Source organism: Pseudomonas sp. DWP3-1-2 (assembly GCF_049896285.1).
Lineage (GTDB): Bacteria > Pseudomonadota > Gammaproteobacteria > Pseudomonadales > Pseudomonadaceae > Aquipseudomonas.
On the sequence record NZ_JAFCTZ010000006.1, the window covers coordinates 57,672 to 115,342 of the forward strand.

48 protein-coding genes and 1 pseudogene (1 of these 49 only partly in view) are annotated in these 57,671 nt (G+C 60.0%); 20 read left to right on the plus strand and 29 right to left on the minus strand.

Annotated features, from left to right (window positions below):
* Together ftsX and rpoH are read left to right on the plus strand one after the other, a co-directional pair.
* Positions 1–284 carry the 3' end of a permease-like cell division protein FtsX gene (gene ftsX / locus ACP7B0_RS15175; protein ID WP_426142226.1) on the plus strand. 748 nt of this gene lie to the left of the window's left edge, so only the last 284 of its 1,032 coding nucleotides appear in the window; its start codon lies beyond the left edge, outside the window; the stop codon is at positions 282–284.
* Between the two features lie 109 nt (positions 285–393).
* Positions 394–1,248: an RNA polymerase sigma factor RpoH gene (gene rpoH / locus ACP7B0_RS15180; RefSeq protein WP_426142227.1), complete on the plus strand. Its 855-nt coding sequence runs from the start codon at positions 394–396 to the stop codon at positions 1,246–1,248.
* Positions 1,249–1,325: 77 nt separating this feature from the next.
* Here the strand turns inward: rpoH and mtgA are convergent, their stop codons facing one another.
* Complete coding sequence (gene mtgA / locus ACP7B0_RS15185) at positions 1,326–2,036, minus strand: monofunctional biosynthetic peptidoglycan transglycosylase (RefSeq protein WP_426142228.1); 711 nt, start codon at positions 2,034–2,036, stop codon at positions 1,326–1,328.
* An 80-nt stretch (positions 2,037–2,116) separates the two neighbouring features.
* Between mtgA and ACP7B0_RS15190 the strand changes: the two genes are divergently transcribed.
* The gene (locus ACP7B0_RS15190; RefSeq protein WP_426142229.1) at positions 2,117–2,494 is read left to right on the plus strand and encodes a DUF423 domain-containing protein; all 378 of its coding nucleotides are present in this window, start codon (positions 2,117–2,119) and stop codon (positions 2,492–2,494) included.
* Between the two features lie 166 nt (positions 2,495–2,660).
* Positions 2,661–3,098: a DUF4399 domain-containing protein gene (locus ACP7B0_RS15195; RefSeq protein ID WP_426142230.1), complete on the plus strand. Its 438-nt coding sequence runs from the start codon at positions 2,661–2,663 to the stop codon at positions 3,096–3,098.
* A 303-nt stretch (positions 3,099–3,401) separates the two neighbouring features.
* Here the strand turns inward: ACP7B0_RS15195 and serA are convergent, their stop codons facing one another.
* The gene (gene serA, locus ACP7B0_RS15200) at positions 3,402–4,631 is read right to left on the minus strand and encodes a phosphoglycerate dehydrogenase (RefSeq protein WP_426142231.1); all 1,230 of its coding nucleotides are present in this window, start codon (positions 4,629–4,631) and stop codon (positions 3,402–3,404) included.
* 170 nt (positions 4,632–4,801) lie between these two features.
* Between serA and ACP7B0_RS15205 the strand changes: the two genes are divergently transcribed.
* From ACP7B0_RS15205 to ACP7B0_RS15220, 4 genes are all read left to right on the plus strand, one after another.
* The gene (locus ACP7B0_RS15205) at positions 4,802–6,196 is read left to right on the plus strand and encodes an FAD-binding oxidoreductase (RefSeq protein ID WP_426142383.1); all 1,395 of its coding nucleotides are present in this window, start codon (positions 4,802–4,804) and stop codon (positions 6,194–6,196) included.
* 56 nt (positions 6,197–6,252) lie between these two features.
* A complete protein-coding gene (locus ACP7B0_RS15210) occupies positions 6,253–6,918 on the plus strand; it encodes a fumarylacetoacetate hydrolase family protein (RefSeq protein ID WP_426142232.1) in 666 nt (221 codons plus the stop codon).
* Positions 6,919–7,093: 175 nt separating this feature from the next.
* Positions 7,094–8,017 carry an SdiA-regulated domain-containing protein gene (locus ACP7B0_RS15215; protein WP_426142233.1) on the plus strand — a complete coding sequence of 308 codons (924 nt, stop codon included), beginning with the start codon at positions 7,094–7,096 and terminating at the stop codon, positions 8,015–8,017.
* 126 nt (positions 8,018–8,143) lie between these two features.
* Entirely contained in the window at positions 8,144–9,055 is a 912-nt protein-coding gene (locus ACP7B0_RS15220) for an SdiA-regulated domain-containing protein (RefSeq protein WP_426142234.1), read from the plus strand.
* Positions 9,056–9,075: 20 nt separating this feature from the next.
* On the opposite strand, the gene ACP7B0_RS15225 is transcribed toward ACP7B0_RS15220, so the two are convergent.
* Positions 9,076–11,022 carry an autotransporter domain-containing protein gene (locus tag ACP7B0_RS15225; protein ID WP_426142235.1) on the minus strand — a complete coding sequence of 649 codons (1,947 nt, stop codon included), beginning with the start codon at positions 11,020–11,022 and terminating at the stop codon, positions 9,076–9,078.
* 344 nt (positions 11,023–11,366) lie between these two features.
* Complete coding sequence (gene rpiA, locus ACP7B0_RS15230) at positions 11,367–12,038, minus strand: ribose-5-phosphate isomerase RpiA (protein ID WP_426142236.1); 672 nt, start codon at positions 12,036–12,038, stop codon at positions 11,367–11,369.
* Positions 12,039–12,206: 168 nt separating this feature from the next.
* Between rpiA and ilvA the strand changes: the two genes are divergently transcribed.
* Both ilvA and ACP7B0_RS15240 read left to right on the plus strand, forming a co-directional pair.
* Positions 12,207–13,721, plus strand: a complete 1,515-nt coding sequence (ilvA, locus tag ACP7B0_RS15235) for a threonine ammonia-lyase, biosynthetic (protein ID WP_426142237.1) — start codon at positions 12,207–12,209, stop codon at positions 13,719–13,721.
* Positions 13,722–13,768: 47 nt separating this feature from the next.
* Positions 13,769–14,197 (plus strand): DUF2269 domain-containing protein, encoded by a 429-nt coding sequence (locus ACP7B0_RS15240; protein ID WP_426142238.1) that lies wholly within the window; start codon positions 13,769–13,771, stop codon positions 14,195–14,197.
* A gap of 22 nt (positions 14,198–14,219) precedes the next feature.
* On the opposite strand, the gene ACP7B0_RS15245 is transcribed toward ACP7B0_RS15240, so the two are convergent.
* Positions 14,220–14,876, minus strand: coding sequence for an HAD family hydrolase (locus tag ACP7B0_RS15245; RefSeq protein ID WP_426142239.1), 657 nt, complete (start codon positions 14,874–14,876; stop codon positions 14,220–14,222).
* 142 nt (positions 14,877–15,018) lie between these two features.
* Between ACP7B0_RS15245 and ACP7B0_RS15250 the strand changes: the two genes are divergently transcribed.
* Together ACP7B0_RS15250 and ptsP are read left to right on the plus strand one after the other, a co-directional pair.
* A complete protein-coding gene (locus ACP7B0_RS15250; protein WP_426142384.1) occupies positions 15,019–15,498 on the plus strand; it encodes an RNA pyrophosphohydrolase in 480 nt (159 codons plus the stop codon).
* Positions 15,499–15,519: 21 nt separating this feature from the next.
* A complete protein-coding gene (gene ptsP / locus ACP7B0_RS15255; protein ID WP_426142240.1) occupies positions 15,520–17,799 on the plus strand; it encodes a phosphoenolpyruvate--protein phosphotransferase in 2,280 nt (759 codons plus the stop codon).
* Between the two features lie 118 nt (positions 17,800–17,917).
* On the opposite strand, the gene ACP7B0_RS15260 is transcribed toward ptsP, so the two are convergent.
* Positions 17,918–18,664, minus strand: a complete 747-nt coding sequence (locus ACP7B0_RS15260) for an NRDE family protein (RefSeq protein WP_426142241.1) — start codon at positions 18,662–18,664, stop codon at positions 17,918–17,920.
* Between the two features lie 197 nt (positions 18,665–18,861).
* Between ACP7B0_RS15260 and lgt the strand changes: the two genes are divergently transcribed.
* Together lgt and ACP7B0_RS15270 are read left to right on the plus strand one after the other, a co-directional pair.
* On the plus strand, positions 18,862–19,671 hold the full coding sequence (gene lgt, locus ACP7B0_RS15265; protein ID WP_426142242.1) for a prolipoprotein diacylglyceryl transferase: 810 nt from the start codon (positions 18,862–18,864) through the stop codon (positions 19,669–19,671).
* 52 nt (positions 19,672–19,723) lie between these two features.
* Positions 19,724–20,695: a thymidylate synthase gene (locus ACP7B0_RS15270; RefSeq protein ID WP_426142243.1), complete on the plus strand. Its 972-nt coding sequence runs from the start codon at positions 19,724–19,726 to the stop codon at positions 20,693–20,695.
* A gap of 103 nt (positions 20,696–20,798) precedes the next feature.
* Here ACP7B0_RS15270 and cadR read toward each other — a convergent pair whose 3' ends face one another.
* Positions 20,799–21,245, minus strand: a complete 447-nt coding sequence (gene cadR, locus ACP7B0_RS15275) for a Cd(II)/Pb(II)-responsive transcriptional regulator (RefSeq protein WP_426142244.1) — start codon at positions 21,243–21,245, stop codon at positions 20,799–20,801.
* Positions 21,246–21,329: 84 nt separating this feature from the next.
* Between cadR and ACP7B0_RS15280 the strand changes: the two genes are divergently transcribed.
* Positions 21,330–23,597: a heavy metal translocating P-type ATPase gene (locus tag ACP7B0_RS15280; RefSeq protein WP_426142245.1), complete on the plus strand. Its 2,268-nt coding sequence runs from the start codon at positions 21,330–21,332 to the stop codon at positions 23,595–23,597.
* A 22-nt stretch (positions 23,598–23,619) separates the two neighbouring features.
* Here ACP7B0_RS15280 and hutG read toward each other — a convergent pair whose 3' ends face one another.
* The 13 genes from hutG to hutC form a co-directional block, all read right to left on the minus strand.
* Positions 23,620–24,423 (minus strand): N-formylglutamate deformylase, encoded by an 804-nt coding sequence (hutG, locus tag ACP7B0_RS15285; protein WP_426142246.1) that lies wholly within the window; start codon positions 24,421–24,423, stop codon positions 23,620–23,622.
* A 10-nt stretch (positions 24,424–24,433) separates the two neighbouring features.
* Positions 24,434–25,642 carry an imidazolonepropionase gene (gene hutI, locus ACP7B0_RS15290; RefSeq protein WP_426142247.1) on the minus strand — a complete coding sequence of 403 codons (1,209 nt, stop codon included), beginning with the start codon at positions 25,640–25,642 and terminating at the stop codon, positions 24,434–24,436.
* A gap of 14 nt (positions 25,643–25,656) precedes the next feature.
* The gene (locus ACP7B0_RS15295; protein WP_426142248.1) at positions 25,657–27,048 is read right to left on the minus strand and encodes an amino acid permease; all 1,392 of its coding nucleotides are present in this window, start codon (positions 27,046–27,048) and stop codon (positions 25,657–25,659) included.
* 121 nt (positions 27,049–27,169) lie between these two features.
* Positions 27,170–28,846: a histidine ammonia-lyase gene (gene hutH / locus ACP7B0_RS15300; RefSeq protein WP_426142249.1), complete on the minus strand. Its 1,677-nt coding sequence runs from the start codon at positions 28,844–28,846 to the stop codon at positions 27,170–27,172.
* Positions 28,847–28,857: 11 nt separating this feature from the next.
* Positions 28,858–29,685 carry a quaternary amine ABC transporter ATP-binding protein gene (locus ACP7B0_RS15305; protein WP_426142250.1) on the minus strand — a complete coding sequence of 276 codons (828 nt, stop codon included), beginning with the start codon at positions 29,683–29,685 and terminating at the stop codon, positions 28,858–28,860.
* The gene (locus tag ACP7B0_RS15310) at positions 29,685–30,536 is read right to left on the minus strand and encodes an ABC transporter permease (RefSeq protein ID WP_426142251.1); all 852 of its coding nucleotides are present in this window, start codon (positions 30,534–30,536) and stop codon (positions 29,685–29,687) included. The genes ACP7B0_RS15305 and ACP7B0_RS15310 overlap by 1 nt, the downstream gene beginning before the upstream one ends.
* Before the next feature lie 175 nt (positions 30,537–30,711).
* On the minus strand, positions 30,712–31,680 hold the full coding sequence (locus ACP7B0_RS15315) for an ABC transporter substrate-binding protein (protein ID WP_426142252.1): 969 nt from the start codon (positions 31,678–31,680) through the stop codon (positions 30,712–30,714).
* Between the two features lie 271 nt (positions 31,681–31,951).
* Complete coding sequence (hutU, locus tag ACP7B0_RS15320) at positions 31,952–33,637, minus strand: urocanate hydratase (protein ID WP_426142253.1); 1,686 nt, start codon at positions 33,635–33,637, stop codon at positions 31,952–31,954.
* 317 nt (positions 33,638–33,954) lie between these two features.
* Entirely contained in the window at positions 33,955–34,677 is a 723-nt protein-coding gene (locus tag ACP7B0_RS15325; protein ID WP_426142254.1) for an anti-sigma factor, read from the minus strand.
* Positions 34,674–35,237, minus strand: coding sequence for a sigma-70 family RNA polymerase sigma factor (locus tag ACP7B0_RS15330; protein WP_426142255.1), 564 nt, complete (start codon positions 35,235–35,237; stop codon positions 34,674–34,676). Before ACP7B0_RS15330 ends, ACP7B0_RS15325 begins: the two co-directional genes overlap by 4 nt.
* A 104-nt stretch (positions 35,238–35,341) precedes the next feature.
* A complete protein-coding gene (locus tag ACP7B0_RS15335; RefSeq protein WP_426142256.1) occupies positions 35,342–35,875 on the minus strand; it encodes a DUF3455 domain-containing protein in 534 nt (177 codons plus the stop codon).
* A 179-nt stretch (positions 35,876–36,054) separates the two neighbouring features.
* A complete protein-coding gene (locus ACP7B0_RS15340; protein ID WP_426142257.1) occupies positions 36,055–36,648 on the minus strand; it encodes a HutD/Ves family protein in 594 nt (197 codons plus the stop codon).
* Positions 36,645–37,355 carry a histidine utilization repressor gene (gene hutC, locus ACP7B0_RS15345; protein ID WP_426142385.1) on the minus strand — a complete coding sequence of 237 codons (711 nt, stop codon included), beginning with the start codon at positions 37,353–37,355 and terminating at the stop codon, positions 36,645–36,647. Before hutC ends, ACP7B0_RS15340 begins: the two co-directional genes overlap by 4 nt.
* Positions 37,356–37,569: 214 nt before the next feature.
* On the opposite strand from hutC, the gene ACP7B0_RS15350 reads away from it, so the two are divergent.
* Positions 37,570–38,931 carry a formimidoylglutamate deiminase gene (locus ACP7B0_RS15350; protein WP_426142258.1) on the plus strand — a complete coding sequence of 454 codons (1,362 nt, stop codon included), beginning with the start codon at positions 37,570–37,572 and terminating at the stop codon, positions 38,929–38,931.
* Between the two features lie 207 nt (positions 38,932–39,138).
* Here ACP7B0_RS15350 and ACP7B0_RS15355 read toward each other — a convergent pair whose 3' ends face one another.
* The 7 genes from ACP7B0_RS15355 to ACP7B0_RS15385 all read right to left on the minus strand — a co-directional run bounded on the left by ACP7B0_RS15355 (position 39,139) and on the right by ACP7B0_RS15385 (position 48,945).
* Positions 39,139–39,717: a lipocalin family protein gene (locus ACP7B0_RS15355; RefSeq protein ID WP_426142259.1), complete on the minus strand. Its 579-nt coding sequence runs from the start codon at positions 39,715–39,717 to the stop codon at positions 39,139–39,141.
* Between the two features lie 3 nt (positions 39,718–39,720).
* A complete protein-coding gene (bamE, locus tag ACP7B0_RS15360) occupies positions 39,721–39,975 on the minus strand; it encodes an outer membrane protein assembly factor BamE domain-containing protein (protein WP_426142260.1) in 255 nt (84 codons plus the stop codon).
* A 256-nt stretch (positions 39,976–40,231) separates the two neighbouring features.
* A complete protein-coding gene (locus tag ACP7B0_RS15365) occupies positions 40,232–40,834 on the minus strand; it encodes a DUF924 family protein (protein WP_426142261.1) in 603 nt (200 codons plus the stop codon).
* A 3-nt stretch (positions 40,835–40,837) separates the two neighbouring features.
* Positions 40,838–41,848, minus strand: coding sequence for a class 1 fructose-bisphosphatase (locus tag ACP7B0_RS15370; protein WP_426142262.1), 1,011 nt, complete (start codon positions 41,846–41,848; stop codon positions 40,838–40,840).
* Positions 41,849–42,090: 242 nt separating this feature from the next.
* Complete coding sequence (locus ACP7B0_RS15375; protein ID WP_426142263.1) at positions 42,091–43,476, minus strand: DUF3999 domain-containing protein; 1,386 nt, start codon at positions 43,474–43,476, stop codon at positions 42,091–42,093.
* Positions 43,473–46,331, minus strand: coding sequence for a DUF2339 domain-containing protein (locus ACP7B0_RS15380; RefSeq protein WP_426142264.1), 2,859 nt, complete (start codon positions 46,329–46,331; stop codon positions 43,473–43,475). Before ACP7B0_RS15380 ends, ACP7B0_RS15375 begins: the two co-directional genes overlap by 4 nt.
* Before the next feature lie 163 nt (positions 46,332–46,494).
* Entirely contained in the window at positions 46,495–48,945 is a 2,451-nt protein-coding gene (locus ACP7B0_RS15385) for a glycogen/starch/alpha-glucan phosphorylase (RefSeq protein ID WP_426142265.1), read from the minus strand.
* Positions 48,946–49,228: 283 nt separating this feature from the next.
* Between ACP7B0_RS15385 and pip the strand changes: the two genes are divergently transcribed.
* The 4 genes from pip to mdoH all read left to right on the plus strand — a co-directional run bounded on the left by pip (position 49,229) and on the right by mdoH (position 55,486).
* Positions 49,229–50,200 (plus strand): prolyl aminopeptidase, encoded by a 972-nt coding sequence (pip, locus tag ACP7B0_RS15390; protein WP_426142266.1) that lies wholly within the window; start codon positions 49,229–49,231, stop codon positions 50,198–50,200.
* 122 nt (positions 50,201–50,322) lie between these two features.
* Positions 50,323–50,760: a D-aminoacyl-tRNA deacylase gene (dtd, locus tag ACP7B0_RS15395; protein WP_426142267.1), complete on the plus strand. Its 438-nt coding sequence runs from the start codon at positions 50,323–50,325 to the stop codon at positions 50,758–50,760.
* 258 nt (positions 50,761–51,018) lie between these two features.
* Positions 51,019–52,917, plus strand: coding sequence for a glucan biosynthesis protein G (locus ACP7B0_RS15400; RefSeq protein ID WP_426142268.1), 1,899 nt, complete (start codon positions 51,019–51,021; stop codon positions 52,915–52,917).
* Positions 52,910–55,486 carry a glucans biosynthesis glucosyltransferase MdoH gene (gene mdoH, locus ACP7B0_RS15405; protein WP_426142269.1) on the plus strand — a complete coding sequence of 859 codons (2,577 nt, stop codon included), beginning with the start codon at positions 52,910–52,912 and terminating at the stop codon, positions 55,484–55,486. The genes ACP7B0_RS15400 and mdoH overlap by 8 nt, the downstream gene beginning before the upstream one ends.
* Positions 55,487–55,646: 160 nt before the next feature.
* Here the strand turns inward: mdoH and ACP7B0_RS15410 are convergent, their stop codons facing one another.
* A complete protein-coding gene (locus tag ACP7B0_RS15410; RefSeq protein WP_426142386.1) occupies positions 55,647–56,513 on the minus strand; it encodes a methyl-accepting chemotaxis protein in 867 nt (288 codons plus the stop codon).
* Positions 56,505–57,590 (minus strand): annotated as a pseudogene (locus ACP7B0_RS15415) (methyl-accepting chemotaxis protein); the annotation flags it as partial. The pseudogene ACP7B0_RS15415 and the gene ACP7B0_RS15410, both read right to left, overlap by 9 nt.
* Positions 57,591–57,671: the final 81 nt, after the last annotated feature.

Here is a 57,671-nt window from a genome sequence, read left to right on the forward strand (position 1 = left end):
AACTGGTTGGCGGTACCGATAGTTATGTACGGCGTCCTTTCCTTTATATGGGCGCATTGTATGGTCTCGGGGCAGGATTTCTGTCTTGGGGGGTTCTGGCTTTTGGTCTAGACTGGCTCAACGACGCCGTTGTCGGGCTGGCCGGGCTGTATGGAAGCGACTTTGCCCTGGCTGGCGTACCACTCGCAGATGGCCTTTCGCTCTTGCTTGGAGCGGTCCTGTTGGGGTATATCGGTGCGTGGATTGCAGTAGCACGCCATTTAAGTGAGCTGGCACCTCGGTAAATTTTTCTTCATCTATTGACTTCTTCAGCTTAGGGAACTTGTCTAGCGGTTCCCGGTCAATTTCGCAGTGCTGAACTGCACGAGTCATGTGTCGGAGGTATCGTTTCGTATGACCACTTCTTTGCAACCTGTTTATGCATTGGCCCCGGGCGCAAACCTGGAAGCCTATGTGCACACCGTGAACAGCATCCCTTTGCTGACGCCGGAGCAGGAGCGTGAACTGGCTGAGAGTTTGTATTACGAGCAGGATCTGGGGGCGGCTCGGCAGATGGTCCTCGCCCACCTGCGTTTTGTCGTGCACATCGCACGCAGTTATTCCGGTTATGGTCTGGCACAGGCTGATCTGATCCAGGAAGGTAACGTTGGCCTGATGAAGGCCGTGAAGCGCTTCAACCCGGAAATGGGTGTACGTCTGGTTTCCTTCGCGGTTCACTGGATCAAGGCGGAAATTCACGAGTTCATCCTGCGCAACTGGCGCATCGTGAAGGTCGCGACCACCAAGGCCCAGCGCAAGCTGTTCTTCAATCTGCGCAGCCAGAAAAAACGTCTGGCGTGGCTGAACAATGAAGAAGTCCATCGCGTCGCCGAAAGCCTGGGCGTTGAGCCTCGGGAAGTGCGCGAGATGGAGAGTCGCCTGACCGGCCACGACATGGCTTTCGATCCGGCCGCTGAAGCCGACGATGACAGCGCGTTCCAGTCGCCTTCCAACTATCTGGAAGACCACCGGTACGATCCGGCTCGCCAGCTGGAAGATTCTGACTGGACTGACAATTCCACGGCCAATCTGCATCAGGCACTGGAAGTGTTGGACGACCGCAGCCGCGACATTCTCTATCAGCGCTGGCTGGCTGAAGAGAAAGCCACGCTGCATGACCTGGCGCAGAAGTACAACGTCTCCGCCGAGCGTATTCGTCAGCTGGAAAAAAGCGCGATGAACAAGCTCAAGGTGTCGATTGCTGCGTAAGCGGTAACCGAACAAAAAAACGCCCCGATGGGGCGTTTTTTATTGGGCGGCGTTTTTCGTTGGAGCGGGGCTTTGGCTTAAAACGTTCGGCTATGATTCAACCCGCTCAAATACTCATCGCCACCCAACTGGCGCATCTGCTGGCGTATCCAGCTGGCACGCCGCAGCACGTAGCTGCTGGGGCGGCTTGCACTCCATTTGCGGGGGTTGGGCAGTACGGCGGCCAGATAGCTCGCCTGCTGGACCGACAACGCACTGGCATTGATACCGAAGTGATGCTGCGCGGCGGCCTGAGCGCCGAATACGCCGTCGTCCCATTCGACACTGTTCAGGTACACCTCAAGAATCCGTTCCTTGGACCACAGCACCTCGATCAACAGGGTGAACCAGGCTTCGAGGCCCTTGCGTAGATAGCTGCGGCCGGACCACAGGAACAGGTTTTTCGACACTTGCTGGCTCAGCGTGCTGGCACCACGGATGGAACCGCCCAGTTCGTTGTGGTTGATGGCGGCCTGAATGGCGGCGACGTCGAACCCCCAATGTTCCGCGAATTTCTGGTCTTCGCCGGCGATCACCGCAATCTTCAGGTTGTCGGAGATTTTTTCCCAAGGCTCCCAATCACGTTGCAGGTCGATAGGCTGACCGTCGAACCAGGATTCCACCTTGCGCTCAACCATCAACGCCGTGCCGGGAGGCGGCACGAAACGGAAGATCAACACCAGAACGACGCTGCCTGCTGCAAACCAGAGCAGACCTTTGATGAACCGTTGCACAATTAAACGCAGCATAGAGATGGCTTGGCCGAACCTGTTGAGCGGGCCATTATACAGACCGTGCGCCTTTGGACGATTTTTGACTGGAGTTCCTGATGCTTCGTACCTTTTTAATGTTTGCCGCCTTTTTTGGTTTTACCGGCGTGGGCCTGGGTGCATTTGCCGCCCATGGCCTGAAAAACCGCCTGAGCGCCGAATACCTGGCGATCTTCCATACCGGCGTGCTGTATCAACTGGTGCATGCCCTGGCATTGCTGGGCGTGGCGGTGCTCGCGGCGCAGATCCCCGGCCGCCTGGTGACCCTTGCCGGTTATTCGTTCGCCATCGGCATTCTGTTGTTCTCCGGCAGCCTGTACCTGCTGACACTCACCGGCATCGGCAAGCTGGGGATCATTACGCCGTTTGGCGGGTTGGCGTTTCTGATTGGCTGGGCGATTCTCGGACTGGCGGCATGGCGCCTGGGCGGGGTTTGATGCGGGTCTGCAACATGAAATCTTTGACATAAAGCCACTTTGATTCCGACACCCCTCCGGTGCCGCGCTATGGTTAGGAAACCCTGCCTGAGTCTTGCGCGGCTTGAGTCGAAGCCTCGAATGTGCGGTCCGATGGCTGAGGCTTATAAAAAAAACCGGAGAAAACATGAAAACCCTGTTCGTAAAAACTGCCATCGCGGGCCTCTTGCTGAGCGCCGCTTGCATCGCCAACGCCGCTGACGTCCCGCGCACAGCTTCGCCGGCTGGCGCCGAGGTTTACATAATTTCACCCAAGGACGGCGCCACCGTTCCGGGCACCTTCAAGGTTCAGTTTGGCCTCAAGGGCATGGGCGTTGCGCCAGCGGGTGTGGACGTTCCCGATACCGGGCATCACCATTTGTTGATCGACGTGAAGGACCAGCCCGACCTGAACGCGCCGCTGCCGGTAAGCGATAACATCCGCCACTTCGGCAAAGGCCAGACCGAAACCGAAGTCACCCTGCCGCCAGGTCGGCATACGCTGCAATTGATCGTCGGCGACAAAAACCACGTCCCGCTCAATCCTTCGGTTGAGTCCAGGCCGATTACGGTCAATGTGAAGTAAGCGAGGCTTACTGCACTCCACAGAGAAATACGACCCATTGTTGGAAGCTTGCCCGCGAAGGGGTTCATGCTCCGCAACCTCGGTTGAATGTACCGGCCTTCGCGGGCAAGCCGCGCTCCAACGGGCTTTGCGTTCAAGATTGTCACATCTCTGCCGCGACAGCGTTCCCACGTTGGAGCGAGGCTTGCCCGCGAAGAACGATAACGCGGTGGGCCTGGTCCACCGAGGCGCCTGTTTCGCGGGCAAGCCTCGGGCATTAAAAAAGGAGACCCGAAGGTCTCCTTTTTTGTTAACGCCGAACGCTTAGAACAACACGCGGCTACGGATGGTGCCTTTGATGTGCTGCAGTTTTTCCTGCGCCAGATCGGAGTATTCGGCATCGACGTCGATGACCACGTAACCGACTTTCTCGTTGGTCTGCAGGAACTGACCGGAGATGTTGATGCCGTTTTCGGCGAACACCTTGTTGATCTCGCTCATCACACCCGGAATGTTCTCGTGGATGTGCAGCAGGCGGTGCTTGCCAGGGTGGGCCGGCAGCGCCACTTCCGGGAAGTTGACCGACGACACCGACGTACCGTTGTCGCTGTACTTGACCAGCTTCTCTGCCACTTCCAGACCGATGTTGGCCTGGGCTTCGGCGGTGGAACCACCGATGTGCGGGGTCAGGATCACGTTATCCAGGCCACGCAGCGGGCTTTCGAAGATGTCGTCGTTGGAGCGAGGCTCAACCGGGAACACGTCGATGGCCGCGCCGATCAGGTGCTTGTCCTTGATGGCATCCGCCAGGGCGTCCAGTTCAACGACAGTGCCACGCGCCGCGTTGATCAGGATGCTGCCCTTTTTCATGGCGCGGATTTCTTTCTCGCCGATCATCCACTGGGTTTCAGAGGTTTCCGGGACGTGCAGGGTCACGATATCGGACATGCCCAGCAGATCGTTCAGGCTGGCGACCTGGGTCGCGTTGCCCAGCGGCAGCTTGGTCAGCGTGTCGTAAAAGAAAACCTGCATGCCGAGGCCTTCGGCCAGCACGGAAAGCTGGGTGCCGATGGAACCGTAGCCGATGATGCCGAGCTTTTTGCCGCGAATTTCGAAGGAGTTGGCCGCACTTTTGATCCAGCCACCACGATGGCAGGACGCATTTTTCTCCGGGATACCGCGCAACAGCAGGATCGCTTCGGCCAATACCAGTTCGGCAACCGAACGGGTGTTGGAGTACGGCGCGTTGAACACGGCAATGCCGCGCTCGCGGGCTGCGTTCAGGTCGACCTGGTTGGTACCGATGCAGAAGCAGCCGACCGCGACCAGTTTCTTGGCGTTGTCGAACAGCTCTTCAGTCAGTTGGGTGCGGGAACGGATGCCGATGAAGTGAGCGTCGGCGATCTTTTCTTTCAGTTCGGCTTCAGGCAGAGACTTGGTGTGGTACTCGATGTTGGTGTAACCGGCTGCCTTGAGGACGTCCACAGCGGATTGATGGACGCCTTCGAGAAGAAGGAACTTGATCTTGCTCTTGTCGAGGGAAGTCTTGCTCATCTGCTTAAACCTGTGTCCCGGAGAAAAATGGCAGGAAGTGAAACCGCCGCATTATCGGCCCGAAAGCTCGATTAGCGGGGGGCGTATGCTAGCATATGCACCCCGCGAAACCCCATTCCTGGACGTGAAGCGTTCTCAGGATGACCATGAATTGTTCGAGAGTTCCGTCGATGACCCATCCTGCGCTGATAGATGAGCTGAAGACCCTGGTTGAGCCTGGCAAAGTGCTGACCGATGCCGACTCCCTTGAGGCCTATGGCAAGGATTGGACCAAGCATTTCGCCCCCGCGCCGACGGCCATCGTTTTTCCCAAAACCATCGAGCAGGTTCAGGCCATCGTCCTTTGGGCCAACACACACCACGTTGCACTGGTGCCTTCGGGCGGCCGGACCGGGCTTTCCGCTGCGGCGGTGGCCGCCAATGGCGAGGTGGTGGTGTCGTTCGATTACATGAATCAGGTCCTGGAATTGAACCTGACTGACCGCACGGCCCGTTGCCAGCCGGGTGTGGTCACCAAGCAGTTGCAAAACCTCGCTGAGGACAACGGCCTGTATTACCCGGTGGACTTCGCATCGTCCGGCTCCAGCCAGATTGGCGGCAATATCGGCACCAATGCCGGCGGGATCAAGGTCATTCGCTACGGCATGACCCGCAACTGGGTCGCGGGCCTGAAAGTTGTCACGGGCAAAGGCGATATCCTTGAACTCAACAAGGACCTGATCAAAAACGCCACCGGCTACGACATGCGTCAGCTGTTCATCGGCGCTGAAGGCACCCTGGGTTTTGTCGTCGAAGCCACCATGCGCCTGGATCGAGCGCCGAAGAACCTCACGGCGATGGTGCTGGGCACCACCGATTTCGACGCCATCATGCCGGTGCTGCATGCTTTCCAGAGCAAGCTGGATCTGACCGCTTTCGAGTTTTTCTCCGACAAGGCCCTGGCCAAAGTCATGGCCCGCGGCGATGTGCCGTCGCCGTTCGAGACCGATTGCCCCTTCTATGCACTGCTGGAATTCGAAGCCACCACCGAAGAAGTCGCCAACGATGCGCTCGCCACCTTCGAACACTGTGTCGAGCAGGGCTGGGTGCTGGACGGCGTGATGAGTCAGAGCGATCAGCAACTGCAAAACCTGTGGAAGCTGCGCGAATACATCTCGGAAACCATCTCCCACTTCACGCCCTACAAGAACGACATTTCGGTGACCGTGTCAAAAGTCCCCGCGTTCCTGGCCGAAGTGGACGCCATCGTCGGCGAACATTACCCGGATTTCGAAATCGTCTGGTTCGGTCACATTGGCGACGGCAACCTGCACCTCAATATCCTCAAGCCGGAAAACCTGAGCAAGGACGAGTTCTTCGCCAAGTGCGCGACGGTCAACAAGTGGGTGTTCGAGATCGTGCAGAAGTACGACGGCTCGATCTCCGCCGAGCATGGCGTGGGCATGACCAAACGCGATTACCTGACCTACAGCCGGTCGCCGGTCGAGATCGAGTACATGAAGGCCGTCAAAGCCGTATTCGACCCCAACGGCATCATGAACCCGGGAAAAATCTTCGCTGTTTAAATGGCCACCGCTATCTATAGTGGCAACACCTACAACGATCAGCGCCAGGAGCAGTCATGAGCTATCAGCACAAGTACACCGACGGAACCAGCATCCACTTTCCCATGGGCAAAGTGGTCTGCATCGGCCGTAACTACGCCGAGCACGCCAAGGAACTGGATAATCCGGTGCCGACTGAGCCGCTGTTGTTCATCAAGCCCGGCAGTTGCGTAGTCCCGCTGGAAGGCGGTATCACCCTTCCCACAGATCGCGGTTCGGTGCACTACGAAGCCGAGATCGTCGTACTGATCGGCAAACCACTGACCAAGAACCCGACCCGCGAAGAAGTCCTGGATGCCATTTCCGGCATTGCGCCGGGTCTGGACCTGACGTTGCGTGACTTGCAGTCGAAGTTGAAAGAAAAAGGTCTGCCCTGGGAGTTGGCCAAGTCGTTCGACGGCGCGGCGGTCATCGCACCTTTCGTTCCGGCTGAAACCTACAGCGACCTGACTGACATCGGCATTCGTCTGACCATCAATGGCGAAGTGCGTCAGGACGGTAACAGCAGCTCGATGCTTAATCCCATTGTGCCGATGATCCAGCACATGGCGGCCTGCTTCTCGCTGCAAGCGGGTGACCTGATCATGACCGGCACGCCAGCAGGCGTAGGCCCGTTCCAGGCCGGTGACGAACTGGTGCTGGAATTGACCGGTCACAGCCGATTCGAAAGCAGCGTTCGGTGAGTCCGGCCTGATCTGAAAAGCCGCCTGCGAAGCCCCCGCAGGCGGCTTTTTTTGCACGATCAGCTCCGATCAACGCAATTGGCGTTTTTTTCACAATTGATCTGGATAATTCGGCCTCGGCCCTTCTTTGGGGGCATTGCGCTATCAGATGGCTTATCTGCTCAGGAATGTCTTGATGACCACCCGTACTCTATCGCTGAACAAACCAAAAGGCCCATTGGCGCGCGTGCGTGGGTATGTGTGGGCGCTGTTGATTGTGGCGATCGGCTACGGCGTAGCGTTCCTGCTGCATTGGGATGATCGTGGGGTGTTGTGGGTCGAGGAGCTGATGGCAAGCCCGGCGGAGCGCGCTGCCAGTGTGTGGCTGCCGGCTTATCACGTCGACATCGATGCCAAACTGCTGCCCGGCATGGAAAAGGATGAAGCGTCTGACCTGGCTTACAACCCTCTGACCAAAACCCTGTTTTCCGTCATGGGCAAAAACCCTTTCCTCGTCGAGCTGTCGCTCAAGGGCGATGTGCTGCGCAAGATTGCGCTGGTGGGCTGGAGCAATCCTGAGGGCATCGCGGTGCTGGAGAACGGATTGATGGCCATCACCGATGAGCGCGAACATCTGTTGAGTATCGTGAAGATCACACCGCAGACCACGGCGTTGAATATCGCCGACTTCCCCAAGTACGACCTGGGCCCGTCCAAAAACCAGAATAAAGGCTTCGAAGGCGTCGCCTGGGACCCGCGTCGCCAGCAAATCCTGCTGGGGGAAGAGCGTCCCGCAGCTGTGTTCGCCTGGAAAAGCGATGGCAGTGAGGTGCTCAAGGGCGCCAAACAGAAAGTCGCAGGACTCGAACTGGACATGCGCAATCTGTCGGCGCTGACGGTCGAGCCTCGTACCGGCCACACCCTGGCGATGTCGTCCGATTCACACTTGCTGCTGGAGCTGGACGAAAAGGGCGATCAGGTCAGCTTCATGGCCTTGTTGGGTGGTTTCAACGGCCTGAACAAAACCATCCCCCGTGCAGAAGGTGTGGCGTTCGATGAAAGCGGCAACCTGTACATGGTCAGCGAGCCAAATCTGTTTTATTCGTTCAAAAAGCAGTGAGGATGACCTGAACATCCGTTGCAGCGAGCAGCCCACAATTAATTGGGGGAGCGGCTCGGCGCAGTTAAGCTTTAATTCAGTTATTCATGGTATTGATGCTGCCCGTCTGGTTCCTGAGTCGCTCGAATGCGCCGCTTCTTCACTGCAAAAATTCTCTATCCGGTCTTGATTCTGCTGGCGTTGCTCGTGTTTTTTGTGGGACGCGAGTATCGACTGATGGAGCGTGTCTGGTTCAACTGGCAGGTGCTGTGGCAATCCAGTGATGTTGAGGTCTTGGGGCTTGGCGACTATCGCGTGAGCATCGAGGCGCAGCCCATTGTCGGGCTTGATGATGATGTTTCTGCCCTCAGCTACGATCCTGACCGCAAAACCCTGTTTACCGTGACCAACAAAAACGCCGAGATGGTCGAGCTGAGCCTTGATGGCCGGATTTTACGACGCATCCCGTTGACCGGTTTTGGCGACGCCGAGGCGGTGGAGTACATCAGCCCCGGCACCTACGTGATCAGCGACGAATATCAGCAGCGGCTGATCAAGGTGCGCGTGGACGATGACACGCTTTTTCTTGATGCTACGGACGCTGAGCAACTGACCCTGGGCATCGATGCGGGGGGTAACAGCGGTTTCGAGGGGCTTGCCTACGACACCAAGGGCCAGCGGCTGTTTGTCGCCAAGGAGCGCAACCCGGTTCAGATTATCGAAGTGCGCGGTTTCCCTCACCTCAGCACGGATACGCCGAGGACCATCGAAGTGGCCTCCAATGCCCGGCGTGATGCGGGGTTGTTCGTGCGGGATCTCTCTAGCCTGCAATTCGATGAACGCAGTGGGCATTTGCTGGCGCTATCGGATGAGTCCCGGCAGATTCTTGAGCTCGACACCGAAGGTCGGCCGGTGGGCAATGTGTCCCTGAGCCGCGGCCAGATGGGCTTGCGCAAGAGTGTGCCGCAAGCCGAGGGCATTGCCATGGGCGATGACGGCACGTTGTATGTGGTCAGCGAGCCGAATCTGTTTTATGTGTTCAAGAAGCCGACCGAGTAATCGGTCGGCGTCCCTGCGTTTTAGAACATCCACTGCGCCCCGATGGAATAACCGGTCTGGCTGCCTTCGCTATGGGCCAGACGGCTGTTCACTTCAGCGTAGATGCCCAGTGCCGGCGTGAGCGCCAACTGCGCGCCTAACTGGGTGCGGGCGAAGCTGGTGTCCACCGAGCCCAGCTCTGCGCGGCGGACTGCACCGTCCGCCTTGCTCACCAGATCAATGTTTTCCAGGCGGCCGTCGCCGAGTTCCTTGACCCAGGCAATGTTGCCGTAAGGCATCAGATTCATGGCGTGGGGCAGGTCAACGTTGCCGCGTACGCGCCACCCGGCACTGGCTTCAAGCGAATCGAACTTCTGTTCTTCATAGCGTTGAGCGGTGCGCAGGTTTTCGTCTTCGTGGAATTTGTCGATGCGGTAGTGGCTATAGTCCAGGCCCGCGAACGGTCCGCTCTTGAGGGTGCCCAAGTCGAAATCGTAGCCGCCCAGCACGCGGGCGCCCCAGGTGATTGCATCGGTGTCGCCGGACAGGCGCTGGCTGAGCAGCACGGGGCCGCCATTGGCCTGGATGATCAGATTTCGACGGGTGTCAAAGCGGGTATGACCGACATTCACATCCCCCGCCAGCCATTGCGGGCCGCCGTCGTTCAGGAGCGCGTAAACGCCCAGTTGCCAGGTGTCGTTGTCGACCTTGCCGCCATGCTCCAGATCGTCTCGACCCTTCTGATAGCTCAGGCTGGCACCGACGTTGAGGGCCGAACTGATCTGGTAGTCGCCCAGTGCGTGGACGCCCATGCGTTGCGCTTCGGGGTTGGGCGCTTTGTCGAAGCCGCTGTCCGGTGAGTACTCGCCATCGACGCCGATCTCGCCGTCAAACGTCCCGACTTCACGGCTCAAGGCTTGCAGGTTCAACCAGCGCCGGTCATGCAGCCGAACCTGCGCCTGATGCATGCGTTGCAGGCTGTCCTGTTGGTCCCGGGCCATGGAACCCGCCGATGCAGTGGACGCCAGCAGGTCGGCGTTGGTCAGCTCCAGCAACAGGCGACTGAGAAGTCGGGAATAATCGCGCAGGCGTTGATCAATGCGTTCCTGGCCAAAGGCATTCTTGAGGACGGTTTCGTTGTCTTCCAGCGGGTCGTGCCACGTGGAACCGCCAGGAATCGCCGGATTGGTGGTCTGCTCGTAGCCATCCAGGTCGCCGATATCCCAGTTGGTGGCCTCCACATAGAGAATCGGCACATTCAAGGCTTCGAAGGCTTCGCCGTCGCTGCAGCACCCGGTGTTGACCGGATACTCCTCGTTGAGCCCCGGATTGCTGAACAGACTGATGCCCAACTCCTTGGCAATGGCGAAAGTGTGCTGACGCAGTGCGTCCAATGCAGGATTGGCGACGCTGTTCTGCCCGGCGTGGGCGTACATCATGTCGCCGGTAATCAGGCTGTCCAGGTTGATCATGGCGAGCATGTTGGCGCGCTGGCTGGCATTGAGCGACTGCACAAAAGCAGTGGACCCGCGCAAGCCTTCTTCTTCCGCCCCGAACCCGACCACTTGCAGGCCGTTTTCCAGTTTCAGCCCGTCGAGGTTGCGCGCCAGCTCGGTCAGTACGCTGGCGCCTGAGCCGTTGTCGTCCAGACCCTGAAGGGTTGGGCGGCCAAAGAACGTATCAAAGTGCGCTCCCACGACAACGTATTTGGAGGTGGTGCCGGGTGCGAAGGCGACGACGTTTTGTGAGCTTCTGCTGCCGTTATTCCAGGTGAAGTCCTGGCGCGTGATGGCGTAACTGCTGCCCATCTGGCTCTGCATCAAATCCGCAGCGCCTGCAAAGTTGGCGGTGCCTCGGTAGCGGCCGGGATAGTCGTGAATCAGGCTGTCCAGGGTTTGTGCGGCATGTTCCCCAAACTCGTACGCTTGAGTGAGAGGCGAGAGCATCAGGCTTGCGACGCTGACAGCGAGGGCGAGTGGCTTTATCACAACAACTTCCTTTAGTTGGATTTGGAAGTCGGGACGCATTGCACGATGCGGGCCTGTTGCGACCACGTGCCGGTGATTGACGCGTTGCGCTAAGCCAGCGTCGCATCACTGTACGTATCTGAATCGTGTTCTGTTGGTATCGGCTCTGTTACAAAGCAGCGTCAACGCGCTGCGCGCACATTAGGTGCGAAAACTGGGCATAAAAGTGACGGTATTGTCGGCCGGACGCATTGCCTCGGCTTTTGCCGGAGACAGGGCTTCCGTACGTTTGCAACTGGAGGGATGTTGGAAGTGTCGAGCCTGCCGCCTGCAAGCGTGGGCAAGGCGGCAGGGCGAAAAAAGCGTCAGCGAGTCAGGGTTTTCACGCCTTCCGGGGTGCCCAGCAGCAGCAGGTCGGCCGGACGTGCGGCGAACAAGCCGTTGGTGACTACGCCGACGATGGCATTGATCTGGCTTTCCAGTTCAACCGGATTGACGATGTTCATGTTGAACACATCAAGGATGATATTGCCATTGTCGGTCAGCACGCCTTCGCGATACACCGGATCGCCGCCCAGCTTCACCAGTTGGCGGGCCACGTGGCTGCGGGCCATGGGGATCACTTCCACGGGCAGCGGGAAAGCGCCCAATACCGGCACCAGCTTGCTGGCATCCGCGATACAGATGAAGGTCTTGGCCACGGCTGCAACGATTTTCTCGCGGGTCAACGCCGCGCCGCCGCCTTTGATCAGGTGCAGGTGCTCGTCACTTTCATCGGCTCCGTCGATGTAGAACTCCAGATCGCTGACGGTATTGAGTTCATAGACCGGAATACCGTGGCCTTTCAGGCGGGCCGCAGTGGCTTCTGAACTGGCGACTGCGCCATCGAAGGCACCTTTATGTTGAGCCAGTGCATCAATGAAACAGTTGGCGGTGGAGCCGGTGCCGACGCCGATGACGCTTTTGTCGTCCAGTTTCGGGAGGATGAAGTCCACGGCGGCCTGGGCCACTGCTTGTTTGAGTTGATCCTGAGTCATGCGGGGCTCCATGGGTGCCTTGGCTTTGAAAGCTACAGGGCTAGCGATTCGTGAGGGCCAGCATTATAGCGGCATGCTGCCCGTAAAACCCCGTCATTCGTGTGGTCGTCCCCAAGGGTGAAGGGTAGACTTCCAGACCTTGCCCTTTACGCCAGTGATGTTTCCCCGATGCTTGAACAGTACGTCAAGAAAATCCTCACCTCCCGCGTGTATGACGTGGCCGTGGAAACCCCGCTGCAAGGCGCTCGTCAGTTGTCCGAACGCTTGGGCAATCAGGTGCTGCTCAAGCGCGAAGATTTGCAGCCGGTGTTCTCGTTCAAGATTCGTGGCGCGTACAACAAGCTGGCGCAGTTGAGCCCTGAAGAGCTGGCCCGTGGCGTGGTCACGGCTTCGGCGGGCAATCATGCCCAGGGCCTGGCCCTGGCGGCGAAAACCCTGGGCGTTCAAGCCACTATCGTGATGCCCAAGACCACACCCGAGATCAAGATCGAAGGCGTGCGCTCCCGGGGTGGCAAAGTGGTGCTGCACGGGGATTCGTTCCCTGAAGCCCTGGCCTACTCGCTGAAACTGGTGGAGGAAATGGGCTTCGTCTACATCCACCCGTACGACGACCCGGACACCATCGCCGGGCAAGGCACGGTGGCCATGGAAATCCTGCGCCAGCAACCGGGCCAGCTGGACGCGATTTTTGTGCCGGTGGGCGGCGGCGGGCTGATTGCCGGTATCGCGGCCTACGTGAAATACCTGCGCCCGGACATCAAGGTGATCGGCGTCGAACCGGATGACTCCAACTGCCTGCAACAGGCCATGGCCTACGGCGAGCGCGTGGTGTTGCAACAGGTCGGGCTGTTTGCCGATGGCGTGGCCGTGGCGCAGATCGGCAAGCACACCTTTGACGTCTGCAAGGATTACGTGGACGAAGTGATCACGGTCAGCACCGACGAAATCTGCGCGGCCATCAAAGACATCTACGACGACACCCGCTCCATCACCGAGCCTGCGGGCGCGTTGGGCGTGGCCGGGATCAAGAAATACGTCGAGCACTACGGCGTCAGTGGCCAGACCCTGGTGGCCATTGATTCAGGGGCCAACGTCAACTTCGACCGCCTGCGCCACGTGGCCGAACGCGCCGAACTGGGCGAAGGCCGCGAAGCCATCATCGCCGTGACCATTCCCGAGCAGCCGGGCAGCTTCAAGGCCTTCTGCGAAGCCATCGGCAAGCGGCAGATCACCGAATTCAACTACCGTTACCACACCGACCGCGAGGCGCACATCTTCGTCGGCGTGCAAACCCACCCCGACACCGATCCCCGCGCCGCGCTGGTGTCCAGCCTGACCGAGCAGGGTTTCCCGGTGCTGGACCTCACCGACAACGAGCTGGCCAAGCTGCACATCCGGCACATGGTGGGCGGCCATGCCGAGCGGGTCAGCGATGAAGTGGTGTTCCGCTTCGAATTCCCGGAACGCCCGGGCGCGCTGTTCAACTTTCTCAACAAGCTGGGCGGCCAGTGGACGATCTCGATGTTCCACTACCGCAACCACGGCGCGGCAGATGGCCGGGTCGTGGCAGGCCTGGTGGTGCCCGAGGGCGAACGGCACCTGGTTCCGGCGGCGCTGGCCGAGATCGGCTATCCGTATTGGGACGAGAGCGAGAACCCGGCTTACAAGTTGTTTCTGGGTTGAATTGAGGGTCAATTCAGTTTCATCTACTTCACTGGAGCATGCCGAAAATGGAACATTTCACCACGATCAAAATCCTCCACGTCGTCGCGACGGTGCTTTTCCTGCTGAGCGCTGTCGGCCTCGCCGGCGTTGTCATCAAAAAACGGCGCAGTGGTGACACGACCGTTCAAAACCGCCTGCTGCAACGGCCGTGGCTGTTTATCTGGCTGCTGATGGGGTTGTGCCTGCTGATCATGCCGGTCAGCGGCTGGTGGCTGGTGCATTACGCCGGCTGGTCGTTGGGCCAGACATGGCTGTTGGCGAGCAGCGTGCTCTATACCCTTGGCACGTTGAGCTGGGCATGGCTGGTGGCTCGCCTTAATCGCTTGCGCACGGCCGCCGACACCGGTCCCTCGAAAATTCCGTTGGTCCTGGCGATCTTCAGCGCCGTGTGCTTTATCGCTATTGCCGGCCTGATGGGCGCTAAACCGGTTTAGCAAGACTTGTTGGAGCGAATGCTTACGCGCGCAACGTAATCACCGGCCAACCACGGTTCTGCGCCTCGACGCGGAGTTTTTCATCAGGGTCCACCGCCACAGGGTTGGCAACTTGCTCCAGCAGCGGCAGGTCGTTGAGTGAATCACTGTAAAAGTAGCTGTCGTCGAGATTGAGCAGATTCTCTTCCAGCCACCGGTTGAGCCGCGTCACCTTGCCTTCACGAAAGCAGGGTATATCGGTGGTACGACCGGTATAGCGCCCGTCGATGACCTCGCACTCAGTCGCCAGCAGGGTTTCAATGCCCAGGCGGGCGACGATTGGGGCGGTGACGAAACGATTGGTCGCGGTGATCACCACCAGCTTGTCGCCTGCTTCGCGATGCATGGCGATGAGTTCCAGCGCCTTGGGCAGGATGATCGGCTCGATGCAGTCGCGCATGAAATCACGGTGCCACTCGTCAAGCCGGGACATTTCCGTGCGGCCCAGAATTTCCAGGCTGAAGTTCAGGTATTCGGTCAGATTCAGGGTTCCGGCCAGGTAATCCTGATAAAACGCATCGTTACGCGCTTTGTAGGCAACGGCGTCGAGGATGCCGCGCTCGCACAGGTAATCGCCCCAGGCGTGATCGCTGTCGCCGCCCAAAAGTGTGTTGTCGAGGTCGAATAGAGCCAGACGCATGCAGTTACCCGCTGAAATTGCTGAAAAAAGAGGCCAAGAATACGAGGTTTTCACAAGTCTTCACATAACCTGCTAAGGCTCGTTGCTGCTTTGATCGCCTTTGTGGAACAATGCGGCGACATGCGTTTGCGAGGTTGTTGCCGTGATCGACCCCGATGGTTTCCGTCCAAATGTCGGGATTATTCTGACAAACGATGCTGGCCAGGTCCTATGGGCTCGGCGTATTAACCAAGATGCCTGGCAGTTTCCGCAAGGCGGGATCAATCCTCAGGAAACGCCGGAAGACGCGCTTTACCGTGAATTGAATGAAGAAGTCGGGCTTGAGCGCGAAGACGTACAAATTCTGGCCTGCACACGCGGCTGGTTGCGTTATCGTCTCCCGCAGCGGCTGGTCAGGACGCACAGCCAACCGCTGTGTATCGGCCAGAAGCAAAAATGGTTTCTCCTGCGCCTGATCTCCAACGAACAGCGGGTGCGGATGGATTTGACCGGCAAACCGGAGTTCGATGGCTGGCGCTGGGTCAGTTATTGGTATCCGCTGGGTCAGGTGGTGACATTCAAGCGCGAGGTTTACCGACGCGCACTCAAAGAGCTTGCCCCGCGCCTTTTATCGCGCGACTGACACGGAGTTCGACCCCGAGCCATGCTCAATACGCTGCGCAAGATCGTCCAGGAAGTAAACTCCGCCAAGGATCTCAAGGCGGCGTTGGGCATTATTGTGTTACGCGTCAAAGAGGCCATGGGCAGCCAGGTCTGTTCGGTCTATTTGCTTGACCCGGAAGCCAATCGTTTCGTGCTCATGGCGACCGAGGGGCTGAACAAGCGTTCCATCGGCAAAGTCAGCATGGCACCCAACGAGGGCCTGGTCGGTCTGGTCGGCACCCGTGAAGAGCCGCTGAACCTCGAAAACGCCGCCGATCACCCCCGTTATCGTTACTTTGCCGAGACCGGCGAAGAGCGTTTTGCATCCTTTCTGGGGGCGCCCATCATTCACCACCGCCGCGTCGTCGGCGTGTTGGTCATCCAGCAGAAAGAACGCCGTCAGTTCGACGAAGGTGAAGAAGCCTTCCTCGTCACCATGAGCGCGCAGCTCGCTGGCGTTATCGCCCACGCCGAAGCCACCGGTTCGATCCGTGGCCTGGGTCGTCAGGGCAAAGGGATTCAGGAAGCCAAATTCGTCGGCGTTGCCGGTTCGCCCGGTGCTGCCGTGGGCGTGGCTGTGGTCATGCTGCCGCCAGCGGACCTGGAAGTGGTGCCGGACAAGACCGTCACTGACATCGCCGCCGAGCTGGCCTTGTTCCAGAACGCCCTGGAAGGCGTACGCGGCGACATGCGTACCTTGTCCGCCAAGCTGGCGACCCAACTGAGGCCTGAAGAACGGGCCCTGTTCGATGTTTACCTGATGATGCTCGACGACGCCTCCTTGGGCAGCGAAGTGACCAACGTCATCAAGACCGGCCAATGGGCCCAGGGCGCGTTGCGCTCGGTGGTCAACGAACACGTCAAACGCTTTGAGTTGATGGACGATGCCTACCTGCGTGAGCGTGCGTCCGATGTGAAAGACCTGGGCCGTCGTTTGCTGGCGTACCTTCAGGAGGCCCGGCAACAGACACTGGTTTACCCCGACAACACCATTCTGGTCAGCGAAGAACTCACGCCCGCCATGTTGGGTGAAGTGCCCGAAGGCAAGCTGGTCGGTCTGATTTCTGTGCTCGGCTCCGGCAACTCCCACGTCGCCATCCTGGCCCGCGCCATGGGTATTCCGACGGTCATGGGTGTGGTGGACCTGCCGTATTCCAAGGTCGACGGCATCGAACTGATCGTCGATGGTTATCACGGGGAAGTGTTCACCAACCCCAGCGATATCATGCGCAAGCAGTTTGCCGAGGTGGTCGAGGAAGAGCGCCAGCTCTCCCAGGGCCTCGACGCGTTGCGCGAGCTGCCGTGTGTGACGCTGGACGGCCATCGCATGCCGTTATGGGTCAACACCGGTCTGCTGGCCGATGTGGCGCGCGCTCAGCAGCGCGGTGCCGAAGGCGTGGGGCTGTATCGCACCGAAGTGCCGTTCATGATCAATCAGCGCTTCCCCAGCGAAAAGGAACAGCTGGCGATCTACCGTGAACAACTGGCCGCCTTCCACCCGCTGCCGGTCACCATGCGCAGCCTGGACATTGGCGGTGACAAGGCGCTGTCCTACTTCCCGATCAAGGAAGACAACCCGTTCCTGGGCTGGCGCGGCATTCGCGTTACCCTCGATCACCCGGAAATCTTCCTGGTGCAGACCCGCGCGATGCTCAAGGCCAGTGAAGGCCTGAACAACCTGCGAATTCTGCTGCCGATGATTTCCAGCACCCACGAAGTGGAAGAAGCCTTGCACCTGATCCACCGGGCATGGGGCGAAGTGCGCGACGAAGGCACCGACGTGCCGATGCCGCCCGTTGGCGTGATGATCGAAGTGCCTGCGGCGGTTTACCAGACCCGCGACCTGGCGCGTCAGGTGGACTTCCTGTCGGTGGGTTCCAACGACTTGACCCAGTACCTGCTGGCGGTGGACCGCAACAATCCGCGAGTGGCCGACCTTTACGACTACCTGCATCCGGCGGTGCTGCAAGCCCTGCAGAACGTCGTACGCGACGCCCATGCCGAAGGCAAGCCGGTGAGCATCTGCGGCGAGATGGCGGGTGATCCTGCTGCGGCGGTGCTGCTGATGGCGATGGGCTTCGACAGCCTGTCGATGAACGCCACCAACCTGCCGAAAGTGAAGTGGATGCTGCGCCAGATCAACCTGAGCAAAGCCAAGGAACTGCTGGCTCAGTTAATGACCAACGACAACCCGCAAGTCATCAGCAGCTCGCTGCAACTGGCCCTGCGTAACCTGGGCCTGTCGCGGATGATCAATCCAGGGTCGGTCAAGGGGCATTGAGCTTGATCTCGCGCAATCGCTGTTGGAGCTAGGCTTGCCCGCGAAGAGCGATGACGCGCTAGTTCTATTGTTCCACCGCGGTGTCTGATTCGCGGGCAAGCCTCGCTCCAACGATGGATCACAGCTGGAATTCCACCTCCCCCAATCTCCCGCCATACGGTCCAAAACTGTGTTCGACGAAGCGTCGGCTGCCATCGGCATTGACGATCAGTGCGGTGCTGGCGCGTGTGCCGTAGGTCGGGCTGGCGATGAAAATACTGGAGAGCAGGGTTTCCGTGGCGAGGCTGACGCCGGTATCCGGCAATTCACTGACCGGCGCTGTTTGTGCATCGCTGAGCAAGGCCAGTAGCGCAGAGGGCTGTGGATCATCCAGTTGGGCGCTCAACGCCGCCTTGGCCTTGACCAGCTTGGGCCACGGTGTATCCAGGCCTGCGTTCGACAGGCCATAAACGCCTTCGCCCAACCGCTGCGGTTCCGGGTTTGCGCTACTGAGGTAATGCAACGATCGCCCATCACCGACCAGCAGGTTAAAACCGCCGTATTCGTCTGCCCGGCCAGCCACTTCGAACAAATAATCTTCAATCGTGGTCTTGCCGGTCAAAAACTGCGCAACCAGATCCCCTCGGGAGCGACGGCCCAACGGCTGATTCGGGTCGCGAATATTGGTCAGCGCCGCAAAACGCCCGTCGACGCTGACGCCCAGCCAGGTGCCTCCGGCTTCCAGGTCGCGGCCAGCATAGACATGCGGCGCGTGGGCCCACTGCGCCAACGGCAACGCGGGGCGCGCATAAAATTCGTCACGATTGGCGGCGACAATCAGCGGCTGGGCGTGGAAAGGGCGCCAGGCAAAGACGATCAGACACATGCGGTACTCCTTTTTAGCCTCACTCTACCGGTCCACTCGGCCGACAGCCATCGTGCAGGTAGAGCCAAAGAGCATGCTCCGGTAACATGCCGTTCTCATTTCGCCCGCTCTCCGTTCAGCGTGGGTATAAGTTTCCTGCTGTAGTGTGTTCTGGTTTAGCTGCTCGCAAGAGCGTTCGATTTTTTTAAGGAGTCGCAATGCTGCCTTACCCGCAGATTGACCCGGTAGCGGTGGCCATTGGCCCGTTGCAAATTCACTGGTACGGCTTGATGTACCTGGTCGGCATTGGCGGCGCGTGGCTGCTGGCATCCCGTCGCTTGAACAGCTTTGATCCGACCTGGACCAAGGAAAAGCTCTCGGACATGATTTTCTGGCTGGCCATGGGCGTGATCGTCGGTGGGCGGCTGGGCTACGTGTTGTTTTATGACCTGCCCGCGTACATCGCCAATCCGCTGTTGATCTTCGAGGTCTGGAAGGGCGGCATGGCGTTCCACGGTGGCTTTGTCGGCGTGATGCTGGCGGCCTGGTGGTTTGGCCGACGCAATGGCAAGTCGTTCTTCGAACTGATGGACTTCATCGCGCCGCTGGTGCCGATCGGCCTGGGGGCCGGGCGGATCGGCAACTTCATCAACGCCGAACTGTGGGGCAAACCGACGGATTTGCCGTGGGCCATGATCTTCCCGCCGTTCAGCGATCCTGCACAACTGCCGCGCCATCCTTCGCAGTTGTATCAGTTCGCGCTGGAAGGCGTCGCGTTATTCATCATCCTTTACCTGTTCTCCCGCAAACCGCGCCCGACCATGGCCATTTCCGGCATGTTCGCGTTGTTCTACGGCTTGTTCCGGTTCATCGTCGAATTCGTTCGCGTCCCGGATGCGCAGTTGGGTTATCTGGCCTGGGGCTGGGTCACCATGGGGCAGATCCTGAGCCTGCCGATGATCATTGCCGGTATCGTGCTGATCTGGCTGGCGTACCATCGCGCTGCTGGCAAAACCGCAGCGGTATAACACCGAAACGCCGGACGCCACTGTCCGGCGGATTCATCGATGCAGGTAATTTATGAAGCAATATCTGGAACTGGTCGCGCACGTCATCAAGAACGGGACGCTGCAAGCCAACCGCACGGGCGTGAAGACCATCAGCTTTCCCGGCGCGATGCTGCGCTATGACCTGCAGGAAGGCTTTCCGGCGATCACCACGCGGCGCATGGCCTTCAAGTCGGCGATTGGTGAAATGGTCGGTTTCCTGCGCGGCGTGAACAATGCCGCCGAATTTCGCGAGCTGGGCTGCAAGGTCTGGGACCAGAACGCCAACGAAAACGCCCAATGGCTGGATAACCCGTTCCGCAAGGGCGACGACGACCTGGGCGAGATCTACGGCGTGCAATGGCGCAAGTGGCCCGCCTACAAGCGTATCGACCTGAGCAACCCGGCCGCCATCGAGCTGGCGCTGAGCCAGGGTTATCAGCAGATTGCCCAGTCTGAAGAAGACGGTCAGGCCTACGTCGTGCTGTACAAGGCCATCGACCAGATTCGCCAATGCGTCGATACCATCATCAAGGACCCTGGCAGCCGCCGGATCCTGTTCCACGGCTGGAACTGCGCGCAACTGGACGAAATGGCCTTGCCGCCGTGCCATCTGCTGTATCAGTTTCACCCGAATCAGGAGACCAAAGAGATCTCCCTGACGCTGTACATCCGCTCCAATGATCTGGGCCTGGGCACACCGTTCAACCTGACTGAGGGCGCGGCCCTGCTGAGCCTGATCGGTCGCCTGACGGGTTACACGCCACGCTGGTTCACGTATTTCATCGGCGATGCCCATGTCTACGAAAACCACCTGGACATGCTCAACGAACAGCTCACCCGCGAGCCGTTCCCGATGCCGAAACTGGTAATTTCCGATCGCGTGCCGGAGTTTGCCAAGACCGGCGTGTACGAGCCGGAATGGCTGGAAAAGATCGAACCTTCGGACTTTTCACTGGAAGGTTATGAGCACCATCCGGCGATGACCGCGCCGATGGCGGTCTGAAACAACCCAGTTGGAGCGAGGCTTGCCCGCGAATACAGTGTGTCATTCAGCACTGTATTCCGCTCGCTCTACCAGGGTCTTGCGTCAAATTCTGTAACGCCCCTCAATGCCCATGACTCCTGCCCACATGGGAATGCTCTGACTCCATCGTAGCCACGCCGCCGCTGACCTCCAGCCTGTCCAGAATCCCGCAATGATCCGGTGCGCCTTCGCTGCAACGCTCGCGCAGGTCCAATAGCTGTGTTTGCAAGGCTTGCAGGCTGGCGATGCGGCTGTTGACGTGTTGGATGTGTTCGTCGATCAGCGCATTGACGCTCTCGCACTGGCCTTGCGGGCTGTCGCGCAGGTTGAGCAGGCTGCGAATTTCTTCGAGCGTCATGTCCAGACCACGACAGTTACGAATGAACGTCAGCCGCTCCACATGGGCCTGGGTGTAGAGCCGGTAGTTGCCTTCGCTGCGCGCCGGTGGCGGCAGCAGCCCCTCGCGCTCGTAATAGCGGATGGTTTCTACCTGAGCGTCGGTGAGTTTTGCCAGCTCGCCAATCTTCATGTTTGCCAATCCTCATTTTGGTGCTTGACCCTATAGTGGCTACAGGGTGTTCACTTGGCAACAAGCAAGTCAAAGGATTGGACCATGAGCCAAGCGACCCCTATCAAACCGACACATGATCATGCCGCACACGACCCTTCGGCGCACGATCATGGCCATGACACCCACGATCACGCCGCGCACACGCACACCTGCTGTTCTTCCGAGGCAGCGCCAGCGGTGGTCACCTTTGGTGAGGCGCCTGCATCAGGCAGTCGGCTGAGCCAGTTCCGTATCGAGCAGATGGATTGCCCTACCGAGCAGACGTTGATCCAGAACAAGCTGGGCAAGCTGGCGGGCGTGCAGAAGCTCGAATTCAATTTGATCAATCGCATGCTCGGCGTCTGGCACGAACTGCCGACAACAGACCCGATTCGCGAAGCCATTTCGTCGTTGGGCATGCAGGCCGAGCCGATTGAAGAGGGTGGGAATTCCGACACCGTAGCCGTGCCGCCTGCAAAAAAACCGTGGTGGCCGCTGGCGTTGTCGGGTGTCGCGGCACTCGCTTCAGAAGTGATTCATTTTGCCGAGCTGGCACCGAACTGGGTGGTGGCGCTGGTCGCCCTGGTGGCGATTCTCAGCGGCGGGTTGGGCACTTACAAAAAAGGCTGGATTGCCCTCAAGAACTTCAACCTGAATATCAACGCGCTGATGAGCATCGCCGTGACCGGTGCCGTGCTGATCGGCCAATGGCCGGAAGCGGCCATGGTGATGTTCCTGTTTACCGTGGCCGAATTGATCGAGGCCAAATCCCTGGATCGCGCCCGCAACGCCATCGGCGGGCTGTTGCAGCTCACACCTGAAGTGGCCACGGTGCGGCAGGCTGATGGGCAATGGCTGGAGTTGGAAGCCAAAAACATCGAAATAGGTGCCATCGTGCGGGTTAAGCCAGGCGAGCGCATTGCGCTGGACGGCGAGGTGGTTTCCGGCAACTCCACCATTGATCAGGCACCGATTACCGGTGAAAGCCTGCCAGTGGAGAAGGCTGAAGGCGACAAAGTATTTGCGGGCACCATCAATCAGTCGGGCTCGCTGGAATACAAGGTCACGGCGGCAGCCAACAACTCCACGCTGGCCCGGATTATCCATGCGGTGGAAGCAGCCCAGGGCGCACGGGCGCCGACCCAGTGTTTCGTCGACAGCTTTTCCCGTATCTACACTCCGGCCGTGTTCCTGCTGGCCTTGGCCGTGGCGATCATCCCGCCGCTGTTCATGGGCGCGGTATGGTTCGACTGGATCTATCGTGCACTGGTCTTGCTGGTGGTGGCGTGCCCATGTGCGCTGGTGATTTCCACGCCGGTGACCATCGTCAGCGGGCTGGCGGCGGCGGCGCGCAAAGGGATCCTGATCAAGGGCGGCGTTTATCTGGAGATGGGCCAGAAGCTGGATTATCTGGCCCTCGACAAAACCGGGACCATTACCCACGGCAAGCCGGTCCAGACCGACTATATCCTGCTCAGGGAATCTGCTGCCGACAGCGTTCCGGCCATCGTCGCCAGCTTGTCAGGGCGCTCCGACCATCCGGTTTCACAAGCCATTTCCCAGGCGGCCGAGAAGAGCCTGACGTTGCATGAGGTGTTGGCGCTGCAAGCCCTGGCCGGCCGTGGTGTGCGCGGCGAGATCAATGGCCAGGTGTACCACTTGGGCAACCACCGCTTGGTGGAAGAGCTGGGCCTGTGTTCGCCAGAGCTGGAAGCGCAGCTCGACAGGCTGGAACAACAAGGCAAAAGCGTGGTGTTGCTGCTGGATAGCAGCGGCCCTATGGCGTTGTTTGCCGTGGCGGACACCGTCAAGGACAGCAGCCGCGAGGCCATTGAACAGTTGCACAAGCTGGGCGTGAAAACCCTGATGCTGACCGGCGATAACCCGCACACCGCGCAGGCGATTGCGGCACAGGTGGGCATTGATCAGGCTCAGGGCAACTTGATGCCGGATGACAAGCTGCAGGCGATAGAGGCGCTGTACGCCCAGGGTCATCGGGTCGGCATGGTGGGCGACGGGATCAACGACGCGCCGGCTCTGGCACGGGCCGAAATCGGTTTCGCCATGGCCGCTGCGGGTACCGACACCGCGATTGAAACCGCTGATGTCGCCCTGATGGACGACGATCTGCGCAAGATCCCGGCATTCATTCAGTTGTCACGCCGCACTTCAGCGATCCTGAAGCAGAACATCATGCTCGCGCTGGTGATCAAGGCGATTTTTCTGGTCGTTACCTTTGCCGGCATGGCGACCATGTGGATGGCAGTGTTTGCCGATATGGGCGTGAGTTTGCTGGTGGTGTTCAACGGGTTGCGGTTGCTTAAAAAGTAAGCAGCGAGCCTCGTTCCGACAATTACCTACCGTATTTAGCGTTCCCCCACGCAATCATCGCTTCCAGCAACTGCTTCAACACCACCCGCGTGGGCCCCGCCAGATCAGGCCGGTAATGGAAGGGCACACACTCTTCCATATAGGTGCTTTGGGTCAGCTCCAGTTGCACGGCGTGAATGTTGTCGGCCGGACTCCCGTAGTGTCGAGTGATGTGGCCGCCCTTGAAGCGCCCGTTGAGCACATGGCTGTAGTCGGTCGCTTTGGCGCACGTGGCTTCCAACCGTTGCGCCAGTTCCGCGTCGCAACTCGCGCCATTGAAGGTGCCAAGGTTGAAGTCGGGCAGGCGGCCTTCGAACAGATGTGGGATATGTCCGCGAATCGAGTGGGCATCAAACAACAGCGCATAGCCGAATTCGTCCCGCAGCCTCGCCAGTTCCTGCTGCAAGGTTTGGTGGTACGGCGTCCAGATCTGTTCCAGATAAGTCGCACGCTCTTCGCGGCTCGGCTCCTGGCCTGGTTTGAACAGCGGCACGCCATCGAACAGGATCGACGGGAACAGCCCGGTGGTCGCGCCGGCGTACAGCGGTTTGTCGTCGGACGGGCGATTGAGGTCGATAACGAACCGCGAGTACTCAGCCGCCAGGGTGCTGGCACCCAGCTCGGCCGCGAAGTCGTAGAGCTGCGGGATGTGCCAGTCGGTGTCCGGCAGGCTCAGCGCCTCATCCACAAGGCCCTCTTTGACCGCTGTCGTCAGGTTCAGCCCGGCGTGGGGCATGCTGATCAACAGCGGAACGCGGCCGCGAGAAAATGTCAGAACGTTGTCCATCCGTCTCTCCTTAAATCAGGGATTCGACACCGTGGCGCACGATGCGTTTGTCCAGATCGCCGCCCAGCCAATACGCCAGGTCGGCCGGCCGCTCGATGTCCCAGGCCACGAAATCCGCCACCTTGCCGACTTCCAGCGAGCCGTGGGTATCGCTCATGCCGAGTGCCTTGGCGGCGTTGAGGGTCACGCCCGCGAGGGCTTCTTCCGGTGTCATGCGGAACAGCGTGCAGGCCATGTTCAGCATCAGGCGCAGTGACAGCGCGGGGGAGGTGCCGGGGTTCAGGTCGCTGGCGATGGCGATAGCAACACCGTGCTTGCGCAGGGCATCCATGGGCGGCAGCTGGGTTTCGCGCAGAAAGTAATACGCGCCGGGTAGCAGAACCGCGACGGTTCCGGCCGCGCCCATGGCCATGGCGTCGGCTTCGGTCATGAACTCCAGATGGTCTGCCGACAGCGCGTGATAGCGCGCCGCCAGACTGGAACCGGCCAGGGCCGACAGTTGCTCGGCGTGCAGTTTGACCGGCAAACCCAACTGGCCCGCGGTGATGAACACCTGCTCGACCTGGGCCGGGGAAAACCCCAGGTGTTCGCAGAACGCATCCACGGCGTCGACCAGACCTTCCTCGGCCAGCGCCGGCAGCATTTCGCTGCAAATGTGGCTGATGTAATCGTCGGCGCGGTCCGTGTATTCTGGCGGCAGCGCATGAGCGGCCAGGCAGGTACTGCGCACCGTGACCGGCAGCGTATTGCCCAGGCGCCGGATGACTCGCAGCAATTTACGCTCGTTGGCCAGATCCAGACCGTAGCCGGATTTCATTTCCACCGTGGTCACGCCGTCCTTGAGCAAATGCCGCAGACGCTTTTCCGCGCTGGCGTACAGGTCGTCTTCGCTGGCTGCTCGGGTGGCGCGCACGGTGCTGGCAATACCGCCTCCGGCCGCAGCGATTTCGGCGTAGCTCACGCCTTGCAGACGCTGCTCGAACTCACCGCTGCGATTGCCGCCGAACACGGTATGGGTGTGGCAGTCGATCAGCCCCGGCGTCACCCAGGCGCCGTTGAGGTCGACGACGCTGTCAATATCCGCCTCTCCCACGAGATCAGCCAGCGGCCCGATCCAGTCGATACACGCTCCAGAGGTCACGATGGCGGCATGCTCGATGATCGAGTATTTACCGTGGGCCATGCTCGCGACATGACAGTGCTTCCAGAGCGTTTTCATTCGGGTCTCCGAGGCTATTGAGTGGGGGGTATGTTCTTTTGAATGGCAACGCCGGGTTTTATCCACAGGTGATAGGCGCTCACCAGCAACACGACCCAGACCGCGCCGACGATCAGCGCTGCGCGGTTGTCCGGGAAATAACCCAGCACGCCAAAGATGAACAGCATGAAGACGATGGCGGCGGCGGGCGCGGCGGGCCAGAACGGCACCGGGAATTTCAGTTGTGCGACGTCTTCGCGGCTCATGGTGCGGCGCATGGCCACCTGCGTCAGCAGGATCATCAGCCAGACCCAGACCGTGGCGAAAGTGGCCAGTGAGGCGATCAGCAGGAAGACGTTTTCCGGGATCAGGTAATTGAGGATCACGCCGCCCAGCAAAGCGATGCCCATGACCACCACGGTCATCCATGGCACGCCTTGTTCGGACAGTCGGGAAAAGCTCTTGGGGGCCTGGCCGTGCTGCGAAAGGCCATACATGATCCGGCCCGCGCCGAAGATATCGCTGTTGATGGCCGAAACAGCGGCGGAAATCACCACGACGTTAAGCAGCGCGGCCGCCCACGGAATGCCCAGGCTCGAGAAAATCTGCACGAACGGGCTGTTTTCCCGGGTGATCTGCGACCACGGGAGCAGCGACATGAGGACGAACAGCGTCAGCACGTAAAACAGCAGGATGCGCAGCGGCACCGCGTTGATGGCGCTGGGGATCGTGTGTTGCGGATCCTTGGCTTCGCCCGCCGTGATGCCGATGATTTCGATGCCGCCGAACGCGAACATCACCACCGCAAAACAGGCGATAAGTCCACCGACGCCATTAGGCATGAAGCCGCCGTGGCTCCACAGGTTGCTGAGACTGGGTGGTGACTCTGAGCCGGACAGGTTGACGCCAAACAGCAACAGGCCGGCCCCGGCCAAGATCATCGCCACGATCGCGCTGACCTTGAGTAGCGACAGCCAGAATTCGGTTTCGCCGAAGACCTTCACGTTGCACAGGTTCAGTGCGCCAATGAGGAACACAATGCCCAGCACCCAGACCCAGCGCGGGACATCCGGGAACCAGAAACCCATGTAAATGCCGAATGCGGTGACGTCCGCCAGGCAGACGATGATCATCTCAAAGGCATAGGTCCAGCCCAGGACGAAGCCTGCCATCGGGCCTAAATAGGTGGTGGCGTATTCGCTGAACGAGCCGGCCACCGGGTTGTGTACCGCCATTTCACCCAAGGCACGCATGACCATGAACACCGCTGCGCCGCCGATGATGTAGGCAAGCAGAACGGCGGGTCCGGCCATGTGGATGGCTGATGCCGAGCCGTAGAACAGCCCGGTGCCGATGGCTGATCCCAGGGCCATGAAGCGAATGTGCCGGGCCGACAGCCCGCGTTTCAAACCTTGTTGTGACGTCATTTGCGATTCAATTCCGTTCTCTCCAGCGAACTGCCAGGTGCTCAGGGCGGCAAGGATAACCGCTGGACGGCGTTTGGCCGAATCACCGACGTGTCATGTGTCGCCTGGCTGACATCCGGTGTCACGGATGTCTATACGTCTTGAGGTCGACATCAATGCTTTTCGTTGGAGCGAGGCTTGCCCGCGAAGGGGCCGATACATCCGACACATTCGTCGCGTCTGTGCCGTCGTATTCGCGGGCGAGCCTCGCTCCAACGGTGTTAACGGCCGATACGTTGCGGCAACTGCGATACACCGTCTCCAACAACGCTTCACTGCGCAGCACCGCCGCACTGGCGCCGATGTCCGGGGCCAGCCAGCGGTCTTCGTCATAGGCGGGCACGTGTTCGCGCAGCAACCGCCACGCGGCGTCGGTGCCCACGCCGAAGCGTTGGCCCTTGAGGAATTCGAACGCCTGGGCTGCGAGCAGGTATTCGATGGCCAGAATCTGTGTGGCGTTGTCCAGCACCCGGTGCAGTTTGAGGGCGGCATTGGTGCCCATGCTCAGGTGGTCCTCTTGCAGGCCGGACGTCACGTAGTTGTCGGTGACCGCCGGTTGCGCCAGTTGCCGGTTTTCCGCGCACAGCGAGGCTGCGACGTACTGGACGATCATCATCCCGGAGTTGACTCCCGGCTGGCTGACCAGAAACGCTGGCAAACCGCTGACGGCCGGGTTGATCAGGCGATCCAGACGGCGCTCGGCGATGGAGCCCAGTTCGGCCACGGCAATGGCCAGCAAGTCCGCCGCCATCGCCACGGACTGGCCATGGGGGTTAGCCTGGGACACCACGCGATACGCGTCGGGTGTGCCCAACAACAACGGGTTGTCGGTGGCGGAGTTGAGTTCGATTTCGATCTGTCGGGTTGCATGGTCCAGTTGATCCCGCGTCGCACCGTGTACCTGCGGGATTGAACGGATGCTCAGCGCGTCCTGCGTGCGGATGCCCTGACTGTCGGCCAGCACTTCGCTGCCATCCAGCAACCCGCGCAGGTTGCTGCCCACCCTCTGCATGCCAGGATGCGGCTTGAGGGCAATGATCTCGGCATCGAACGCGTCGAGTTGCCCGCGCAGGGCCTCGAAACTCATGGCTCCGATGACATCGGCCCATTGCGTCAGGCGTTGCGCGTCGGCGATGGCCAGGCAGCTCAGCCCCGTCATGCAGGGCGTACCGTTGACCAGGCACAAACCGTCCTTCGCGCCCAGCACCACCGGGCTCAGCCCTTCAGCGTCCAAAGCCTGTAGCGCAGGCATGACGTGGCCTCGATAACTCACGTTGCCCACCCCCAGCAACGCGATGCCGATGTGCGCCATGTGCGTCAGGTAACCGACAGAGCCCTGAGAAGGCACTTGCGGAGTGATCTGCCGATTGAGCAGCGCCAGCAGGGCTTGCACCACTTGTCGATGCAGGCCGGACTTGCCCTGGCTGTAGTTCATGATCGCGGCGCACAGGATGGCGCGGGTCTGTTCGTCGGGCAGCGGGGCGCCGACGCCGCACGCATGGCTGAGCAGGGTATTGCGCGACAACTGGCTCAACTGCTCGCCGTGCAGCGAAACGTTGCACAGCGCCCCCAGCCCGGTGTTCACGCCATAGGCACGTTCGCCGCTGGCAACGATGCACTCGACAATGGCCTGGGCGTTATCGATCCGTGCCCAGGCGCTGGCCGAGAGCGCCAATTGCGCGCCATCGCGAGCCACGGCAACCACGTCCTGCCAACGCAGCGGGCCTTCGCCGATTACGATTTCTTCAACTGGCGACATCTCGACCGTCCTTACACAATGACCGCACGGCGCTGCACGAAACGATCAACGTATTCATCAGCGGGTGAGTGAAGAATTTCCTTGGGGGTGCCGACCTGAATCAACCGGCCATCCTTGAGGATCGCGATGCGGTTGCCAATGCGCACCGCTTCATCCAGGTCGTGGGTGATGAACACGATGGTTTTCTTCAGTGCGCTTTGCAGTTCCAGCAGTTGGTCCTGCATCTCGGCGCGAATCAACGGGTCAAGGGCGCTGAAGGCTTCGTCCATCAGGATGATGTCGGTGTCCGCCGCCAAGGCTCGGGCCAGGCCCACCCGCTGGCGCATACCGCCAGACAGCTGATGCGGGTATTTTTTCTCGTAGCCCTGGAGGCCCACGGTGCTGATCCAGTGGTGTGCGCGCTCGATGCAATACGCTTTGCTTTCGCCCCGTACTTTCAGGCCGTAGGCCACATTGTCCTGCACGGTTTTGTGGGGCAGCAGGCCGAAGCTCTGGAACACCATGCTGATTTTGTGACGACGGAATTGGCGCAGGGCTTCCATGTCGTAGGTCAGAATATTCTCGCCATCGACGAGGATTTCGCCGCTGGTGGGGTCAATCAACCGGTTGAAATGGCGCACCAGCGTGGACTTGCCGGAGCCGGAAAGGCCCATGATCACGAAAATCTCGCCACTGCCAATGGACAGCGACAGGTCGTTGACGCCCACCACGCAGCCGGTCTGGGCCAGCACCTGATCCTTGCTCTGGTTCTGGCGCACCAGTTTCAGAGCGTCCTGAGCGCGGTTGCCGAAGATTTTGTAGACGTTCCTGGCCACGATTTTATTGGGTTCGACGCTCATTATTTGTTCGCCTCATGCCGTGGACGGCCATACGCCTGAGTGATACGGTCGATCACCACCGCCAGAATCACGATGGCCAGACCGGCTTCCAGCCCGCGCCCGACGTTGAGTGTCTGAATCCCGACCAGCACGTCTTCGCCCAATCCTCGGGCACCGATCATTGACGCGATCACCACCATCGACAGGGCCATCATCGTGGTCTGGTTGATGCCGGCCATGATGCTCGGCAGCGCCAGGGGCAGTTGCACGCCAAACAGTTGCTGCCAACGATTGGCGCCAAAGGCATTGATCGCCTCCATCACTTCGCCGTCCACTTGTCGGATGCCCAGATCGGTCAGACGAATCAATGGCGGTGCGGCGTAGATCACTGTCGCGAAAATCGCCGGAACCTTGCCCAGGCCGAACAGCATCAGGACCGGGATCAGGTAAACGAAGCTGGGCATGGTCTGCATGATGTCCAGCAGCGGCATGAGGAACGAGCGCAGGCGATTGCTGCGCGCTGACAGAATGCCCAACGGGATGCCGATGATCACCGAGATCAAGGTCGCGACCAGCATCAACGCCAGGGTCTGCATCAGCTTGTCCCACAGGCCGACCGCGCCCACCAGGAACAGCAGGCCGACGATGACGGCGGTGGTGGTCCATTTGCGGGTCGCGTGCCAGGCGATGCCTCCGACAATGGCCAGCAGCAACCACCACGGCGCGATGCGCAGCAGGCTTTCCAGTCGAACAATGGCCCAGAGCAAGGTGTCGGAAATGTGCCGGAACACATCGCCATAGTTGGTCACCAGCTTGTCGACCCAGTCATTGACCCAATTGGCGATAGAGAAGGTAAAGCTTTCGGGGAACATAAGGGTGGTCTCGACTTTTCAAACAGCCATCTCGCCCGGTTTGAAATGGGCTCTCTGTAGGAGCGCAGCTTGCTCGCGATAGCGTCAGGTCAGTCAGCCGATTCTTCGACTGCTACACCGAATCGCGAGCAAGCTGCGCTCCTACAGGGGCCCGATTTCTCGCGGATTTTCTCGATTACAACGAAGCATCCACCTTCCTGGCGGCTTCTTCGCTGACCCAGGCGTGCCAGACTTCAGGATGTTCCTTGAGGAAGATCTTCGCCAGCTTCGGCGATTCGATGCGATCCTTGGTCATGCGGGCCAGGTTCTGGTTCAGCAGATCAATCGGGATATTGACCTTTTCCATCACGGCCACCAGCTCGGGTGCCTCGTCGTAGAAGACTTTGGACAGGCCGACCTTGATGTCGATGGTCTTGTTGACGCCTGCTTTTTCGTCAAGACGCACCATGTCCACCTGGCCCATCAACGGCGTTGGCGACCAGTAATAGGTCAGGATCGGCTCGCCACGTTTGTAGCTGGACAGAATAGCTGCGTCCAGCGCAGGCCCGGTGCCTGGGCGGAAGTTGGTGTATTTGCCTTCCAGTCCGTAGCTCTTGAGCATCTCGGAGTTTTCCAGCTCGCAGGTCCAACCGGCCGGGCAGTTATAGAAACGGCCTTTGTCCGGCTCTTCAGCATCTTTGAACAGGGTCGAATACTGGGCCAGGTCGCTGATGGACTTGAGGTTGGGTGCTTTGGCTTCCAGCTTGCGCTTGGCATCGCCTTCGATCACATAACGCGGCACGTACCAGCCTTCCACCGCGCCTTTGACCGGCGCGCCGACACCGACCACTTTCCCCGCCTTCTCGGCCTTGTTCCAGACTTCACTGCGGCCCACCCACTCCTCGGCGAAAACCTGAATGTCATTGGTGCTCAGGGCGTTTTCCATGGTGATGGAATTGCCCGGCAGGCTGTCGACTTCACAGCCATAGCCCTTATTCAAAACGACCTGCAGAACGTCGGTCAGCAGCATTGCGCTTTCCCAGTTCAAACCCGCAAATTTCACCGGCTTACCGGACTCGCACCAACTGGCGGCCTGGCTTGCCCCGGCGGCAGTGAGCATTCCCACTGAAATCAACGTGGACAGCAGTGCCTTTTTGGTCTTCATCGTGTGACGCTCCTCGCGAATGGGATTGGATTGGGCAGCTTCCAGATCAAACAAGCTTGGCTCTGATAACAGGACACTTGACGGTCCTTTGTGGTGATCGGTTCATTGCACTGCACGTCGAGCGATGGAGATGTTGTTGGAGCGAGGCTTTGCCCGCGATGCAGTCCACGCGATAACCCTGAAACACCCTGTCATCGTTCTTCGCGGGTAAGTCTCGCTCCAACAGGCCCTGTCCATAGGCCTTAGTTACCTACTAATCAGTTACCTACTATCAGTTGCCCACCATCGGCAGGTTCAAGCCTTTCTCGTTGGCGCAGTCGATGGCGATTTGATAACCGGCATCGGCGTGGCGCATCACGCCTGTGGCAGGGTCGTTGTGCAGGACGCGGGCGATGCGCTCGGCGGCTTCGTCGCTGCCGTCGCACACAATCACCATGCCCGAATGCTGGGAGAAACCCATGCCGACGCCGCCGCCGTGGTGCAGCGAAACCCAGGTCGCGCCGCTGGCGGTGTTGAGCAGGGCGTTGAGCAATGGCCAGTCGGAAACGGCGTCGGAGCCGTCCTGCATGGATTCGGTTTCCCGGTTCGGACTGGCCACGGAGCCGGAGTCCAGATGGTCGCGCCCGATGACGACTGGAGCAGACAATTCACCGCTGCGTACCATCTCGTTGAACGCCAGCCCCAGCATGGCTCGCTGGCCCAGGCCGACCCAGCAGATGCGTGCCGGCAAACCCTGGAAGGCAATGCGTTCACGCGCCATGTTCAGCCAGTTGTGCAAATGAGCGTCATCCGGGATCAGCTCCTTGACCTTGGCGTCTGTCTTGTAGATATCTTCCGGGTCGCCGGACAGGGCCGCCCAACGGAACGGTCCTACGCCACGGCAGAACAACGGACGAATGTAAGCGGGAACGAAACCCGGGAAGTCGAAGGCGTTTTCCACGCCTTCTTCTTTGGCCATCTGACGAATGTTGTTGCCGTAGTCAAAGGTCGGAATGCCCATCTTCTGGAACGCCAGCATGGCTTCGACGTGCACGGCCATGGATTGTTTGGCGGCCTTCACCACCGCAGCCGGTTCGCTCAGGGAGCGGGCGCGGTATTCGTCCCAGGTCCAGCCTTTGGGCAAGTAGCCATTGAGCGGGTCGTGGGCGCTGGTCTGGTCGGTCACCATGTCCGGCCGCACGCCACGACGTACCATTTCCGGGAGGATTTCGGCGGCATTGCCGCACAGCGCAATGGAAATCGCCTTGCCTTGCGCTGTGTATTTGGCGATGCGCGCCAGGGCGTCGTCCAGGTCGACGGCTTGCTCGTCGACGTAACGGGTCTTGAGGCGGAAGTCGATGCGGCTCTGCTGGCATTCGATGTTCAACGAGCTGGCACCGGCCATGCCTGCGGCCAGCGGTTGCGCGCCGCCCATACCACCCAGGCCTGCGGTCAGGACCCATTTGCCTTTGAGGCTGCCGTTGTAATGCTGGCGACCGGCTTCGACGAAGGTTTCGTACGTGCCTTGCACAATGCCCTGGCTGCCGATGTAGATCCAGCTGCCGGCGGTCATCTGGCCATACATGGCCAGACCCTTGGCATCCAGTTCGTTGAAGTGCTCCCAACTGGCCCAGTGGGGCACCAGATTGGAGTTGGCGATCAGCACGCGAGGCGCATTGCTGTGGGTTTTGAACACGCCCACCGGCTTGCCGGATTGAATCAGCAGGGTTTCGTCGTCATTCAGGTGGGTCAGGCTTTCGACGATTTTGTCGTAACACTCCCAATTGCGCGCTGCCCGGCCAATGCCACCGTAAACCACCAGCTCTTTAGGGTTCTCGGCGACTTCAGGGTCGAGGTTGTTCATCAGCATGCGCAGCGGTGCTTCGGTCATCCAGCTCTTGGCGGTCAGTTGGGTGCCACGGGCGGCCCGCACTTCGACGTCACGGTAGCGGGTCCAGTGTTGGTTATTCTCGGTCACGACAGAACTCCTCAGCGATCAATCCAGCCCCGCCATCAGGCGGTGAGCAGGCAAATGGGTAAGGCGGCGAAGGTTTCGTTTGACTGTAGCAAGGGTCATTCGAGACGCTTGGCTTTACTTGTACATACAAGCATATGCAATTGAAGGACCAATTTTGATTTTCAGTCCTGAAGGCGGGAGAAAAAGCGCGGGAAGGCCCGTTTCTCGGGCCTGACGGGAATGTGGCGAGGTGCGCGATGTGAGGGGGCCGGGCTGTTACCGAAGCAGATCGATGCTTCTTTTCGGGGCGCTTGGTAACAAAGCGGGGCGCACTTTCGTCAGATGACTTTGACCGCGCGGCCAATGAACTGGATAGGACCGGTGGGTTTGCCAATGGGCGAGCCGGTGGATTTTTCCAGCGTCAGCTCGAACAGTTGGTTCGGCTGCAGCGGCGGGAGTTTATCCAGCGGCACATGCAGTGTTTCGCCCGGTTTGACCAGGCCAAGGGAGACCGGGCCTTGCCAGCTGTCGGCCTTGGTCCAGAACTCCAGCGCCTTGTCGGCCGGTACTTCGGTAATGCCCAGAGGTATCAGCTGGATTTCCCGGCTATTGCCGGCCTGAATCACCCAGCCGGGCGCTTTGTCCTGAGGGCCCACGAGCACGACGAGATAGGATGGGGTCGGATTGGCAGGGCGCATGAGCAGTGTCATGCCCAGCACCAGCGAGGCGGCAAGACCGGCCCCGGCCAGCCCGCGCCAAAGCGAGAGGCTTTGCCATCCGCGTTGGAGCTTGCGTCCTGTCGATTCGACCGGGACAACCCGTTCGCCGATGCTGCGCTCGATGCGTAACCAGAGTCGCTGCGGCGGCGTCACCGGTTCGGCCAATTCAGTCAGCGGCAGCAGACGTTCTTCCCAGGCATCGACGGCGGCGCGCAAGGCTGGCTCGTGCTCAAGTCGGCGCTGCACCTCTCGGCGACGTTCGGCGGGCAAGGTGCCCAATACATATTCGCCCGCCAACTCCTGAATCGGGTCGTGGGGATCATTGTCCGGGCTGTTGCTCATCCGATGCACTCCCGTAACGTGGTCAGGCTGCGCTTGATCCAGGCTTTGACGGTGCCCAGTGGGGCGCCGATCTTTCGGGCTATTTCCTGATGGGAATAACCGTCTACATAAGCGTGGAACACGCAGTTTCGGCGCACGGGCTCCAGTTGCTCCAGGCAGAACTCGATACGACCCGGATTGACTCGCCAGTCGAAGCTGTCCACGGTTTCGTTCCAGCCTTCCAGAGTCGCTTGTGATTCGAGGGTTTGCTCATCGTCATCGCTCTGGACGTCGCGGGCACTGTCCCGGATCGTGTTCAAGGCCAGGTTGCGGGTGATGCTGAAGATCCAGCCACGGGCCGAGCCTCGGCTCGCGTCGAAGCTCCCGGCGCGGGTCCAGATTCTGATAAAGCTGTCATGCACGATGTCCTGCGCCAGGGCGCTGTCGCGTACCAGTCGTTGCGCAACGCCCAGCAACCTGGCGCTTTCCTGTTCATACAGCCGCTCGAGCGCCTGCCGCTCGCCTCGGGCGCAGGCATCGAGTGTGGCTTCATAATCAAAAAGGGATTCTTGTGAAGACAAGTTGATACGCCATCCGCAGTGCACGTGTGCGCCCGCTTTCAGCCGGCGAGCCCGCGCAGGAGCATAGCTCAGTTCCTGCGCGGCACCCGTTTGGGTGGCTTGAGTTATTTCGCCGCCCAGAAGATGTAATCGGCCTGATATTTCACGATTTTCCTGTCGCCCTTATTGCTGGCTGAGCACGCGATGGCGGGGGCCACGCCGCCTTTGATGGCGACCCGCTGGATGTAAGCAACCCCGCTCATGGCACCTTGGCCTTCAGCCGGGTTGGCTTTGACCAATTGATACGGAATGTTGCCAGCCCCGGCCGGGGACACCGCCAATTGTGCGCCGGTCACTTTGGAGCCGTCCTTGGCTTGCCATGTGGCGGGCGGGCCATAGTAAGTGCCGACCTGCTTGCCGCTGCGGTCATTGAGCACTGCATTGGGGCCGACAAACGCCCACTCCATTTCATCAGGCTGGTTGGCTTTGGCGCGGCATTCGTAGGTGATCTCGCCAACGCCGGTGGTTTCCAGGCTGACGGTATGGCCGGCCGGTACTTGGATCGTTTCCGGCAGATGACTTTGAGCGAAGGCAGCCGGTGTCAGGCAAGTGAACGCCAGGGCGGCGCCGGACAGGCAGAGCAAGCGTTTTGCGTTCATGCAGATGTCTCCAGAGTGGGTATTCGCTGGGCAGCCAGACCGGCTGCTTACCTGTACTACCCGCGAACCATCAATCTGGATGCAGTGCTGTGAAATAATTTTTTCAGTGTCTGCACGCATTGCTGCGCCGCAGGATCACACCGGCAATCGCCGCCAGCTCTGAACCCGGCGGCATCGAATCAGATCCGGCTTAGCTCGATCAAACAACACCGACTGGCCTTGGGCGCATAGAGCACGACTTCCTGCAATCCGCCAGTTTCGTTGTCCAGTTGCAGGCAGTCGTATTTTTCCAGCACCTGTGGCGGATGCGCGCCCATGTTGGCCGCCATTTGCTGGGCGATGCTGAACAGCAGCAGCGTGTGCGCCGAGGTGAACAGGCGTTGCGGCTGCAATACGTCTATCCATTTAAGGCTGACGCGGTAGCGATCAGGGGCATAGATCAGGTTGAAGTCGCGAATCGCGCCCTCAATCAGATGGCAACTGACCTGGCTGTCGCCGCTGAACGCAAAAGGATCGCCGGGGAGCAACGGTTCGGTCAGTGCGCCGTCCACATTCAGTGTCATGCCCGCACCTTGCAGCACGGTAATGATCCGCTGGTATCCGGCAAACACCGAGAAATCTCCGGATTGTGCGATGTCGGCAATGGACAGGCGCCAGCCGAAGCTTTCAAGACCCGTCCCGGTATCGCGGGTGATTTCTTCGGTACTGCCGCCGCCGTTTTTCCACGGCATGCGGGAGTAATCGGTGGCGCGCAGAACAGTCAGTCGGGTCATTTGCTGAAGCGTCCTTCCAGGCGGTGGCGGGAACCGGGATGAATCAACCGTGCCGCCGTCACCGGCTGGCGGCCCGACCAGGTACGACGGCGGATCAGCAGGCAGGGCTCACCGGCCTCGATTTGCAGCAGTTTGCATTCGTCGGGCTCGGCCAGAATCGCCTCGACCACGTGTTCGCCTTCCGTCAGCGGGGCAACCTGTGACAGGTAGGCGTAGGGCGTTTGCAGAGTGAAATCCTGCTTGAGGTAGTCCGGCGCGACCAGCGCATTGACGAAACGGTCTTCGATTTGCACCGGCAAGTCGTTTTCGAAATGCACGATGAGGGAATGAAACACCCGCTGGCCTTCACGCATGTCCAGCGCCAGGGCGCGTTCCGAGCCAGCGGCTTCTTCATTCAGAAGGATGACCCTGCAACTGTGGCGGTGACCCCGCGCGGCAATTTCATCGGCAATGTTATGGATTTCAAACAGCGCTGACTGGCTCTTGGGCTCTGCAACGAAGGTGCCTACGCCCTGCATTCGGACCAGCAGGCCTTCTGCGGTCAGCTCACGCAAGGCGCGGTTGATGGTCATGCGGCTGAAGCCTAATTGAGTGACCAGTTCGCTTTCCGACGGCACGCGATGATGGGGCGCCCAGGTTCCATTCTGGATCTGTTGGGCGATCATGTGCTTGACTCTGGCGTACAGCGGGGCCGGACTGTCACCCATCTGGGCGGCCAGCGGGGAAATGGCAGGCGGAGTCGGCACGGGGCAATCCTTGTGATCAATGGTCTTGTCGAGGCGGTATGGGCGGCGCAGCGACCGTTTGTAAGTGTGCCCACGCTAACCACTAACCGGCCCGGCGGCAAGCGTGCCGACGTTTACCCGGCACATAAACGTCTGTATATGTATATACAAATCATTTTTTACGGAATGCCGACCCATGTCCGCCTTTTTTGCCGAGCGTGCCTTATTGTCCAGTGGTTGGGCCAACAACGTACGTATCGAGGTCAATAACGGCTTCGTTACGCGGGTCACCGCTGACGCCGAGGCTCAGGACGCCGAGCGGCTGAAGGGGCCGGTGCTGGCTGGTATGCCGAACCTGCATTCCCACGCATTCCAGCGGGCGATGGCCGGTCTGGCCGAAGTGGCGGGCAACCTCAATGACAGCTTCTGGACCTGGCGCGATCTCATGTACCGCGTGGTCGGGCAGATCAGCCCGCAGCAACTGGGCGTTATTGCGCGGCAGTTGTACATCGAGATGCTTAAAGGCGGGTACACCTCGGTGGCTGAGTTTCACTACGTGCATCAGGACACCACCGGCAAGCCCTATGCCGACCCTGCCGAGCTGGCACTTCAGATCAGCCAGGCGGCCAGCGACGCGGGTATCGGTCTGACGTTGTTGCCTGTGCTGTACAGCCATTCCGGATTCGGCGGGCTGGCACCGAACGAAGGTCAGCGGCGTTTTATCCACAGCACCGACAGCTATCTGGATTTGCAGAGGTGCCTGGAGCCATTGTTGGCGAAACAACCCGCGCAACGCCTGGGGCTGTGCTTTCACTCATTGCGCGCCGTCACGCCGCAGCAGATCAGCGAAGTCCTGGCCGCCAGTGAATCGCAATGCCCTGTGCATATCCACATTGCCGAGCAGGAGAAGGAAGTCAATGACTGCCTGGCCTGGAGCGGGCGGCGGCCGCTGCAATGGCTGTATGAAAACGTGCCTGTGGATGAACGCTGGTGTCTGGTCCATGCCACTCATGCCGAGCCGGACGAGGTCGCGCTGATGGCCCGCAGCGGCGCAGTGGCGGGCCTTTGCCTGACCACGGAAGCGAACCTGGGCGACGGGATTTTCCCCTCCGTTGATTACGCGGCACAGGGAGGGCGCTGGGGGATTGGATCGGACAGCCACGTTTCGCTCAGTGTCGTTGAGGAACTGCGTTGGCTGGAATATGGACAGCGTTTGCGGGACCAGCGCCGCAATCGGCTTTATCGCCCTGATCAGCCCATGGTAGGCCGGACGCTTTATGACGCGGCGCTGGCGGGTGGCGCGCAAGCCCTGGGGCAGCCCGTCGGGCAGTTACAGGTGGGGCAACGCGCGGACTGGCTGGTGCTGGACGGCGATGATCCCTACATCGCCACGGCGGCAGGCGACGGGATTCTCAACCGCTGGTTGTTTGCAGGCGGCGATCGACAGGTCCGGGACGTCATGGTCAACGGCCAATGGGTTGTGCGTGACGGGCGCCATGCCGGGGAAGAGCAAAGCAATCGCGAGTTTGCTCAGGTATTGCGGGCGTTGTTGGGGTGATTCAGCAGGAAAATCCCTCGTCGTCCAGACACAACAGCCGGCATTTTGTCGTGATGAACACGCAGCGGATGTACCGACCTCTTCCCGGCTAAAGCCGGTCCCACGATCAGTTCAGATGAAGCAGCGGTGGTATCAGCGGCATTGGCGGCGTTACGCCAATGCCGGATAGACACACCCAACCCACACCAAAATCCCTGGATCAGCAAATTACTTTTCAGCTTTGCCAATCTTTGAATCGTCGACCCGCCAGATCAGTTTGGTGGTGTCGTAGCCTTGTTGCTGGGCCTTGCTGAGCAGTTCGGCCCGGGTGGCGTCCGACACGGTGGGCGTGCGGGACAGCAGCCACAGGTACTTGCGATCGGGATTGCCCACCACGGCGGTCTTGTAACCGTCGCCGATGTAGAGCACCCAGTAATCACCTTTGGCGACGCCCGGCAGCAGTCGCGAAAACCAGTTGTCGAAGACCACCCACAGCTTGTCGGTCTTGCCCGGAACTTGCGGCGACGCAGTGCCCGTCGCTTCATTCCATTGGCCTTCGATTGTCCGGCAGCGATTGGTGACGCCAACGTTGCCGTCATCCTTGAGCAAATAATGCGCTTCGGACTGGGCGCAATTGCGCTGGAAGAACATCGGCAGACGCGCAAGCTCGTACCAGGTGCCCTGGTACTGGGTCAGATCGACCTTGTCGACGGTCTTTGGCTCCAGCGTGTCAGCCGAATGGGCAAAACCAATGGTCAGGAAACCTGCCATGAGCACCAGCCCAAAACGCATGAGTAGTTTGATCATGACTTATTTCAGGCCCTGGCCCGAAAACAGCACCACTTTGTCGGCGGCGTATTGCACGCTGATAAAGCTGTCTTTGTCGCCCCAGGTGCAGCTGGACATGCCCAGTGCGCCGGAGCACTCGGTCGGGCTGCCCAGCAAGCTCTCAACCTGAGCCTTGGGCATGCCTGCGGACAGCTTCGAGTAATTTTCCTGAGTGACTTTGCTGCAAGCGGCCAGCAATACGCAAAACGACAACAATGCGAGAGAGCGCAGAGACATGGATGAAGCTCCTGAACAGAAGGGGGGCAACGTCGCAGCATCGGTCCGGCGGACAAAGGCTGGCGCAGTGCCGATAGCTTAGAAGAGAAAAGGCAGGTCTGGTTCCCTTGGCGGGTGAATCGATCCCGGTTTGAACGCGTCCATACCGTGGGACCGGATTTATCCGGGAAGGCGTCGGTGTGCCAGTGGATATTGCCACGTGTGTTCGGGTTTTTCGCGAATAAATTCGCGCCTGCACAGGATCGTCGTTCCGGGACTAGAAACTCGACCCACGCTGCTTCAAAAACGTGATTTCTTCATCCGTCGAAGGGCGGCCGAGGATCTTGTTGCGGTGCGGGAAACGGCCGAAGCGGGCGATGATTGTCTGGTGGCGCTCGGCATAGTCGAGGCTTTCGTTGAAGTAGTCGCGGTCGGTGGCGGGCAGCAGGGGAAGCAGCTCGGTGAAACGAGCGACGGCCTGATTTTGCGCGTCGATGTTCTCGCTGTGTTCCAGGACCAGATAAATGAACGTGCGCTGCAGCGGATCGAGCGATGTGTCCCGGCCCAGTTTCAAGCCATGCTTTACGAGTGCCTGGGCGCGGGCGTCACCGGCAAACGCTTTTGGCGTGTCACGATAAATCATGCGCGGCAGTTGATCGAGCAACAGCACCAGCGCCAGCCAGCCGTCCGGGTTTTCCACCCATTCGTTCAAGCCGCCGGCCAATGCCTTGTCGACCAGATCACCGAAGCGGGCGAGGGCTTCGGTGTCCTGGGCTTTTTTCTTGCCAAACCAGAGCTTGCCCTTGGCCTGCACCACTTCAGTGGGGCTTTCGGCACAACCGAACCACCACTCCAGCAAGGGCAGCCAAGGGGCAATCATGGTTTATTCCTTGTGGTACGCCGTTGCGCGCGCGACTTCTTCCTTGGAACCCAGGAACACCGCTACACGCTGGTGCAGGCCTTCAGGCTGGATGTCGAGGATGCGTTGGTTGCCATCGGTGGACGCGCCGCCCGCTTGCTCGACCAGAAACGACATCGGGTTGGCTTCATACATCAGGCGCAGTTTGCCCGGCTTGGACGGCTCGCGGCTGTCGCGCGGGTACATGAACATGCCGCCACGGGTCAGGATGCGGTGCACGTCGCCGACCATCGCGGCGACCCAGCGCATGTTGTAGTTCTTTTTCAGCGGGCCATCTTCGCCCGCCAGCAGCTCGCCCACATAGCGTTGTACCGGCGCTTCCCAGTGACGCTGGTTGGACATGTTGATCGCGAATTCCTGAGTGGATTCCGGGATCATGATGTCTTCGTGGGTCAGCACGAAGCTGCCCATTTCACGGTCCAGGGTGAAGCCTTTGACGCCATCACCCAGGGTCAGTACCAGCATGGTCTGCGGGCCGTAAATGGCATAACCGGCGGCGACCTGCTCGGTGCCTGGCTGCAGGAAGGCTTTTTCGTTCAGGGCTTCGTTCTGGCTCAGGTATTCGTTCGGGCAACGCAGTACCGAGAAAATGGTGCCGACCGGCGCGTTGATATCGATGTTGGACGAACCGTCCAGTGGGTCGAAAACCAGCAGATAGGCGCCTTTAGGGTATTTGCCCGGGATCTGGTAGGCATTGTCCATTTCTTCGGACGCCATGCCAGCCAGGTGACCGCCCCACTCGTTGGCTTCCAGCAGGATTTCGTTGGAGATCACGTCGAGCTTCTTCTGAACTTCGCCCTGCACGTTCTCGGTGCCTTCACTGCCGAGTACGCCGCCTAGCGCGCCTTTGGAAACAGCGTGGCTGATTTCCTTGCATGCACGCGCCACCACTTCGATCAGGAAACGCAGATCGGCAGGAGTGTTGTTGCTGCGGGTCTGCTCAATCAAATAGCGACTCAGGGTAACGCGGGACATGGAGAGCTCCGAATAGGGGGGATAAAAACCCGCGCAGTTTAGCGCGAGTGGGGACGTAATACTGCCCATAAGACTGGGTTAGCACCCATTGAGTTCACGTGTCAGATGAGCGTAGCTGGAAATTGCCGGGAAGTGGTGGGCGGCAAACCACAAACCGCAGGTGCGCGATAGCGTCAATGCAGACGACCTGTCGTCGCCTGACACCTCCAGTCGCGGGCATGCGCTCCTGCGGGCCGCGGGTATCACGATTTCGGCGCTGAAGCCCGAAGCGTGCTGGCCGCCATCCAGCCCAGAAAGGCCACGCCGCACACCAGAACCGCCCACAGACCGATGCGTTTCCAGTCAATGCTGTCGGAGGCTGATTCGGGTGGTGCAGCCACGATGACCGGCACGCTGGCCGGTTCTGCTCTGCTCAGGGTGTTCATTTTTTGCACGCTGTAATCGGGGATGAGCGTGCCCAGTGGCAGGTCGGCGGCTTTAGCGGCCGGATTGCCACTGGCCAGGATGAACGGTCCATTGCCTCGGGCCAGAAACACCAGTTGCGTCGCGCTGACGGCATAGCGCACCTGCGGCGCTTCGTTGCCCAGCCCGCCGCCGCGCTCGTCGACTTCCAGCCTCAGTTGGCTGACCCGTCGGCCGGGCAGCAGCAGTTCATCCTGCACCACGTCTTGCCCGTTTTGCGTCAGGCGATACAGCAAGCCGCTGCTCACGGGCTGCCAGGGATCTTGACCGTTGCGCCGTCCGAACAGCGTGCCAGGCGCCAGGCTGTTGGCCTGGGCAATATCAAACTTCAAGCGCTCGACGGGCAGACCGGTGGGCAGTTGCCACAGGTATACCCCGGGCTTTTCGACACTGCCGCTGACCGGCGATGACCAGGTCAACGGTACTTCCGGGCGTTCGGTGCTGGTGCTGTGTACCTGCGCGGAGGTGATATTCGGCGCGGTTTGCGGCGGATTCCACAGCAGACGCAGATAGCGCGCCGTGCGGCCGGGCAAAGCGACTTCGCGCTGCTCGACCAGTTCGTCAGCGAAGGAAAGACGCGCTACTTGCCCATCGCCCCAGGCTTGCCAGTGTTGCAGGTCGTCGCTGGCTTCGATGCTGAAACGCTGGAAGCCTTCATGCTCGGTGCTCCAGTCGATGGTCAGAGTTTCCAGCGCCTGTTTTATCCCGCTGGTGTCCAGCAGCCAGCCGCGCAGCACTTCTTCGCCCGCTTCGATATCACTTTGCGGCTGCACTTCGACCACTGTCCCGCTGGCCGTGCGCTGAACGCGGATGCCCGGCGCAACGTCGGGGCTGTCGGCGGTGCTGTAGAGCGGGAACACCTTCACGGCAGTGGACGGTCGATTGGCCTCGGGCAGGCTCTGGCTCTGGGTCAGGGCATAAGCCTGCACCTGGCCCTCACTGTTGAACACGCGCACGTCACCCAGGGCGTTCTGGCGCGAATTCAGCTGTACGCTTAACGGCAAGTCAACGCGGTACCAAGGGCCTTCGCCGGTCAGCTTCAGGGGAGTCTGACTGGCAAAGTCGCCCAGGTTGTCCTGAGCGCTGGCCAGCGTTGTGGCGAACAACGCTGCACCCAGCGCGACAGTTTTAAGCAGCAGCTGACAACTCACGAACGCGACCCTCATGGAGTATTCGGCTCTGGATTGAGAGAGCCTTCTTTACTCGTTGCCGGAATTTTCGGCGGTAGTGGAGCGAAATATCCCACCACCAATAGCAAAACACCAACACCGATGAATGACACGATGCGGGCCATGCCACCTCGATTGCTCAGTTCCACGAAGAACAGTTTGGCGACCACGACGCCGATCAGGACTGCGCCAGCGATCCAGACTTCGCGTCTGCCGCGCACATGCCCGCCGATCATCAGAGCCAATGCCATCAGTGTCCAGACGATGGATAACCCAGCCTGAACCTGCATCGACTCGAGCAGATCGTTGATATCCCACGGCACGCCGCCCCAGTGGTGAGCACTGCGCGTGACCATGGCGCTCAACAACATGAACAGAGACGCGCCAGCGGCCACCTGGGCCAATCGTTGTGCATGGTGTTCGGTCACGCCCAGTTGCGGCAGTTGGTTGCGCGTCCAGATAAACACGCCTGTCAAGGCGAGCAGCAGACCCAGCTCCAGCGGATTGAGCAGAGGTATGTACGGCAGCGGATCGGCGGCGCCATCGCTGAAGGCATTGGCCAGCCAGAACCAGATCAGCATCAACAACGCCAGGGGCGCGGCGGCCCACACGCGGTATTCCTTTGCATAGGCGTCAATCGGCCATGGCCAGCTGCGCGGCGAGGTCATCGCCAGCAGGTAAAGACTCGGCAGCACCGCCCAACCGAGCCAGCGCCAGGCGTTGTAATAGTCTGACGCCTGCTGCATGGCGTAACTCAATTCCAGCGCCAATACGCTGAGCACCAGCCAGCAACCCAATACATGCGCCAGGCTGCGGGCCTTGACGGGCAGCATGTCGGCCAATAGACGCAACGACATCAAGTGGGCCGCGAGTACTGCGAGCCAGCCCAGCCAGGCCCATTCGGCGAACAGGTGAGTGTTCAGTAGCCAGATCAACATCATTTGCACGCCGCTGACCGGTGTCAGCGCCAGTGTCAGCGTCGCCAGTGCTGGCCAGCGCAGGCGCAGGGCGATGATCGTCCAGAGTGCAACGCTGGCCGCAGCGAGCAAGAGCACCCAGGTGCCCGCGTTGCTGCTAAACCGCAGAACGACGACGAGCAACGACACACCCCACCAGCCGCCACCCCAGATGATCAGCAGGGGCGACAGATAGTTGCTCTTGAGTGGGCCGGACACTTGGAGGCGGTGCGTCAACAGGGCACTGATCAACGCGGCCACGGCGATGATCATCGGCGTCCAGAAGTCGACGCCGGTCGACAGGGGCGAATCCCAGATGCTCATCGGATCGAGAAAAACCAGCCCGGCAGCGGTTTGCAACAGCAACCCGAAGATCCGCGCCAGCAGGCGTTGCTGGCGCATGCCGAGCCAGAACACCGCTGCGCCTTCGATTGCCCAGGCGCACGTTGTCCATTGCGCATCCAGGCCGAGTGGAATCGCCAGCGTCGCGAAAACCACCCCCAATGCCAGACAGGTTTCCACCAGCAGCAAGGCGCGTCCCGGTGCCCGACCGCTCAGCAAACGGGCGATTCCCATGTACAGCAAGCCCAGCGCCAGGGCGCTGAACGCCGCACCCAGTTCGAGGGTTTGCATGATTGCGTACTGCAACCCGAAACCTGCGATGGGCGTGCCGAACAGCAGGGTGCCGTCCACATAATCACCCTGGCGGCGGGACCAGCGCAGCATGGCTTCACGACTGTCGTCCTCGGACTCGCCGGGCACGGCTTGCAGCGTGCGACGTGCGAACAGCAGGCCGATGGCCAGATACATTAAAAAGAACAGCACCAGGAAAGGCTCGGTGGTCCAGAACAACTCCGGGGTGTAAGAACGCAAACCCCAGGCGAAGCCGATGCCGAAGGTGCCGAAGAATCCGATCAGGTTGAGCAAGCGCCAGGCCTTGAACCAGGCGATGGCGAAAATGCCGGCATTGAGCAAGGCGAAGTAGCTGAACAGCGTGACGTGGCTGCCTTGTCCGGTCGACGCCAGAATAGGCGCTGCAAAGCCGCCCAGTGCCGCCGCACAGGCTAAAGACAGGGCGTTCTGATTGATCGCCAGCATCGCGGAAAAAGCCGTGGCTGCCACCAGCAGCGCAAAACCCAGCGCCGGATCCAGCAGGCCATGGACCTTCATCGCAGCGATCACCGTCAGGTACAACACGCCGATGCCCGCGCCTTGCATCATCAGTGCGAAAGGCTCGTTGCGCTGCCTCAGCCACCAGCCCAGGCCGAGCAAGGCCAGCGCGCTGGCGGCAACCCCGGCGTAGCGGGCTTCAATCGGCACCACCATGCCTTCGGTGGCATACCGCAGCAGAAAAGCCAGACCCAGAAACAACAAGACCACGCCGACCCGCAACACGGTATTGCCACCCAGTAACCAGTCCTGCGCCTTTTGCAGGGCTTGATCGAGCGGGTTCGGGCCGGTCGGTTCTGATTCGGGTGCAGGCTCAGTGGCCTGGGCGCGGCTCAAAGGTGCTGCGGGTTGCGACCATTGGGCGTGATCCTGGGCTTCATCCGGCAAATCCCAGATCAATTCTGGCCCGTCGGAAGCGGTTGCGACGATCACGGCATCGTCCGGCAGTGGTGCCGGGGTCAATGCAGGTTCGGCCTCGCGGGTCGGGGAGGCGGAGGGAAATTCCAGGCGAGTCATGCGTTGCTGCAAGGACTCGATGTGTTGCTGTGCTGCGTCCAGTTGCTGACGTTGCGCTGCCGACTCCTTGTGCAGCCTGGACAAGCGAACGCTCAGCCATGCCCCCAGGCCAAGAACGATCGCGAAGGGGCCGTTCACCCAGGGATAAAGCAGATCCTCGGCCAGATACCCCACCGCACCAAGGCCCACCACCAGCAAAACCCATTGCATGACAGAACTTCCTTTTCGGTCAGTGTTCGTTCAGGGGGGAACGCAGCGGCGCAGTATAGCGAAGCGCGCTGGGGATGGCGTGATGGTTTTGACCAGGACCTGCAGGAAAGGTCGTTTTTTGGTCCGTTGGAGCGGGCGGCGCTCCAACGGGTTCCGGGTCCTGTCAGTCCAGCGCTTTCCAGATGTCGCTGGCGTATTCGCGGATGGTCCGGTCGGATGAGAACCAACCCATGCGCGCTGTATTGAGCACTGCCGAGCGCCACCAGTCCTTGGAGTCGTGCCATTTGGTCTCGACCCGGGTCTGGGCTTCCCAATACGAGTCGAAGTCGGCGCAGACCAGGAAGCGGTCGTAGGCCAGCAACTGATCGATCAGGCCAACGTAGCGGTTTGGATCGTCTGGCGAGAACACCCCGCCACGAATCGCTTGCAGCACGTCATTCAGTCGACCGGAAGACGCCGCTGCTGCGTAGGCGCTGAAGTCGCCCACCTGTTTGTGGGCTTCGACTTCCTGTGCGGTCATGCCGAAGATGAACATATGCTCAAGGCCGACCTGCTGGCTCATTTCCACGTTGGCGCCGTCCAGTGTGCCGATGGTCAGCGCACCGTTTAGGCCGAATTTCATGTTGCTGGTGCCTGACGCTTCCAGGCCCGCCGTGGAAATCTGCTCGGACAGGTCAGCCGCCGGGATGATGCTCTCGGCCAGGCTGACGTTGTAGTTGGGCATGAAGACCACTTTGAGCAAGCCGCGCACGGTAGGGTCGTTGTTCACGGTCCGCGCGATGTCGTTGGTCAGTTTGATGATCAGCTTGGCCGAGTGGTAGCTGGCCGCCGCTTTGCCCGCGAATATCTTCACTCGAGGCACCCAATCGGTGCCAGGCTCGGCGCGAATGGCCTGATACAGCGCAACCGTGTGGAACAGGTTCAACAGTTGGCGCTTGTACTCGTGGATCCGTTTGACCTGAACATCAAACATCGCCGCTGGATTAACCGCGATCCCCAGACGTTCATGAATGATCGCGGCCAGGGCGCGTTTGCTGTGCAGGCGCTGATCGGCGAACTGCTTGCGAAACGAGCTCTTTTCAGCGAAGGGTTCCAGCTCGACCAGACGCGTCTCGGCGCTGTCCAGCACCTCGTCACCCAGAGACTCCATGAGCATTTCAGTGAGTTTGGGGTTGGCCTGGAACAACCAGCGGCGGAAGGTGATGCCGTTGGTCTTGTTGTTGATGCGCTCGGGATACAGCTTGTGCATCTCGGCAAACACCGTTTTGCGCATCAGTTGCGTATGCAAGGCGGACACGCCGTTGACACTGTGGGAACCCAGGAACGCCAGGTTACCCATGCGCACGCGACGGCCATTGTCTTCTTCGATCAGCGACACGGCGCGCAATACATCGAAATCGTGAATGCCCTTGGCGCGCAAGGTGTCGATATGTTGAGCGTTGATCATGTAGATGATCTGCATGTGGCGCGGCAACATCCGCTCCATCAAGCCCACCGACCAGGTTTCCAGCGCCTCGGGCAGCAAGGTGTGGTTGGTGTAGGCCAGCGTGCCGACCGTGATTTTCCAGGCGGTGTCCCAGGCGATGCCATGAGTGTCGATCAACTGACGCATCAGTTCGGCCACGGCAATGGAGGGGTGCGTGTCATTCATCTGGATCGCCGCATGATCGGCCAGATCCAGCAAGGTCGCGTGCATGTTCAGGTGGCGGCGCAGCAAATCCTGCAAGGACGCGGATACGAAAAAGTATTCCTGGCGCAGGCGTAGTTCCTGGCCGGCTTCGGTGGCGTCGTTGGGGTAGAGCACGCGGGAGATACTCTCCGCACGCACAACCTCGGCCACGGCGCCGAAGTGGTCGCCCGCGTTGAAGCGCTCAAGGTGCAGATCACCCACGGCACGGGCGCGCCACAAGCGCAGGGTGTTGACGCTCTTGCCACGCCAGCCGACGACGGGTGTGTCATAGGCAATGGCCCGCACGGTTTCCGACGGGCGCCATACCTGATGCGGGTCGCCGGCGTCGTTGAGCACGGTTTCAACACTGCCGCTGAAGCCGACGGGGTAAACCACTTCAGGGCGTTCGAATTCCCACGGGTTACCGAAGTCCAGCCAGTTTTCCGTTTGTTCCTGCTGCCAGCCGTCGACAATGGCCTGACGGAACAGGCCGTGTTCATAACGGATGCCGTAGCCATGCGCGGCGATGCCCAGGGTCGACATGCTTTCCATGAAGCAGGCGGCCAGACGACCGAGGCCGCCGTTACCCAGCGCGGCGTCCGGTTCGAGCAGGCGAATGCGCTCGATGTCCACGCCCAGTTCGGTCATGGCTTCGCGAGCGATTTCCAGCAGGCCCAGATTGCTCAGGCTGTCATACAGCAACCGCCCGATGAGAAATTCCAGAGACAGGTAGTAGACGCGTTTTTGCACCTTGCGATAAATCTGCCGGGTGTGGTCCATCCAGTGTTCGACCATGTGGTCGCGAGCGGCCAGTGCCACGGCCTCGAACCAGTCATGCTCAAAGGCATGGGCGGGGTCCTTGCCCACCGCATAGGTGAGTTTGGCGAGAACAGCGGCGCGAAAAGCAGCCACCTCAGCGTCACGAACGAGTGGTTCCTGAGACATCAATGCGACCTCAAGTAGTCTGACGAATGAAGGATGGGTTGTAACTGTAGGGCGTCTCTCCGGTTATTTCCTGAAAATTCCGAAATAACTGGAGAAACGTCCCACGGTTCGACACAAGCTTGACGCTCTGGTTCGCGAACCCACGTAATTGGCAAAACGCTTGCATTGATCGTTCCAGTCGCGGCAACGCTATTGTTTCACAGCATGAACATTCCCCGTTTCGGGTTTATGATGCCCCACGGCAGATAGATAGAAGCCCCCGAACCGCAATTACGGAGCACCTATGCAGACTTTGTACCCGCAGATCAAACCCTATGCCCGGCACGATCTGGCTGTGGAGCAGCCGCATGTGTTGTATGTCGATGAAAGCGGGTCGCCGGAAGGTCTGCCGGTTGTGTTCATTCATGGCGGTCCCGGCTCAGGCTGCGATGCACAGAGCCGTCGCTATTTCGACCCGAATCTGTACCGCATCATCACGTTCGATCAGCGCGGCTGTGGGCGCTCCACGCCCCATGCCAGCCTGGAAAACAACACCACCTGGCATCTGGTCCAGGACCTGGAGCGTATTCGCGAGCACCTGGGTATCGACAAATGGGTGCTGTTCGGAGGGTCGTGGGGATCGACGTTATCGTTGGCCTATGCCCAAGCGCACCCGGAGCGTGTGCATGCACTGATCCTGCGCGGCATTTTTCTGGCCCGCAAACAGGATATCGAGTGGTTCTACCAGTGTGGCGCGAGCCGTATGTTCCCGGATTACTGGCAGGACTTCGTGGCGCCGATCCCGCTGGACGAACGCGCCAATTTATTGGCTGCGTTCCATAAGCGCCTGGTCGGTTCCGATCAGATCGCCCAGATGCACGCGGCCAAGGCCTGGTCCACCTGGGAAGGCCGTGCGGCAACCCTGAGACCCAACCCTCAGGTGGTCGATCGCTTCAGCGAGCCGCAACGGGCATTGTCCATTGCTCGCATCGAATGCCATTACTTCACCCATGATTCGTTTCTGGAAGAAAACCAGCTGATTCGCGACATGCCCAAGATCGCTCACCTGCCGGGGATCATTGTGCATGGTCGCTATGACGTGATCTGCCCGCTGGACAACGCGTGGGAACTGCACCAGGCCTGGCCCAACAGCGAGCTGCAAGTGATCCGCGACGCGGGCCATGCGGCTTCCGAAACAGGCATCACCGACGCACTGGTCCGCGCAGCCTCACAGGTCGCCCGTCGCTTGCTGGATTTGCCCCCTGAAGAGGCTTGATGATCCGTGCTGTGGGACCGGCTTTAGCCGGGAAAGCGGTGTTTGAATCAATGCAGATGCAGCGACTGCACCGGTCTTTTCCCGGCGCAAGCCGGTCCCGCGGATATAACCAAGGAAATTGAATGAAAGGCTTGCTGCAACGGGTTCGCGGTGCCCGCGTCGAGGTGGACGGTCAGATCGTGGGTGCGATTGATCAGGGATTGCTGGTGCTGATTGGCGTGGAGCCTCAAGACACTCCAGCCAGTGCCGATAAGTTGGTGCACAAGTTGCTCAACTACCGGGTGTTCAGTGATGCCGAGGGCAAGATGAATCTTTCGCTGCGGGATGTGGGCGGTGGATTGTTGCTGGTTTCACAGTTCACCCTGGCGGCTGACACCAAAAGTGGCATGCGCCCCGGTTTTTCCAAGGCGGCGCCTCCAGCCTTGGGAGCGCAACTGTTCGACTATTTATTGGCTCAAGCGAAAAGCTCGCATGCCCTTGTGGCGGCGGGCCAGTTTGGGGCGGATATGCAGGTGCATCTGGTCAATGACGGGCCGGTGACGTTCTTGCTGGAATCCTGAAAGGCGATTTTCCCTGCGTGCCCCGAATTTATTAGGCGAAAAGCGATAAATACTTTGTTGCACCTGATGCGTTGTAACGCGCGCTACTAGATAATCGCGCGCTACGGGTATCGGCGTTTGTAGGTCCGTTCGGCAAGGTCAGTAGGCTGGTTCGACACCGTTTAGGGAATCATTACGCCCTTTCGGAGTCGGAACAATGCTCGCCAACCCGGCACTTGATAGCTGGCCGTTGGTTTTTTCATCTGTTTTCGGCGAGGGTTGCTCGTGATTGTTAGTCCCTGTAATGCAGCAAAGACACCTGGCAAACGGTTGCGTAGTGCGCTATTGGCAAGCTCGGCCCTGATCTGCCTCTTCGGCTCCGCGTCCCTGTGGGCGTTCGGTCTGGATGACGTAGCCGCCAAGGCAAAAGAAATGTCCGGGCAGAAGTTCCAGGCCCCGAAGAGCAATCTGCCTGCAGAGTTCCGCGACATGAAGTTCGCGGACTATCAGAAAATTCGTTTCCGTGAAGACAAAGCGGAATGGGCGCCTGACAAAACGCCGTTCAAATTGTCCTTCTACCACCAGGGTATGCATTTCGACACCCCGGTCAAAATCAACGAGGTCACCGCGACAAACGTTGAAGAGATCAAGTACGACAGCAGTCGTTTCGATTTCGGTGACTTGAAGTTCGATCCCAAAGCCACGGACAAGCTGGGTTACGCAGGCTTTCGCGTGCTTTACCCGATCAACAAAGACGACAAGCATGACGAGATCATGACCATGCTTGGCGCCAGCTATTTCCGGGTTATCGGCAAGGGGCAGGTCTACGGCCTGTCTGCGCGCGGCATGGCGATCGATACCGCTTCCCCGTCGGGTGAAGAGTTCCCGCGCTTCACTGAGTTCTGGATCGAGAAGCCAGGCCCGGATGACAACCATCTGGTGATCTTTGCGTTGCTGGACTCTCCGCGTGCCACCGGTGCGTACAAGTTCATCCTGCGTCCGGGGACCGACACATTGGTCGACGTTCAATCGCGCATGTACCTGCGTGACAAGGTCAACAAGCTGGGCGTTGCGCCTCTGACCAGCATGTTCCTGTTCGGTGCCAACCAGCCTTCGCGCGTGCTCAACTACCGTCGCGAGCTGCATGACTCCAGCGGTCTGTCCATTCAGGCAGCCAACGGTGAGTGGATCTGGCGTCCGTTGAACAACCCTAAACACCTGTCGATCAGCAGCTTCTCGGTCGAGAACCCGCGTGGCTTTGGTCTGTTGCAGCGTGGCCGTGACTTCAGCAACTTCGAAGATCTCGACGACCGGTACGACAAGCGTCCAAGCGCCTGGATCGAGCCTAAAGGCGATTGGGGCAAAGGCACTGTTGAACTCGTCGAGATCCCGACTGCCGACGAAACCAACGACAACATCGTTGCGTTCTGGAAGCCGGAAACCTTGCCGGCACCCGGCGAGCCGGTTGATTTCAACTACCGCATTCACTGGACCATGGATGAAAAATCCATTCACTCCCCTGATCTGGGCTGGGTCAAGCAGACCCTGCGCTCCATCGGTGACGTGAAACAGTCCAATCTGGTTCGTCAGCCCGACGGCAGTGTGGCTTTCCAGGTCGATTTCGTCGGCCCGGTGTTGGCCCGTCTGCCGGAAGACAAGACCATTCGCAGCCAGGTCACGACCGATGAGAACACTGAACTGGTCGAGAACAACCTGCGCTACAACCCGGTTACCAAGGGTTATCGCCTGACGCTGCGGGTCAAGGTCAAGGACGGCAGCAAGCCGATTGAAATGAGTGCTTATCTGTTGCGCGAAATTCCTACCGAACCGGGTAAGGAACCTGCGCTGCTTGTTGCTGACAAAGCACATATTGGCGAAGAGAAAAAAGCGGCACCTAAAGAGGCTGTAAAAGAAGCCCCTACAGCGCCGCAGACCGATCTGGCCAAGGCCGCTGCCGGTACGCCCGCAGACGCCGCCAAGGCTGACGCTGCGAAAGCCGAAGCCGGCAAGACCGATCCGGCCGTGGCTGATGCAGCCAAGACCGATGTCGCCAAAGATAAAGACGGCAAAGAGATCCAGCAGCCTGAAGCCGAAGCTGCGCCCACCCATCCGGAACCGGCCAAGACGCTGCAAGTCATGACCGAGACCTGGAGCTACCAGTTGCCAGCCGATGAGTAATTCTTTACCGGTGCCGGAATCGCTTAGCGAGTACCTGGCACACCTGCCGATGAGCGATGAGCAGCGGGCCGAACTGGCTTCCTGCAAATCGTTCACAGAGCTGCATGAACGTCTTTCGGCGCAGTCAGTTGCCGATCCGGCCGATGCCGCCCAGGCATCGGTGGGTCGTCGACTGACGATGACCACCGCCGACGAGTTGCAGGAGGCTGAGATGCTCAGCCTCGATGCAAACGGGCGAGTGTGTCTGAAAGCCACGCCACCTATCCGTCGTACCAAGGTCGTCCCTGAACCTTGGCGGACTAACATTCTGGTGCGTGGCTGGCGTCGGCTGACCGGTCGATCCAATCCGGTGGAAGCGCCTGTGCGGGAGCTGCCCAAGGCACGCTGGCGCACGGTCGGTTCGACTCGCCGGTATATCCTGCTGATTCTGATGCTGGGTCAAACCATCGTCGCCAGCTGGTACATGAAAGGCATCATGCCGTATCAGGGTTGGTCCTTGGTTTCGCTGGACGAAATCACTCACCAGACCTTCGTGCAAACGGCCTTGCAAGTGCTGCCTTATGCCTTGCAGACCAGCATTCTGTTGCTGTTCGGCATCCTGTTTTGCTGGGTGTCGGCGGGTTTCTGGACGGCACTGATGGGCTTCCTCGAGTTGCTCACCGGGCGTGACAAATACCGCATCTCCGGCGCCAGCGCCGGTAATGAGCCGATTGAGAAGGGTGCCCGCACCGCGCTGGTCATGCCGATCTGTAACGAAGACGTACCCCGGGTTTTCGCGGGTCTGCGCGCAACGTTCGAATCGGTGGCCGCCACCGGTGATCTGGATCGCTTCGACTTCTTCGTGCTCAGCGACACCAATGACACCGACATCGCCGTAGCCGAGCAGCAAGCCTGGCTCGACGTGTGCCGTGAGGCCAAAGGTTTCGGCAAGATTTTCTACCGTCGTCGTCGCCGTCGCGTTAAACGCAAAAGCGGCAACCTGGATGACTTCTGCCGTCGCTGGGGGGGTGACTACCGCTACATGGTCGTGCTCGACGCAGACAGCGTCATGAGCGGCGAGTGCCTGACCAGTCTGGTGCGCTTGATGGAAGCCACGCCGGACGCCGGTATCATCCAGACCGCGCCACGGGCGTCGGGCATGGACACGCTTTATGCACGCATGCAGCAGTTTGCAACGCGGGTGTACGGTCCATTGTTCACCGCTGGCCTGCACTTCTGGCAGTTGGGCGAATCCCACTATTGGGGTCACAACGCGATCATCCGCATGAAGCCGTTCATCGAGCACTGCGCCCTGGCGCCGTTGCCCGGTAAAGGCGCATTTGCCGGTGCGATCCTCTCCCACGACTTCGTCGAAGCGGCGCTCATGCGTCGCGCCGGTTGGGGCGTGTGGATTGCCTACGATCTGCCGGGCAGTTACGAAGAGTTGCCACCGAACCTGCTGGACGAACTCAAGCGCGACCGTCGCTGGTGCCACGGCAACCTGATGAACTTCAGGCTGTTCCTGGTCAAGGGCATGCACCCGGTTCACCGGGCGGTATTCCTGACGGGCGTGATGTCGTACCTGTCGGCGCCGCTGTGGTTCTTCTTCCTGGTGTTGTCCACGGCGTTGCTGGCGGTGAACACGCTGATGGAGCCGACGTACTTCCTTGAACCGCGTCAGTTGTATCCGTTGTGGCCGCAGTGGCACCCGGAGAAAGCCGTTGCGCTGTTCTCGACCACGATTGTGCTGTTGTTCCTGCCTAAACTGCTCAGCGTCATTCTGATCTGGGCCAAGGGCGCAACGGGTTTTGGCGGCAAGTTCAAAGTCACTGTTTCGATGCTGATGGAAATGCTGTTCTCGGTGCTGCTGGCACCGGTGCGCATGCTGTTCCACACCCGTTTCGTACTGGCTGCTTTCCTGGGCTGGGCGGCGACCTGGAACTCTCCGCAGCGCGACGATGATTCCACGCCATGGATTGAGGCGGTCAAACGCCACGGTCCGCAAACCCTGTTGGGTGCGTGCTGGGCGCTGTTGGTGGCCTGGCTGAACCCGAGCTTCCTGTGGTGGCTGGCGCCTATCGTCGGTTCGTTGATGCTGTCGATCCCGGTTTCGGTGATCTCCAGCCGCACTAACCTGGGCCTGAAGGCGCGCGACGAGAAATTCTTCCTGATCCCGGAAGAGCACACGCCGCCGCAAGAGCTGATCTCTACCGACCTGTACACCCATGAGAACCGCTGGCATGCACTGAAGCAGGGTTTCATCCGGGCCGTGGTGGATCCGCAGCAGAATGCCTTGGCGTGCGCGTTGGCGACTTCCCGTCACCGTGTGGTCGAGCCTATCGAGTTCGTGCGCATGGAGCGTGTACGTCACGCCCTGAATGCAGGTCCGGACAAACTCGATAATCAGCAGCGTTTGATGTTGCTGAGCGATCCGGTTGCCCTGGCTCGTTTGCATGAGCAGGTCTGGAGCGAAAGCCACCCTGAGTGGTTGGCCGCCTGGCGAGCCTCCATCGAAGCAGATCCACATGCTCCGTTGCTGCCGCTCAAGCCTGTCGAGCACGAGCCTGAGCCTTCGTTGGCTCATGCCTGATCGCTCAAGGTAGAAAGAAAAACGGCGCCTCCCAAGGGCGCCGTTTTTTTTGTTTGAAAACCGTCGGTTTGCTGTAGGCACACACACCGTGTTTGCGACGTGACGAGCCTACGTACTCAACGCGAACCTCGCGCCGCAAGCTCGCTTCGGCGAATTCGTTTTACACCACCCGAAACTTCGCCACCAATCCCTGCAGGTGCGTGCCCAGCCTCGCCAGCTCTACGCTGGACGCCGCCGTTTCATCGCTGGAGGCGGCCGTTTGTTCGGACACGTCGCGCACGCTGAGCACATTACGGTTGATCTGCTCGGCCACGGCGCTCTGTTCTTCGCTGGCGGTGGCGATCTGGTGGTTCATGTCCTGAATCTTCGACATCGTACGGGTGATCTGCTCCAGCGCGCTACCGGCCCGACGGCTCAGTTGTACGCTGTTGTCGGTCAGGTTGCGGCTGCTGTCCAGCGTCGTCGCCACTTGCTGGGTGCCGTTTTGCAGTGCCGCGATCAATTCTTCGATTTCCTCGGTGGACTCCTGCGTGCGCTGGGCCAGGCTTCGAACTTCGTCAGCAACGACGGCAAACCCGCGCCCGGCCTCACCCGCGCGCGCAGCCTCGATGGCGGCGTTGAGCGCCAGCAGATTGGTTTGTTGTGACACCGACTTGATGACGTCCAGCACGCCCCCGATCTTGCTGCTCTCCAGCTTGAGCAGGCCCATCGCCTTGGTGGAATTGGCCACCTCCTGCGCCAATTGTTCGATTTGCCCGATAGCCTCGGCCACCACGTGATCCCCCTCCCGAGCCTGCTGGTCGGCATGCACGGCGGCGTCGGAAGCTTCTTGGGCATTGCGTGCCACTTCCTGCACCGAAGCGGCCATTTGATTCATGGCGGTAGCGACTTGATCGGTCTCATCCTTCTGATTATTGACCCCCGCGCTGGTTTGCTCAGTCACCGCGGACAACTGTTCGGCAGCGCTGGCGATTTGCGTGACGCCGTCACCGATACCGCCGATCAGATCACGCAGGCTCAGGGTCATCTCTTGAATGCTGCGTTGCAACTGGCCCATCTCGTCGCGGCGCTCGACCTTCATGTCCTGGCTCAAGTCGCCCTTGGCAATGCGCTCGGCAGCGCTCAAGGTCAAACGCAGCGGCGTGATGATCTGATGCGTCATCACCCAGGCGGCCATCAGGCCCAGCAACAGCGCCATCACCGCAACGCCGGTCAGCAGGGTGCGGGAAGTGGCTGCGTCAGCACTTCGCTGGTCGCTTTGCACGCTGATCAACTGCGCCACCGACGCGAGCATCGTGTCGCCCAGTTCTTCCAGACGCTCCTGGCCCGCTTCGACTTTGACCTGAGCGTTTTTGAACCGGGTCAGTTGGTCGCGATATTTCTCTAGAGACTCTTTGGCGGGTTGCAGCCCCTTGAGGTTTTCATCCGATTGATCCTCGGAGACTTGCGCCACTTCCTTGAGGGCTTCGTCGATAGCATTGATGGCGGCTGCCTCGTAGGATTCCTGCCCGCTGAAGGTATAAGCCTGAACCTGATAGCGCGCGGTCTGAATCTGTTGCTTGAGTTGGGAGAGGTTAGTGAACTCACCCAGCCGCTCGCTGTTGTCCTGCTCCTCACTGACGGCTTTGAGCACTTCGTTTTCCACCTGAGCCAACGCCTGTACGGCCAGCTCGGATTGTTGATCCAGCGCCATTCGTGCTTGTTCCCGCGCCTTGTGGTCTGCGCTCAGGTCGATGAAGGTTTTCTCCATGTTGTTGACGATCCGGCTTTGGTCAGTCAGTAACCGCAGGCTGGCGTTGTCGTCGGTTTCCCCGCGCACGGTCTCCAGTTGGGCCTGAAGGGCATTAAGACGCTCTACAACGCTCTTTGCGTTTTCTTCACGGTTGTCCGTGCGAAAGAGAATGCGCTCGGCACGCAGGTCCTTGGTCAGGTTGCTGAGCTGGCCAGTGGCCGTTAGCAATTCCGAGCGATCGATCATCTTGTCCAGGCCATGCCAGCCGGTCAGGGTGATCGCCAGCGTCAGCAACAGCACAAGCCCGAAGCCCAGTGTCAGTTTGAGTTTGACGCTCATATTGCCGAGCGCACGATTGATCCATCGAAACATGGGGAATCTCCTGCGAAAAACCAGACAGACAGGTCCGGGACGAGCCCCGGCCTGCGTTGTCAGCGCATCGGCAGGTGAATC

Coding starts and splice junctions, on each gene's coding strand:
- hutI (WP_426142247.1), bottom strand. CDS start 25,642: ATGAAAACGCTCTGGAAGCACTGTCATGTCGCGAGCATGGCCCACGGT.
- ACP7B0_RS15295 (WP_426142248.1), bottom strand. CDS start 27,048: ATGACGTCACAACAAGGTTTGAAACGCGGGCTGTCGGCCCGGCACATT.
- ACP7B0_RS15315 (WP_426142252.1), bottom strand. CDS start 31,680: ATGAAGACCAAAAAGGCACTGCTGTCCACGTTGATTTCAGTGGGAATG.
- ACP7B0_RS15245 (WP_426142239.1), bottom strand. CDS start 14,876: ATGCGTCTGGCTCTATTCGACCTCGACAACACACTTTTGGGCGGCGAC.
- ACP7B0_RS15260 (WP_426142241.1), bottom strand. CDS start 18,664: ATGTGTCTGATCGTCTTTGCCTGGCGCCCTTTCCACGCCCAGCCGCTG.
- hutC (WP_426142385.1), bottom strand. CDS start 37,355: ATGGGTGACAGTCCGGCCCCGCTGTACGCCAGAGTCAAGCACATGATC.
- ACP7B0_RS15305 (WP_426142250.1), bottom strand. CDS start 29,685: ATGAGCGTCGAACCCAATAAAATCGTGGCCAGGAACGTCTACAAAATC.
- ACP7B0_RS15190 (WP_426142229.1), top strand. CDS start 2,117: ATGCTTCGTACCTTTTTAATGTTTGCCGCCTTTTTTGGTTTTACCGGC.
- ACP7B0_RS15340 (WP_426142257.1), bottom strand. CDS start 36,648: ATGACCCGACTGACTGTTCTGCGCGCCACCGATTACTCCCGCATGCCG.
- rpiA (WP_426142236.1), bottom strand. CDS start 12,038: ATGACTCAGGATCAACTCAAACAAGCAGTGGCCCAGGCCGCCGTGGAC.
- ACP7B0_RS15410 (WP_426142386.1), bottom strand. CDS start 56,513: ATGACCCTGAGCCTGCGTGATCTGATCGGCGGTATCGGTGACGGCGTC.
- lgt (WP_426142242.1), top strand. CDS start 18,862: ATGCTGCCTTACCCGCAGATTGACCCGGTAGCGGTGGCCATTGGCCCG.
- ACP7B0_RS15205 (WP_426142383.1), top strand. CDS start 4,802: ATGACCCATCCTGCGCTGATAGATGAGCTGAAGACCCTGGTTGAGCCT.
- serA (WP_426142231.1), bottom strand. CDS start 4,631: ATGAGCAAGACTTCCCTCGACAAGAGCAAGATCAAGTTCCTTCTTCTC.
- ACP7B0_RS15195 (WP_426142230.1), top strand. CDS start 2,661: ATGAAAACCCTGTTCGTAAAAACTGCCATCGCGGGCCTCTTGCTGAGC.
- bamE (WP_426142260.1), bottom strand. CDS start 39,975: ATGTCTCTGCGCTCTCTCGCATTGTTGTCGTTTTGCGTATTGCTGGCC.
- ACP7B0_RS15270 (WP_426142243.1), top strand. CDS start 19,724: ATGAAGCAATATCTGGAACTGGTCGCGCACGTCATCAAGAACGGGACG.
- ilvA (WP_426142237.1), top strand. CDS start 12,207: ATGCTTGAACAGTACGTCAAGAAAATCCTCACCTCCCGCGTGTATGAC.
- mdoH (WP_426142269.1), top strand. CDS start 52,910: ATGAGTAATTCTTTACCGGTGCCGGAATCGCTTAGCGAGTACCTGGCA.
- ACP7B0_RS15355 (WP_426142259.1), bottom strand. CDS start 39,717: ATGATCAAACTACTCATGCGTTTTGGGCTGGTGCTCATGGCAGGTTTC.
- hutH (WP_426142249.1), bottom strand. CDS start 28,846: ATGTCGCCAGTTGAAGAAATCGTAATCGGCGAAGGCCCGCTGCGTTGG.
- cadR (WP_426142244.1), bottom strand. CDS start 21,245: ATGAAGATTGGCGAGCTGGCAAAACTCACCGACGCTCAGGTAGAAACC.
- mtgA (WP_426142228.1), bottom strand. CDS start 2,036: ATGCTGCGTTTAATTGTGCAACGGTTCATCAAAGGTCTGCTCTGGTTT.
- pip (WP_426142266.1), top strand. CDS start 49,229: ATGCAGACTTTGTACCCGCAGATCAAACCCTATGCCCGGCACGATCTG.
- ACP7B0_RS15385 (WP_426142265.1), bottom strand. CDS start 48,945: ATGTCTCAGGAACCACTCGTTCGTGACGCTGAGGTGGCTGCTTTTCGC.
- ACP7B0_RS15335 (WP_426142256.1), bottom strand. CDS start 35,875: ATGAACGCAAAACGCTTGCTCTGCCTGTCCGGCGCCGCCCTGGCGTTC.
- ACP7B0_RS15325 (WP_426142254.1), bottom strand. CDS start 34,677: ATGAGCAACAGCCCGGACAATGATCCCCACGACCCGATTCAGGAGTTG.
- ACP7B0_RS15370 (WP_426142262.1), bottom strand. CDS start 41,848: ATGTCCCGCGTTACCCTGAGTCGCTATTTGATTGAGCAGACCCGCAGC.
- ACP7B0_RS15280 (WP_426142245.1), top strand. CDS start 21,330: ATGAGCCAAGCGACCCCTATCAAACCGACACATGATCATGCCGCACAC.
- ACP7B0_RS15215 (WP_426142233.1), top strand. CDS start 7,094: ATGACCACCCGTACTCTATCGCTGAACAAACCAAAAGGCCCATTGGCG.
- ACP7B0_RS15310 (WP_426142251.1), bottom strand. CDS start 30,536: ATGTTCCCCGAAAGCTTTACCTTCTCTATCGCCAATTGGGTCAATGAC.
- ACP7B0_RS15220 (WP_426142234.1), top strand. CDS start 8,144: ATGCGCCGCTTCTTCACTGCAAAAATTCTCTATCCGGTCTTGATTCTG.
- ACP7B0_RS15365 (WP_426142261.1), bottom strand. CDS start 40,834: ATGATTGCCCCTTGGCTGCCCTTGCTGGAGTGGTGGTTCGGTTGTGCC.
- ACP7B0_RS15380 (WP_426142264.1), bottom strand. CDS start 46,331: ATGCAATGGGTTTTGCTGGTGGTGGGCCTTGGTGCGGTGGGGTATCTG.
- ACP7B0_RS15375 (WP_426142263.1), bottom strand. CDS start 43,476: ATGAGGGTCGCGTTCGTGAGTTGTCAGCTGCTGCTTAAAACTGTCGCG.
- rpoH (WP_426142227.1), top strand. CDS start 394: ATGACCACTTCTTTGCAACCTGTTTATGCATTGGCCCCGGGCGCAAAC.
- ACP7B0_RS15210 (WP_426142232.1), top strand. CDS start 6,253: ATGAGCTATCAGCACAAGTACACCGACGGAACCAGCATCCACTTTCCC.
- dtd (WP_426142267.1), top strand. CDS start 50,323: ATGAAAGGCTTGCTGCAACGGGTTCGCGGTGCCCGCGTCGAGGTGGAC.
- ACP7B0_RS15240 (WP_426142238.1), top strand. CDS start 13,769: ATGGAACATTTCACCACGATCAAAATCCTCCACGTCGTCGCGACGGTG.
- ACP7B0_RS15350 (WP_426142258.1), top strand. CDS start 37,570: ATGTCCGCCTTTTTTGCCGAGCGTGCCTTATTGTCCAGTGGTTGGGCC.
- ptsP (WP_426142240.1), top strand. CDS start 15,520: ATGCTCAATACGCTGCGCAAGATCGTCCAGGAAGTAAACTCCGCCAAG.
- hutG (WP_426142246.1), bottom strand. CDS start 24,423: ATGGACAACGTTCTGACATTTTCTCGCGGCCGCGTTCCGCTGTTGATC.